General features: G+C 73.1%; 62 protein-coding genes and 1 tRNA gene (1 of these 63 only partly in view). 42 read left to right on the forward strand and 21 right to left on the reverse strand.

Annotated elements, in window-relative coordinates; genetic code table 11:
* Window positions 1-169 precede the first annotated feature (169 nt).
* The 3 genes from ACWDR7_RS05450 to ACWDR7_RS05460 form a co-directional block, all read right to left on the reverse strand.
* Window positions 170-715 (reverse strand): MerR family transcriptional regulator, encoded by a 546-nt coding sequence (locus ACWDR7_RS05450; protein WP_449853914.1) that lies wholly within the window; start codon window positions 713-715, stop codon window positions 170-172.
* A 116-nt stretch (window positions 716-831) separates the two neighbouring features.
* The gene (gene ftsR, locus ACWDR7_RS05455) at window positions 832-1527 is read right to left on the reverse strand and encodes a transcriptional regulator FtsR (protein WP_449853915.1); all 696 of its coding nucleotides are present in this window, start codon (window positions 1525-1527) and stop codon (window positions 832-834) included.
* A complete protein-coding gene (locus ACWDR7_RS05460; protein ID WP_449853916.1) occupies window positions 1527-2018 on the reverse strand; it encodes an FHA domain-containing protein in 492 nt (163 codons plus the stop codon). The genes ftsR and ACWDR7_RS05460 overlap by 1 nt, the downstream gene beginning before the upstream one ends.
* Window positions 2019-2171: 153 nt before the next feature.
* Between ACWDR7_RS05460 and ACWDR7_RS05465 the strand changes: the two genes are divergently transcribed.
* Both ACWDR7_RS05465 and lpdA read left to right on the forward strand, forming a co-directional pair.
* A complete protein-coding gene (locus tag ACWDR7_RS05465) occupies window positions 2172-2840 on the forward strand; it encodes a copper resistance CopC family protein (protein ID WP_449853917.1) in 669 nt (222 codons plus the stop codon).
* A gap of 9 nt (window positions 2841-2849) precedes the next feature.
* Window positions 2850-4247 (forward strand): dihydrolipoyl dehydrogenase, encoded by a 1398-nt coding sequence (lpdA, locus tag ACWDR7_RS05470; protein ID WP_449853918.1) that lies wholly within the window; start codon window positions 2850-2852, stop codon window positions 4245-4247.
* Between the two features lie 63 nt (window positions 4248-4310).
* Here the strand turns inward: lpdA and ACWDR7_RS05475 are convergent, their stop codons facing one another.
* From ACWDR7_RS05475 to ACWDR7_RS05510, 8 genes are all read right to left on the reverse strand, one after another.
* Window positions 4311-4928, reverse strand: coding sequence for a CYTH domain-containing protein (locus ACWDR7_RS05475; protein WP_449853919.1), 618 nt, complete (start codon window positions 4926-4928; stop codon window positions 4311-4313).
* A gap of 14 nt (window positions 4929-4942) precedes the next feature.
* Window positions 4943-5182 carry a response regulator gene (locus tag ACWDR7_RS05480; RefSeq protein ID WP_449853920.1) on the reverse strand — a complete coding sequence of 80 codons (240 nt, stop codon included), beginning with the start codon at window positions 5180-5182 and terminating at the stop codon, window positions 4943-4945.
* Window positions 5183-5237: 55 nt separating this feature from the next.
* Window positions 5238-6263, reverse strand: a complete 1026-nt coding sequence (locus ACWDR7_RS05485; protein ID WP_449853921.1) for a YihY/virulence factor BrkB family protein — start codon at window positions 6261-6263, stop codon at window positions 5238-5240.
* 43 nt (window positions 6264-6306) lie between these two features.
* Window positions 6307-6783, reverse strand: a complete 477-nt coding sequence (locus ACWDR7_RS05490) for a prepilin peptidase (RefSeq protein WP_449853922.1) — start codon at window positions 6781-6783, stop codon at window positions 6307-6309.
* 76 nt (window positions 6784-6859) lie between these two features.
* Window positions 6860-7336 (reverse strand): SsrA-binding protein SmpB, encoded by a 477-nt coding sequence (gene smpB / locus ACWDR7_RS05495; RefSeq protein WP_449853923.1) that lies wholly within the window; start codon window positions 7334-7336, stop codon window positions 6860-6862.
* Between the two features lie 76 nt (window positions 7337-7412).
* Window positions 7413-8330, reverse strand: a complete 918-nt coding sequence (gene ftsX / locus ACWDR7_RS05500; RefSeq protein WP_449853924.1) for a permease-like cell division protein FtsX — start codon at window positions 8328-8330, stop codon at window positions 7413-7415.
* The gene (gene ftsE, locus ACWDR7_RS05505) at window positions 8327-9631 is read right to left on the reverse strand and encodes a cell division ATP-binding protein FtsE (protein ID WP_449853925.1); all 1305 of its coding nucleotides are present in this window, start codon (window positions 9629-9631) and stop codon (window positions 8327-8329) included. The genes ftsX and ftsE overlap by 4 nt, the downstream gene beginning before the upstream one ends.
* A gap of 83 nt (window positions 9632-9714) precedes the next feature.
* Window positions 9715-11115: a sugar porter family MFS transporter gene (locus ACWDR7_RS05510; protein WP_449853926.1), complete on the reverse strand. Its 1401-nt coding sequence runs from the start codon at window positions 11113-11115 to the stop codon at window positions 9715-9717.
* Between the two features lie 117 nt (window positions 11116-11232).
* Here ACWDR7_RS05510 and ACWDR7_RS05515 point away from each other — a divergent pair, with 117 nt between their 5' ends.
* Window positions 11233-12318, forward strand: a complete 1086-nt coding sequence (locus ACWDR7_RS05515; RefSeq protein ID WP_449853927.1) for an LOG family protein — start codon at window positions 11233-11235, stop codon at window positions 12316-12318.
* A 170-nt stretch (window positions 12319-12488) separates the two neighbouring features.
* Window positions 12489-15506, forward strand: coding sequence for a S8 family serine peptidase (locus ACWDR7_RS05520; RefSeq protein WP_449853928.1), 3018 nt, complete (start codon window positions 12489-12491; stop codon window positions 15504-15506).
* Between the two features lie 86 nt (window positions 15507-15592).
* On the opposite strand, the gene pepN is transcribed toward ACWDR7_RS05520, so the two are convergent.
* The 6 genes from pepN to ACWDR7_RS05550 all read right to left on the reverse strand — a co-directional run bounded on the left by pepN (window position 15593) and on the right by ACWDR7_RS05550 (window position 21450).
* Window positions 15593-18100, reverse strand: coding sequence for an aminopeptidase N (gene pepN, locus ACWDR7_RS05525; RefSeq protein ID WP_449853929.1), 2508 nt, complete (start codon window positions 18098-18100; stop codon window positions 15593-15595).
* A 78-nt stretch (window positions 18101-18178) separates the two neighbouring features.
* Window positions 18179-18823: an NAD(P)-dependent oxidoreductase gene (locus tag ACWDR7_RS05530; RefSeq protein ID WP_449853930.1), complete on the reverse strand. Its 645-nt coding sequence runs from the start codon at window positions 18821-18823 to the stop codon at window positions 18179-18181.
* Window positions 18824-18840: 17 nt separating this feature from the next.
* The gene (locus tag ACWDR7_RS05535) at window positions 18841-19200 is read right to left on the reverse strand and encodes a PPOX class F420-dependent oxidoreductase (RefSeq protein WP_449853996.1); all 360 of its coding nucleotides are present in this window, start codon (window positions 19198-19200) and stop codon (window positions 18841-18843) included.
* Window positions 19201-19273: transfer RNA gene (locus ACWDR7_RS05540), tRNA-Met, on the reverse strand.
* Window positions 19274-19332: 59 nt separating this feature from the next.
* A complete protein-coding gene (locus ACWDR7_RS05545; RefSeq protein WP_449853931.1) occupies window positions 19333-19884 on the reverse strand; it encodes a flavin reductase family protein in 552 nt (183 codons plus the stop codon).
* A gap of 72 nt (window positions 19885-19956) precedes the next feature.
* A complete protein-coding gene (locus ACWDR7_RS05550; RefSeq protein ID WP_449853932.1) occupies window positions 19957-21450 on the reverse strand; it encodes an FAD-dependent oxidoreductase in 1494 nt (497 codons plus the stop codon).
* Between the two features lie 221 nt (window positions 21451-21671).
* On the opposite strand from ACWDR7_RS05550, the gene ACWDR7_RS05555 reads away from it, so the two are divergent.
* From ACWDR7_RS05555 to ACWDR7_RS05575, 5 genes are read left to right on the forward strand one after another with little or no spacing between them, the layout of a single operon-like run.
* Window positions 21672-22043, forward strand: coding sequence for a sugar ABC transporter ATPase (locus tag ACWDR7_RS05555; protein ID WP_449853933.1), 372 nt, complete (start codon window positions 21672-21674; stop codon window positions 22041-22043).
* Window positions 22044-22055: 12 nt separating this feature from the next.
* A complete protein-coding gene (locus tag ACWDR7_RS05560) occupies window positions 22056-22610 on the forward strand; it encodes a hypothetical protein (protein WP_449853934.1) in 555 nt (184 codons plus the stop codon).
* On the forward strand, window positions 22607-23890 hold the full coding sequence (locus ACWDR7_RS05565) for a cytochrome P450 (RefSeq protein ID WP_449853935.1): 1284 nt from the start codon (window positions 22607-22609) through the stop codon (window positions 23888-23890). Before ACWDR7_RS05560 ends, ACWDR7_RS05565 begins: the two co-directional genes overlap by 4 nt.
* Before the next feature lie 28 nt (window positions 23891-23918).
* Window positions 23919-25097, forward strand: coding sequence for a zinc-dependent alcohol dehydrogenase (locus ACWDR7_RS05570; protein WP_449853936.1), 1179 nt, complete (start codon window positions 23919-23921; stop codon window positions 25095-25097).
* Between the two features lie 16 nt (window positions 25098-25113).
* Window positions 25114-25563, forward strand: coding sequence for a DUF6098 family protein (locus ACWDR7_RS05575; protein ID WP_449853937.1), 450 nt, complete (start codon window positions 25114-25116; stop codon window positions 25561-25563).
* A 7-nt stretch (window positions 25564-25570) separates the two neighbouring features.
* Here the strand turns inward: ACWDR7_RS05575 and ACWDR7_RS05580 are convergent, their stop codons facing one another.
* Genes ACWDR7_RS05580 through flgN form a run of 4 tightly spaced genes read right to left on the reverse strand, consistent with a single transcriptional unit; the run spans window position 25571 to window position 28775 of the window.
* Window positions 25571-25942, reverse strand: a complete 372-nt coding sequence (locus ACWDR7_RS05580; protein ID WP_449853938.1) for a flagellar assembly protein FliW — start codon at window positions 25940-25942, stop codon at window positions 25571-25573.
* Window positions 25939-26814, reverse strand: a complete 876-nt coding sequence (gene flgL, locus ACWDR7_RS05585) for a flagellar hook-associated protein FlgL (RefSeq protein ID WP_449853939.1) — start codon at window positions 26812-26814, stop codon at window positions 25939-25941. The genes ACWDR7_RS05580 and flgL overlap by 4 nt, the downstream gene beginning before the upstream one ends.
* A gap of 38 nt (window positions 26815-26852) precedes the next feature.
* Window positions 26853-28262 (reverse strand): flagellar hook-associated protein FlgK, encoded by a 1410-nt coding sequence (flgK, locus tag ACWDR7_RS05590; protein WP_449853940.1) that lies wholly within the window; start codon window positions 28260-28262, stop codon window positions 26853-26855.
* 27 nt (window positions 28263-28289) lie between these two features.
* The gene (gene flgN / locus ACWDR7_RS05595; protein WP_449853941.1) at window positions 28290-28775 is read right to left on the reverse strand and encodes a flagellar export chaperone FlgN; all 486 of its coding nucleotides are present in this window, start codon (window positions 28773-28775) and stop codon (window positions 28290-28292) included.
* A 188-nt stretch (window positions 28776-28963) separates the two neighbouring features.
* Between flgN and ACWDR7_RS05600 the strand changes: the two genes are divergently transcribed.
* The 33 genes from ACWDR7_RS05600 to ACWDR7_RS05760 all read left to right on the forward strand — a co-directional run.
* The gene (locus ACWDR7_RS05600) at window positions 28964-29767 is read left to right on the forward strand and encodes a sigma-70 family RNA polymerase sigma factor (RefSeq protein WP_449853942.1); all 804 of its coding nucleotides are present in this window, start codon (window positions 28964-28966) and stop codon (window positions 29765-29767) included.
* 101 nt (window positions 29768-29868) lie between these two features.
* The gene (locus ACWDR7_RS05605) at window positions 29869-31065 is read left to right on the forward strand and encodes a flagellin N-terminal helical domain-containing protein (protein WP_449853943.1); all 1197 of its coding nucleotides are present in this window, start codon (window positions 29869-29871) and stop codon (window positions 31063-31065) included.
* Window positions 31066-31146: 81 nt separating this feature from the next.
* The gene (gene fliD, locus ACWDR7_RS05610; RefSeq protein ID WP_449853944.1) at window positions 31147-32529 is read left to right on the forward strand and encodes a flagellar filament capping protein FliD; all 1383 of its coding nucleotides are present in this window, start codon (window positions 31147-31149) and stop codon (window positions 32527-32529) included.
* The gene (gene fliS, locus ACWDR7_RS05615; RefSeq protein ID WP_449853945.1) at window positions 32529-32954 is read left to right on the forward strand and encodes a flagellar export chaperone FliS; all 426 of its coding nucleotides are present in this window, start codon (window positions 32529-32531) and stop codon (window positions 32952-32954) included. Before fliD ends, fliS begins: the two co-directional genes overlap by 1 nt.
* Window positions 32947-33222 carry a hypothetical protein gene (locus ACWDR7_RS05620; protein WP_449853946.1) on the forward strand — a complete coding sequence of 92 codons (276 nt, stop codon included), beginning with the start codon at window positions 32947-32949 and terminating at the stop codon, window positions 33220-33222. Before fliS ends, ACWDR7_RS05620 begins: the two co-directional genes overlap by 8 nt.
* Before the next feature lie 115 nt (window positions 33223-33337).
* On the forward strand, window positions 33338-33682 hold the full coding sequence (locus ACWDR7_RS05625) for a flagellar basal body rod protein FlgB (protein WP_449853947.1): 345 nt from the start codon (window positions 33338-33340) through the stop codon (window positions 33680-33682).
* Window positions 33683-33692: 10 nt separating this feature from the next.
* Entirely contained in the window at window positions 33693-34085 is a 393-nt protein-coding gene (locus ACWDR7_RS05630; RefSeq protein ID WP_449853948.1) for a flagellar basal body rod protein FlgC, read from the forward strand.
* Window positions 34085-34387 (forward strand): flagellar hook-basal body complex protein FliE, encoded by a 303-nt coding sequence (fliE, locus tag ACWDR7_RS05635; protein WP_449853949.1) that lies wholly within the window; start codon window positions 34085-34087, stop codon window positions 34385-34387. The genes ACWDR7_RS05630 and fliE overlap by 1 nt, the downstream gene beginning before the upstream one ends.
* On the forward strand, window positions 34387-36024 hold the full coding sequence (fliF, locus tag ACWDR7_RS05640) for a flagellar basal-body MS-ring/collar protein FliF (RefSeq protein WP_449853950.1): 1638 nt from the start codon (window positions 34387-34389) through the stop codon (window positions 36022-36024). The genes fliE and fliF overlap by 1 nt, the downstream gene beginning before the upstream one ends.
* The gene (fliG, locus tag ACWDR7_RS05645; protein WP_449853951.1) at window positions 36021-37025 is read left to right on the forward strand and encodes a flagellar motor switch protein FliG; all 1005 of its coding nucleotides are present in this window, start codon (window positions 36021-36023) and stop codon (window positions 37023-37025) included. The genes fliF and fliG overlap by 4 nt, the downstream gene beginning before the upstream one ends.
* The gene (locus tag ACWDR7_RS05650; RefSeq protein WP_449853952.1) at window positions 37015-37653 is read left to right on the forward strand and encodes a FliH/SctL family protein; all 639 of its coding nucleotides are present in this window, start codon (window positions 37015-37017) and stop codon (window positions 37651-37653) included. The genes fliG and ACWDR7_RS05650 overlap by 11 nt, the downstream gene beginning before the upstream one ends.
* On the forward strand, window positions 37650-38942 hold the full coding sequence (locus tag ACWDR7_RS05655) for a FliI/YscN family ATPase (protein ID WP_449853953.1): 1293 nt from the start codon (window positions 37650-37652) through the stop codon (window positions 38940-38942). The genes ACWDR7_RS05650 and ACWDR7_RS05655 overlap by 4 nt, the downstream gene beginning before the upstream one ends.
* A complete protein-coding gene (locus tag ACWDR7_RS05660; RefSeq protein ID WP_449853954.1) occupies window positions 38939-39373 on the forward strand; it encodes a hypothetical protein in 435 nt (144 codons plus the stop codon). Before ACWDR7_RS05655 ends, ACWDR7_RS05660 begins: the two co-directional genes overlap by 4 nt.
* Entirely contained in the window at window positions 39370-40047 is a 678-nt protein-coding gene (locus ACWDR7_RS05665; RefSeq protein ID WP_449853955.1) for a C40 family peptidase, read from the forward strand. The genes ACWDR7_RS05660 and ACWDR7_RS05665 overlap by 4 nt, the downstream gene beginning before the upstream one ends.
* Entirely contained in the window at window positions 40044-41444 is a 1401-nt protein-coding gene (locus ACWDR7_RS05670) for a flagellar hook-length control protein FliK (RefSeq protein ID WP_449853956.1), read from the forward strand. Before ACWDR7_RS05665 ends, ACWDR7_RS05670 begins: the two co-directional genes overlap by 4 nt.
* A 12-nt stretch (window positions 41445-41456) precedes the next feature.
* Window positions 41457-41870 carry a flagellar hook capping FlgD N-terminal domain-containing protein gene (locus tag ACWDR7_RS05675; protein ID WP_449853957.1) on the forward strand — a complete coding sequence of 138 codons (414 nt, stop codon included), beginning with the start codon at window positions 41457-41459 and terminating at the stop codon, window positions 41868-41870.
* Between the two features lie 24 nt (window positions 41871-41894).
* On the forward strand, window positions 41895-43055 hold the full coding sequence (locus tag ACWDR7_RS05680) for a flagellar hook protein FlgE (protein WP_449853958.1): 1161 nt from the start codon (window positions 41895-41897) through the stop codon (window positions 43053-43055).
* A gap of 164 nt (window positions 43056-43219) precedes the next feature.
* Entirely contained in the window at window positions 43220-43828 is a 609-nt protein-coding gene (locus tag ACWDR7_RS05685; RefSeq protein WP_449853959.1) for a GIY-YIG nuclease family protein, read from the forward strand.
* A gap of 67 nt (window positions 43829-43895) precedes the next feature.
* A complete protein-coding gene (locus ACWDR7_RS05690; protein ID WP_449853960.1) occupies window positions 43896-44426 on the forward strand; it encodes a DUF1643 domain-containing protein in 531 nt (176 codons plus the stop codon).
* A gap of 131 nt (window positions 44427-44557) precedes the next feature.
* Complete coding sequence (locus tag ACWDR7_RS05695) at window positions 44558-44788, forward strand: flagellar FlbD family protein (RefSeq protein WP_449853961.1); 231 nt, start codon at window positions 44558-44560, stop codon at window positions 44786-44788.
* The gene (locus ACWDR7_RS05700; protein WP_449853962.1) at window positions 44788-45597 is read left to right on the forward strand and encodes a motility protein A; all 810 of its coding nucleotides are present in this window, start codon (window positions 44788-44790) and stop codon (window positions 45595-45597) included. Before ACWDR7_RS05695 ends, ACWDR7_RS05700 begins: the two co-directional genes overlap by 1 nt.
* Complete coding sequence (locus ACWDR7_RS05705; protein WP_449853963.1) at window positions 45594-46415, forward strand: OmpA/MotB family protein; 822 nt, start codon at window positions 45594-45596, stop codon at window positions 46413-46415. Before ACWDR7_RS05700 ends, ACWDR7_RS05705 begins: the two co-directional genes overlap by 4 nt.
* Window positions 46416-46538: 123 nt before the next feature.
* On the forward strand, window positions 46539-47483 hold the full coding sequence (locus tag ACWDR7_RS05710) for a flagellar motor switch protein FliM (protein ID WP_449853964.1): 945 nt from the start codon (window positions 46539-46541) through the stop codon (window positions 47481-47483).
* Window positions 47480-48136: a flagellar motor switch protein FliN gene (gene fliN, locus ACWDR7_RS05715; protein WP_449853965.1), complete on the forward strand. Its 657-nt coding sequence runs from the start codon at window positions 47480-47482 to the stop codon at window positions 48134-48136. The genes ACWDR7_RS05710 and fliN overlap by 4 nt, the downstream gene beginning before the upstream one ends.
* Before the next feature lie 49 nt (window positions 48137-48185).
* Window positions 48186-48569: a FliO/MopB family protein gene (locus ACWDR7_RS05720; protein WP_449853966.1), complete on the forward strand. Its 384-nt coding sequence runs from the start codon at window positions 48186-48188 to the stop codon at window positions 48567-48569.
* Window positions 48566-49231, forward strand: coding sequence for a flagellar type III secretion system pore protein FliP (gene fliP, locus ACWDR7_RS05725; protein WP_449853967.1), 666 nt, complete (start codon window positions 48566-48568; stop codon window positions 49229-49231). Before ACWDR7_RS05720 ends, fliP begins: the two co-directional genes overlap by 4 nt.
* Window positions 49228-49503, forward strand: coding sequence for a flagellar biosynthesis protein FliQ (fliQ, locus tag ACWDR7_RS05730; RefSeq protein ID WP_449853968.1), 276 nt, complete (start codon window positions 49228-49230; stop codon window positions 49501-49503). Before fliP ends, fliQ begins: the two co-directional genes overlap by 4 nt.
* 1 nt (window position 49504) lies before the next feature.
* Window positions 49505-50266: a flagellar biosynthetic protein FliR gene (locus tag ACWDR7_RS05735; RefSeq protein ID WP_449853969.1), complete on the forward strand. Its 762-nt coding sequence runs from the start codon at window positions 49505-49507 to the stop codon at window positions 50264-50266.
* Window positions 50263-51366, forward strand: coding sequence for an EscU/YscU/HrcU family type III secretion system export apparatus switch protein (locus tag ACWDR7_RS05740; protein WP_449853970.1), 1104 nt, complete (start codon window positions 50263-50265; stop codon window positions 51364-51366). The genes ACWDR7_RS05735 and ACWDR7_RS05740 overlap by 4 nt, the downstream gene beginning before the upstream one ends.
* Window positions 51363-53402, forward strand: a complete 2040-nt coding sequence (locus ACWDR7_RS05745; RefSeq protein ID WP_449853971.1) for a flagellar biosynthesis protein FlhA — start codon at window positions 51363-51365, stop codon at window positions 53400-53402. The genes ACWDR7_RS05740 and ACWDR7_RS05745 overlap by 4 nt, the downstream gene beginning before the upstream one ends.
* A gap of 49 nt (window positions 53403-53451) precedes the next feature.
* On the forward strand, window positions 53452-53685 hold the full coding sequence (csrA, locus tag ACWDR7_RS05750) for a carbon storage regulator CsrA (RefSeq protein ID WP_449853972.1): 234 nt from the start codon (window positions 53452-53454) through the stop codon (window positions 53683-53685).
* A gap of 112 nt (window positions 53686-53797) precedes the next feature.
* Window positions 53798-54199, forward strand: a complete 402-nt coding sequence (locus ACWDR7_RS05755) for a hypothetical protein (protein WP_449853973.1) — start codon at window positions 53798-53800, stop codon at window positions 54197-54199.
* A 203-nt stretch (window positions 54200-54402) separates the two neighbouring features.
* On the forward strand, window positions 54403-54678 hold the beginning of the coding sequence (locus ACWDR7_RS05760; protein WP_449853974.1) for a DUF222 domain-containing protein. It continues 1248 nt past the right edge of the window; 276 of the gene's 1524 nt are visible here — the first part of the coding sequence; its start codon is at window positions 54403-54405; its stop codon lies off the right edge, out of view.

Here is a 54678-nt window from a genome sequence, read left to right on the forward strand (position 1 = left end):
CCGGCCATCAGGAGCGGCATTGCTGCGAGCATCCAGATCATCGCCGCATTCAGCACGATGTGCCCGACCAGCTCCACGCGATGCGGGAACCCGTGCACGCGAGTGGCGCCCGCGAAGCGGGTGCCCGAGCGGCGCAGATTCAAAAAAGAACAGCGCAGATCTTAAAGAATCAAGCGCTCTTCCGCGTGCGGCGGGCGGCGAGCTCGTCGACGGGGTCCGGGGCGGTGGGGTCGAACTCGACGAGCGTCGACTCGACCTCGCGCAGGACCTTGCCCACGGCGATGCCGAAGACGCCCTGGCCGCGGCTGACGAGGTCGATGACCTCATCGTTCGATGTGCAGAGGTACACCGAGGCGCCGTCGCTCATGAGCGTCGTGCCCGCGAGGTCCTCGATGCCGGACGCACGCAGCTGCTCGACCGCCGTGCGGATCTGCTGCAGCGAGATGCCCGTGTCGAGCAGTCGCTTGACGAGCTTCAGGACGAGGATGTCGCGGAAGCCGTAGAGGCGCTGCGATCCGGAGCCGCTGGCACTGCGGATGGTGGGCACGACCAGCTCGGTGCGGGCCCAGTAGTCCAGCTGCCGATAGGTGATGCCCGCGGCACGCGCGGCGACGGCGCCGCGGTAGCCCATCTGCGGGTCCAGCTCCGGGAGACCGTCGGTGAAGAGCAGGTCGACGGCGAAGCCGGGCTCACCGGTCGGAGTGCCTGCGTTCATGTGTCCCCCTCGTGGTCCGATTCGACCTTCCCAACGTACGCCCCCGCGTGTGCCCCGGCAACGACATCCGGCCGCGCGCGGGTGGCGTGTCGCGAGCCGTTATCGAACGGTGACGATCAGTCGAGCAGGCGGCTCAGCGCCGACTTGACGAAGATCGCCCGCACCTCGTCCAGGCGCGCGGCCAGCTCGGGCGCGAGCTCCGCCGCGGTCGCGCGGGAGCGGGCGTCGGTGCGGCGGCGCACGGTCGACAGGGCCGTCTCGACGAGCGACACCTGGCGCTCGGCGCTCTGGCGCAGGCCGCGCACGTGCCGCGGCTCGATGCCGTGGCGATCGAGGGCGACGAGCGCGCGCATCAGCGCGACGGCCTGCTCGTCGTAGGTCTCGGCCGGCGTGAGCACCCCGGTGCTCACCGCGTCGTTGAACAGCTGGGGGGCCGCGCCGGCCTCGGCCAGCAGGTCGGCCCTGCTGTAGCGGCGCTCGGACGGGTGGATCGACGGCGGCGCGACCGGCGTCTGCACGTCGCGGCCCGCGTCGACGTCGGCGAGGTGCTCGCGGATGACGCTGAGCGGCATGTAGTGATCGCGCTGCAGGGTGAGCGCGAAGCGCAGCCGCTCCAGATCGTGGGGAGAGAACTTGCGGTAGCCCGCGGCCGTGCGCTGCGGGCTGACGATCCCCTGCATCTCGAGGAAGCGCAGCTTGCTCGAGGTCAGCTGCGGGAACTCGGGGGTGAGCTTGGCGAGCACCTGGCCGATGCTGAGGAGCGCGCCGTCTCCCGGCTCCCGATGCGGCAGACGGGCGTGGGCAGCCGCCATCAGGCCCCCGTCGCCGGCAGATCCAGCGGCGAGGCGAAGAAGTTCACGCGGAACTTGCCGATGCGCACCTCGTCGCCGTTGCGCAGCACGCCGCGGTCCACGCGCGAGCCGTCGACGTACGTGCCGTTCAGCGACCGCTGGTCGACGATCTCGAAGCCCGCCTCCGTGCGCAGGATCTCGCAGTGGCGACGCGAGACCGTCACGTCGTCGAAGAAGATGTCGGCCTCGGGGTGGCGACCGACGGTCGTCACGTCGCCGTCGAGCAGATAGCGGGCGCCCGCGGTCGGGCCCGAGCGGACCAGCAGCAGCGCCGAGCCCGCGGGCAGCGCCTGGATCGCCTCGAGCTCCGTCTCGCTGAGCTCGCCGTGGAACGGCACGAACGACAGGTCGGACTCGCCGCCGAACGACTGCGTGGAATCGCCAGAGCCGTCGTGGCCGCCGTCGCGTCGCACCGACGCCGCAGAGGTGGGCTGGAACTCCGAATCCGTCACGCTCGATCCTTCCTTTCGTCCAGCGTATCGGATGGACCGCCGGGCGCGGGATCCGTTCGTCCCCCGGATGGCGGACATCTCGACGATCCCGGGCCCACTATCGGCAGTCGCGCCGCCAGCGTTCGCTCAGCCGCCGACCATACGTTCGGTGGCATGTCCGCCACCACCCGTGTCCTGCGCCGCATGCCCGTGCTGGGCGCGACCGTCGCCGTCCTCCTCGCCGCCTCCCTCGCGAGCGCCTCGCCCGCCGCCGCGCACGATACGCTCGTGTCGACGGCTCCGGCGGCGGATTCGACCGTCGAGACGATGCCGGCGGAGCTGACGCTCACGTACAGCGCCGAGCTCATCGACGCGGGCGACGGCACGGCCGTCCAGGTCCTCTCGCCCTCGGGTGCCGACGCGACCGCCGGGGATCCCGTGGTCGACGGCGCCGTCGTGACCGTGCCGCTGGCCGAGGCGGCGGAGGCCGGGGAGTACGCGGTGACGTGGCGCGTGGTCTCGAGCGACGGGCATCCGATCGACGGCACCTTCTCGTTCACCGTCGCCACCCCGAGCGCGCCGCAGCCGAGCCCCGAGCCCACGCAGACCCCGCAGACGCCGGACGAGTCGGATGCCGCGACGGCGACGCCCGTGCCGAGTGCCACGCCCGATCCCGCCGACGGGACCCCGGCCGACGGCGACGGCTTCGTGCGCAACCTGCCGTGGATCATCGGCGGCCTGCTGCTGGCCGCCGGCGGCGGCGCCCTCGTGGCGATCCTCGTCGCGCGTGCCCGACGCGATCGCACCGACGACGCGGACGACGCGCCGCCCGCCGGGCGATAGGCTGAAGCCATGGCTCACTACGACCTCGTCATCCTCGGCGCGGGCCCCGGCGGATACGTCGCAGCCGTGCGCGGCGCACAGCTCGGGCTCTCGGTCGCGATCATCGAAGAGAAGTACTGGGGCGGTGTGTGCCTCAACGTCGGCTGCATCCCCTCGAAGTCGCTGCTGAAGAACGCGGAGGTGGCGCACACCTTCACGCACAAGGCGGACTTCTTCGGCATCTCCGGCGAGGTCTCGTTCGACTTCGGCGCGGCGTTCGACCGCAGCCGCAAGGTCGCCGAGACGCACGTCAAGGGCATCCACTTCCTCATGAAGAAGAACAAGGTCACCGAGTACGAGGGTCGCGGCACCTTCACGGGACCGAAGGCCATCTCGGTGGCGAAGTCCGACGGGTCCACCGAGGAGATCACGTACGAGAACGTGATCATCGCCACGGGCTCGAAGGTGCGCCTGCTGCCGGGCGTCGAGCTGAGCGAGAACGTCGTCACTTACGAGGAGCAGATCCTCTCGCGCGAGCTGCCCGAGTCGATCGTGATCGTCGGCGCCGGCGCGATCGGCATGGAGTTCGCCTACGTGCTGTCGAACTACGGCGTGAAGGTGACGATCATCGAGTTCCTCGACCGCGCCCTCCCGAACGAGGACGCGGAGGTCTCGAAGGAGATCCAGAAGCAGTACAAGAAGTACGGCATCGACATCCTCACCTCGACCGCGGTCAAGACCGTCGAGGACAACGGCTCGTCGGTGCGCGTCACGTACGAGACCCGCGACGGCCAGCCGGGCGAGATCACGGCCGGCAAGGTGCTCATGTCGGTGGGCTTCGCCCCCAACGTCGAGGGCTTCGGCCTCGACAAGACCGGCGTCAAGCTCACGGAGCGCGGCGCCATCGAGATCGACGACTACATGCGCACGAACGTCGACGGCATCTACGCCATCGGCGACGTGACCGCCAAGCTGCAGCTCGCCCACGTGGCCGAGGCGCAGGCCGTGGTCGCCGCCGAGACGATCGCGAAGGCCGAGACCCAGACGCTCGGCGACTACCGCATGATGCCGCGCGCCACGTTCTGCTCGCCGCAGGTGGCCAGCTTCGGCCTCACCGAGGAGCAGGCGCGGGCCGAGGGCCGCGAGATCAAGGTCGCGAAGTTCCCCTTCAGCGCCAACGGCAAGGCCAACGGCCTGGGCGAGCCGATCGGCTTCGTCAAGCTCATCGCCGACGCCGAGCACCTCGAACTCATCGGCGGCCACATGGTCGGCCCCGACGTCTCGGAGCTGCTGCCCGAGCTCACGCTCGCGCAGAAGTGGGACCTCACGGCCGTCGAGGCCGCCCGCAACGTGCACACGCACCCGACGCTCTCGGAGACGCTGCAGGAGGGCTTCCACGGCCTCCAGGGTCACTTCATCAACATGTGATCGATGTCGCAAAGGGCCCGGATCCTCGGATCCGGGCCCTTTCGCGTCGGTGACGTCGGCGGATCAGCGGCCGAGGGCGCGGGCGAGTTTCGAGGCCGACGAGGCGCCGCGGGCGCCGGCGGCCAGCGCCGCCTCCGCCACCGCGGCGAAGAAGGCCTCGCGCGCCGCGGCATCCGCCGGGGCGGCGGGGCCGAGCTCGATCTCCCACTCGTGCCACTCGCGCTCGTCGCCCGCGCGCAGGTCGGTCGTGCGCACGTGGTCGTCGACGAACTCCGCCAGGGTCGCGCCGTGCGCGTCCCGCAGCTCGTAGGCGGTGCGGTCGTTCACGATCCGCGCGAGCGGCTCCAGCGGCGCGGTGGTCCACTGCGCGATCTCGGCGCGCACGGCGTCGGGCACCTCGTCTCCCTCGCCGAGGGGCCAGCCGAGCTCCACGCGAGCGCCGTCCACGAGCGGCCCCTTGATGTGCCAGCCGGCATCGGGCCCGCCGGTGCGCCGGCGCAGCGCCACGCCGGCGCGGCCGAGCGCGAGGTCGGCCGTGTCGAGGTACAGCGCGTCGAGGTGGCGCTCCTCCCCCGGCGTCACCGCGGCCACGCCGGGCACTCCCGTCCAGTCCGGCACCGGGGTGCCGGCGTCCACGTCGAACTTGCGCTCGACCTCGACGAAGCGCGTCGGTCCGGTCATCCCGGCCGCCGCCATCAGCGGTCGGCCGCCTTCGGCTCGTCGTCGTCCGTCGAGTCGATGTCGTTCAGCTCCTGGGCGTAGCGGAACTCCACCTCGGTGGGCCCGTCGCCCTCGCCGGTGTTCTCCGCGTCGCCCTCGCGCCGGTAGACGAGCTGACCCTCCGCGTAGGGCATGATCAGCTGGTCCTGGTCGGTGGAATCCAGGGGCAGGACCTGTCCGTCGAGGGGTCCGCCGTTCAGTCGTGCGATGGCCATGGGCCGAGCCTACCCCCGGCCTCCGCGCGGCGCGCGGGGGTTGCGCCCGCGCGCGTCATGCCTCACGCGCCGCGTTCGCCTCGCGCTCCGCGCTCTCCTGCTCCCTGGCCGTGCGCAGCGCCGCCGTGGCGATGCGCACCTCCCGCTCGGCGCTGCGCACCTTGCGCTGCGCGAGCGTCGTGGCGCCGTAGCGCTCCCCCACGCGATCGCGCTCCTCCGCCATGGTCGTGATGACGTGCGCGCACGCGATCAGGATCACCTGCGCCGAGAAGTTGAGCCACAGCAGCAGCGCGATGAGCGAGGCGAACGACGTGAGCAGGGGGTTCGAATCGGCGCCGCCGACGAAGAGCCCGGAGAGCTGCTGCAGCACCACGAGGCCGGCGGCGCCGACGAGCGACCCGGCGGCCAGCGCGCGCAGCGAGGCGCGCGTGCCCGACAGGAGCGCGAACAGCAGCGCGATGATCACGGCATCGAGCGCGAAGGTCACCGCGATGGTGACGAGGCGCGTCACGACGGCCGCGGTGAGATCGGAGCCGAGGCCCACCCAATCGAGCACGGTCGTCACGAACGCCGATCCGAGGAACGTCACGACGACCGAGGCGAGGAGCAGCACGCCCACGGCCAGTGCGAACAGCAGGTCGCGCAGAGCGAGCAGGATCGGCGAGGTCGTCGCGTTCTCTGTGCCCGCCATCACGCGGATCGCGGTGCGCAGCGTCGTGATCGCCCCGATCGCCGCGCCCACGAGGGCGACGACCGCGATGACGCCCGCCACGGTGATGGCGCCCGGCGCCTTCTGCAGCTCGCTCGCGTCGATCACCCCGCCCTCGCCGATGAGGCCGGGGATGACGTTGTCGACACCGGCCACGAGCGCGTCCCACAGCTCCGGGCGGCCGGAGAGCCAGATCGCCGCGGCGGAGAACCCCAGCAGCACCGCCGCGAACAGCGCGAAGAGCGCCCGGTAGGTCACGCTCGCCGCCAGCACCGGCCCGTTGCTCTCGGAGTAGAGCAGAAGCGAGCGGACGAGCCGCCGCTGCAGCGCCCACGCCAGCACGCGATTCCAGATGCCGATCAGCGCCCCCATGGGGCCAGGCTAGCGTCCGCCGCGCGGCGCCGCCCCCCTTGCGTCAGCCCACGAGGGGCCCTATGCATGCGCCGAGGAGCATGTACGGACCGAACGCGATCCGCGTGCGCGCGTCGGCGCGGCCGGCGGCGACGAGCGCGACCGCGACCACCCCGCCCGCGAGGAATCCGGCCGCCGCGCCCAGGGCGAGCGCGGCCCAGCCGTGCCAGCCGAGGAACAGTCCCACCAGCAGCGCGAGCTTGACGTCGCCGCCGCCCATCCCGCCGCTGTCGCGGCCGGCGATCCACAGCGCGGCGTAGAAGCCACCCAGCAGCAGCGCGCCCGCCGCGCCGCCCCCGATGGCGGACGTGCGCCCCGCCAGCAGCGCGGCGACGACGAGCAGCGCCGCGACGACGCCCGTCATCGGCAACACGATGGCGTTCGGCAGCCGGTGCTCGGCCAAGTCGGTGCGGATCAGCGCGAGGCCGCCGGCGCCGAACGCCAGGTACGCCGCGCCCAGCGCGACCGAGGCCGGATCCATCGTCCCTCCCGCGGCTCGCCCATCCGATCCGGACGATCGTAGGCGCGCGGGGCGGGGTGGCACGGATGCCTGTGGGTCACTCCCCCACGCGGTTGCGCAGGCGCATGGCGCGCTCGGCCTCGCGGCGGTCCTGGCGCTCGCGCAGCGTCTGGCGCTTGTCGTACTGGGTCTTGCCCTTGGCCACCGCGATCTCGACCTTGGCGCGGCCGTCGACGAAGTACAGCTTCATGGGCACGAGCGTGTAGCCGCCCTCGGCCGCCTTGCGCGCGAGCTTGGCGATCTCGTCCTTGTGCAGCAGCAGCTTGCGGATGCGCTTGGCCGAGTGATTCGTCCACGTGCCGTTCGAGTACTGCGGGATGCTCACCTGGTCGAGGAACGCCTCGCCGCGGTCGATGTACGCGTAGCCGTCGGTGAGGTTGGCGTGGCCCTCGCGCAACGACTTCACCTCGGTGCCCTGCAGCACCAGTCCGGCCTCGTAGGTCTTCTCGATCGTGTACTCGTGGCGGGCACGGCGATTGAGGGCGATGACCTTCTCGCCCTTCTCCTTCGGCATGCGACACCCGCCCTTCCGCGATCCGGCACCTCGAACGCCGCCCGCCGGATGACGGGCAGCGTTCCAGTCTACTGGATCAGGCGCGCAGCCAGCGGCGGATCGCGAAGCCGGCCGAGGCGGCGGCCAGCACGACGCCGAGCGCGATGATGACGGGGACGACGAGCCACGCCTCGCCCATGCCCACCCACGGCACGGTGCCCATGCTGGTGGCGAGATAGCCGTCGACGCCGAAGCGGACCATCAGCAGCACGGCGACGCTCGCGAGCGCGGCGCCCAGGAACGCCGCGACGACGCCCTCGAGCACGAACGGCGTCTGGATGAAGCGGTTCGACGCGCCCACCAGGCGCATGATGCCGACCTCGCGGCGCCGGGCGTAGGCCGACAAACGGATGGTCGTGCCGATGAGCAGCACGGCGGAGATGAGCATGAGCGCCGCGATGCCCACGGCGATGTACGTCGCGATCGTGAGCGCGGCGAACAGCGGCTCGAGATGCTCGATCTGGTTCGTCACCCCCTCGACGCCCGCGATGCCGGAGAACGCCTCCACGAGCACGTCCGCGTTGCGGGGGTCCTCCGGGTTCACCAGCGTGATGCGGAACGACGCGTTCGTCTGCTCGGGGGTGAGCAGATTCGCCTGATCGGGGAAGTTCTCGGTGAACGACGCGTGCGCCTCCTCGGCGGAGATGTAGGTGAAGCGCTGGATCACCGACGACAGCGTGTCGGAGCGCAGCTCCGCCTCGACGGCCGCGGTCTGCTCCTCCGTCGCGGCGCCCTCCAGGCAGGTCTCCTGCGTGGACAGGGTCGAGCACAGGTAGATCTCGATCTGCGCGCGGTCCTGGAAGTACTCGCGCATCGTGCCGATCTGCGCCTGCATCAGGATCGCGGCGCCCACGAAGGTCAGCGAGACGAACGTGACGAGCACGACCGAGACGACCATCGACGCGTTGCGGCGGAGCCCCGTGAGGACCTCGCCGAGGATCAGTCCGAGTCTCATGCCGTCGGCCCCACTTCGTCCTCGTCGTCACGCCCGAGCCCCAGCCGCTCGGCGAAGCCGAGCTCGGCGACCCGCTCGGCCTGCTCGGCGACGGGGCGCTGCCGCGCCTTCGTGACGTCGGGCGGCAGCGGATCGTCCTCGCCTCCCGCATCGGACCCGGCGGGGCGCGCGGGCGGGATCGGCGCGACACGGGGCGGCTCCGCGGGGCGCGCCGGGCCGGCCGCGGGCGCGGCGGCGTGGGGGCCGGCGGGCGGCTGCCGGGGCGTCGCCCGCGGCGCCGCCGGCTGCGTGGGCCGCGGCACGTGCGTACCCGGCACGTGGGTGCGCGGCGCCTCCGCCCGGGGGGCGGGGGCGGGCACCGGGGTTTGAGGGGCGGGCGCCTGGGCCTGCGTCTGCGCCGGCGCCTGGGGAGCCTGCTCGCGGGGCGCCTGCTCGCGGGGCGCGGGGGCGCGACGGATCGGCGGGGTCGCGGGCTGCGCGGCCGTCGCCGGCGAGGCCGGGCGCCCCTGCGCGTCGAGCCGATCCGAGACCTCGCGCTGCACCTCGAGCACCGCCGTGAGGGCGGCGACGGCGGCGGCGCCCTTCTCGATCTGCGGCTCGAGGCGCTGGATCGCAGACGTGTCGCCGTATCCGCCGTGGCGCTCGTCGCGCACGAGGCGCCCGTTCGACAGCTCGATGACGCGTCGCTGCATGCGGTCGACGAAGCCGGCCTCGTGCGTGGCCATCACGATCGTCGTGCCCGACGCGTTGATCTGCGCGAGCAGCTCCATGATGTCGGTCGACGTGGCGGGGTCGAGGTTTCCCGTCGGCTCATCGGCCAGCAGCAGCTGCGGCCGGTTCACGAGCGCGCGCGCGATCGCCACACGCTGCTGCTCGCCGCCCGAGAGCTCGTGCGGCATGCGCTTGGCCATGCCCTGCAGGCCGACGCGCTCGAGCGCCTCGGGCACGGCCTGCTTCACCATGGCGCGCGAGGCGCCGATCACCTGCAGCGTGAACGCCACGTTCTGGAACACGCTCTTGGACGGCAGCAGGCGGAAGTCCTGGAAGACCGACCCGATGTGCCGGCGGAAGTAGGGCGTGCGCCGGTTGGAGAGCGACTTCGTGTCGCGCCCCAGCACGACGATGCTGCCCGAGGACGGCACCCCCTCCCGCAGGATGAGGCGCAGGCACGAGGACTTCCCCGATCCCGACTGGCCGACGAGGAACACGAACTCACCGCGCTGGACCTCGAACGAGACATCGTCGAGGGCGGGTGAGGCGGTCCCCTTGTAGCGCTTGGTGACGTGCTCGAACCGGATCATGGCCTACCCAGGCTAAGCGCGGCCCCGCGCCTGGCCCCGAGCGACACCCCCGGCGCGCCGCACGGATGCGCGCCGGGCGGCGCTCAGGCCTTCATCTCCTCGAGCTCCATGCCCTTCGTCTCGCGCACCCGGAACCACACGAACACGAACGACAGGGCGGCGAAGCCCGCGTAGAGGCCGTAGGCGAGGGTCAGCGAGATGCTGCTGAGCCACGGGAAGGTCGTGGAGATCGCGAAGTTCGCCACCCACTGCGCGGCGGCGGCCACGGCGAGCGCGCTCGCGCGGATCCGGTTCGGGAAGATCTCGCCCAGGAGCACCCAGACGACCGGGCCCCACGTGGCGCCGAATCCGACGACGAAGAGGTTGGCCGCCACGAGCGCGACGATCGACCACGGCGCCTCGAGGCTGACGGATCCGTCGGCGGCGGTCGTCGCGAACGAGAAGGCGACGGCCATGACGCCGAGGGAGACCGTCATGAGGAGCGATCCGGAGATCAGCAGCGCCTTGCGTCCCACCTTGTCGACGAGGAGGATCGCCACGATCGTGACGACGATGTTCGTCACCGACGTGATCACGCTCGTGGTGAGCGCGCTGCTCTCGTCGAAGCCGACCGAGCGCCACAGCGTGGTCGAGTAGTAGAAGATCACGTTGATGCCGACGAACTGCTGGAAGACGCTCAGCAGGATGCCGACCCACACGATCGGCTTCAGCCCGAGCGCCGGGCCCACGAGATCGCGCAGCGACTCGCGCTTCTCGCTCTGCAGCGAGTCCTTGATCTCCTGGATCTTCCTGTTCACGTCGAGCTCGCCGCTGAAGTCCAGCAGCACCTGCGACGCCTTGTCGTAGTCGCCCTTGCGCACGAGGTAGCGCGGCGACTCGGGCAGGCGCAGCGACATCACGCCGTACACGACGGCGGGCACGGCCTCGACGATGAACATCCAGCGCCACGTCTCGATCCCGAACCACAGAGTCTCGGCGGCGCCGCCGGAGGTCGCGGCGAGCACGGCGTTCGTGAGCAGCGCGGCGAAGATGCCGAGCACGATCGCCAGCTGCTGCAGCGAGCCGAGGCGGCCGCGGATGCGGGCGGGAGAGACCTCGGCGATGTACGCCGGCGCGATGACCGACGCGGCGCCGACGCCGAGCCCGCCGACCGCGCGCCAGACCATCAGATCCCACACGCCGAAGGCCAGGCCCGAGGCGATGGCCGAGACGAAGAACAGCGCGGCCGCCACGAGCATGACCGGCACGCGGCCCCACATGTTCGCGATGCTGCCGGCGAACCACGCGCCGAGCGCGGCGCCGAGCAGGGCGATCGACACCGAGAAGCCCTGCAGGCCCGGGTCCAGCGCGAAGTCGGCCGAGAGCGCGTCGACGGCTCCGTTGATCACCGAGGTGTCGTAGCCGAAGAGGAAGCCTCCGAGAGCGGCGGCGATCGCGATCCCGATCACCCGCCCGTTGATCCGACTCAGTCCCGCATCCGTCATGTCGCCCCCTTCGTCACGTGCCCTGGCGACAGGCACACCACGCGAGCCTACCCGCGTGGCACGGCCCTCGGGCAGGCGCGCGCGCACGCCGCGGGCGATCCTGCCAGGATGGGCGCGATGAGGCGCACGCGGGGCAGGGTCGTCACGGTCGAATCGCTCACCGAGCTGGAGGAGCGGCTGTCGGCCGGCGTCCGCAGGCTGCGCGGGTGGCGGATCGTCGGCCTCGATCTGCGTGCGCTGTCGGACGCGCTGGCCGCGTGCGACACGTCGCGCACGACGTTCGCCGGGTGCCGCTTCGCCCCGGGCGACGCCGAGCGGCACGAGCGGCGAGGCGCCCTCGTGCTGCCGGGTGTCGACGCCGCGCCGATCGACCCGCACCGCGACGCGCTGTACACGGCCGACGAGCTGTACGACGCCGAGCCGTACGCGCGCTCCCTCGACGCCCGCGCGTTCGCGTGGCAGCACGAGCGCACCGCGCCCGACGCGGCGCTGGCGCGGGCGCTGCACGACGAGGGCGTCGACGGCGCGCTCGGGCGGTGGGTGCGGGGCCGCCGGCTGATCGGGGTGATGGGCGGCCACTCCCTGACGCGCGGCGAGCCCGGCTACGCCGACGCGGCCCGGCTCGGGCGGCTCCTCGGCGCACGGCTGACCGTCGCGACGGGCGGCGGGCCGGGCGCGATGGAGGCCGCCAATCTCGGCGCACGGCTGTCGGCCCATCCGGAGAGCGCGCTGGAGGAGGCGCTCGAGCTGCTCTCGGCCGCGCCGTCGTACCACCCCTCGGCCGACGCGTGGGTGGCCGCCGCGCGGCGCGTGATCGCGCGGTTCCCCGATCCCGCCGACTCGCTCGGCGTGCCCACGTGGCACTACGGCCACGAGCCGCCGAACCTGTTCGCCACGGCGATCGCGAAGTACTTCCGCAACGCGCTGCGCGAGGCGATCCTGCTGGAGCTGTGCGACGCGGGCATCGTGTTCCTGCCGGGCGCGGGCGGCACGGTGCAGGAGATCTTCCAGGACGCGTGCGAGAACTACTACGCCACCGAGGACCGCATCGCGCCGATGGTGCTCGTCGGGCGCACGCACTGGACCGAGACGCTGCCGGCGTGGCCGCTGCTGCGGGCGCTGGCGAAGGGGCGGCCCATGGAGGAGCACGTCCATCTCGTCGACACGGTCGACGAGGCCGCGGCGCTGCTCGCGCCCTCCTGACGCGCCGCCACTCCCCCTTCGGGCACCCTCGGGCGCCAGCGGCATACCCGGATATCCCCGGTGAGCCGACGCGCCGAAACGCGTTTCTGTGCAACACCTGTGAGCTAGATTCGGCGCCACTGCGCGAGCGGACGGCCCGCGCGACACCCATCCCGCACAGGAGGCATTGGATGATCCGACCTCTCCCGCGCGCGGCGGCGGCGCTCACGCTCGCCCTCGCGCTCACGGCGACCGCGGCCACGGCCGCACACGCGTCACCCGCGGAGGAGGTGCATCCCCTGGTCCCCGTCGATGCCGAGGACGGCCGCTACGTCGTGCTCCTCAAGGAGGACGCGCTCGCGACGTACGACGGCGGCGTGCCCGGCATCGAGGCGACCAAGCCCGACAAGGGCAATCGCCTCGACGCCCACGCGAAGAACGCCCAGAAGTACATCGAGCACCTCGAGAAGAAGCAGCAGCGGCTGGCCGACGAGATCGGCGCGCTGCCCGACACGACCTACCAGGTCACGGCCAACGGCTTCGCCGCCGAGCTCAGCTCGGAACAGGTCGCGCACCTGCGCACCGACAAGGACGTGCTCGGGGTGTTCCCCGACGAGCTGCGCAAGGTCACCGCGCAGACGTCGCCCGACTTCCTCGGCCTCGGCTCCGACGCCGACGGCCGCGGCGGCGTGTGGGAGGCCACGGGCGGCGTGGAGCACGCGGGCGAGGGCATCGTGGTCGGCGTCGTCGACACGGGCATCGCGCCGGAGAACCCGTCGTTCGCGGGCGACAAGCTCAAGAACCAGGCGGCGACCAAGAAGCCCGGCGCGCCGTACACGAGCGGCGGTCAGATCGTCTTCGACAAGGCCGACGGCACGCAGTTCCGCAGCACGATGGTCACGGGCGAGGAGTGGAGCAAGCACGACTACTCCACGAAGATCATCGGCGCGCACTGGTTCGGCGAGGGCTTCGGCGCCGTGACCGACGACGACTACCTCTCGCCGCGCGACGGCGACGGCCACGGCTCGCACACGGCGAGCACCGCGGCGGGCAACTTCGGCGTCGAGGCCTCGGTCTCGGGCGTCGACTTCGGCACCGTCTCCGGCGTGGCGCCCGCGGCGAAGATCGCCTCGTACAAGGCGTGCTGGAACGGACCGGATCCGGCGAGCACCGACGACGACGGCTGCGCGATCAGCGACCTCGTCGCCGCGATCGACCAGGCCGTCGCCGACGGCGTCGACGTGATCAACTACTCGATCGGCGGCGGCTCGGCCACGAGCGTGCTGCAGCCCGAGGACATCTCGTTCTTCAACGCCGCCGCGGCGGGCGTGTTCGTGGCCGCCAGCGCCGGCAACTCCGGCCCTGGCGCCTCGACCGCCGACCACGCCTCGCCCTGGTACACGACCGTCGCCGCCTCGACGATCCCCACGTGGGAGGGCGCCGTGGAGCTCGGCGACGGGTTCACGGCCCCCGGTGTGACCGTCTCCGTCCCCGACGGGCAGACCGTCACGGGCGAGCTCGTGTACGCCGGCGACATCCCCGCCGCCGGTGTCGCGCCCGCCGACGCGGCGCTGTGCCTGCTCGGCAGCGTCGACGACGCCGCCGCGGCCGGCCGGATCGTCGTGTGCGACCGCGGCTCGAACGCGCGCGTCGAGAAGTCGCAGGAGATCGCCGAGTCCGGCGGCGCGGGCGTGATCCTCACGAACGTCGCGGCCGGGGAGTCGCTCGACAACGACTTCCACTCCGTGCCCACCGTGCACGTCGCCGCCGAGCACCGCGCCGCGATCCTCGACCACGCCCGCACCGCCGAGGCACCCACCGCCACGCTGCACAGCGACAACATCACGGGCGTCATCACGCCGGTGCCGCAGGTGGCCGGGTTCTCGAGCCGCGGGCCGATGAACGCCGAGACGAACGACATCATCAAGCCGGACGTGTCGGCTCCCGGCGTCGCGATCCTCGCGGCGACGACGAGCGGCGAGAAGGAGGAGCCGACCTTCGGCATCCTGTCGGGCACCTCCATGGCGTCGCCGCACGTGGCGGGCCTGGCCGCGCTGTTCCTCGGCGAGCACCCCGACTGGGCGCCCGCCGACGTGAAGTCGGCGCTCATGACGACCGCCTACGACACGGTGAACGCCGACGGATCGGCGAACACCGACCCGTTCGCGCAGGGCGCCGGCCACGTCGACCCGACGAAGATGCTGCAGCCGTCGCTGCTGTACAGCAGCGGCCCGACCGACTGGGCCGGGTACCTGCAAGGCCTCGACCTGATCGCGTTCGGGCTGCCGGAGGAGGCCGAGGTGGCGCCCAGCGACCTCAACCTCGCGTCGATCGGCATCGGATCGCTGTCGGCGCCCGAGACGGTGACGCGCACGATCACGGCGACCGAGGCAGGCACGTACACCGCCACGGCGGAGGTGCCCGGCGTCGAGGTGACCGTCGAGCCGTCGACCGTGACGCTGGCGGCGGGCGAGAGCGCGACCGTCGCGATCACGTTCACGAAGGGATCCGCGCCCGCCGAGCAGTGGACGACGGGCTTCCTCACGTGGACGGGCGGCACGAACGACGTCCGCTCCCCCATCGCGATCTTCCCCGTCACGGCGAGCGCCCCGACGGAGGTCACCGGCACGGGCACGGACGGATCCCTGGAGGTCGGCATCACGTCGGGCGTCTCCGGCGAGCTCGCGCTGAACACGGCGGGCCTCGCGGCCGCCGAGCGGCTCGTGGACGGCGACGAGACGACGGGCGCCGCGGACGACGGGTTCACGCACTCGATCGTCGAGGTGCCCGAGGGCGCCGACCTGGCGCGCTTCGTGCTGGACTCGGCCGCCGACACCGGATCGGACCTCGACCTCGTGGTGTACCGCGTGGTGAGCGAGGACGACTGGCGCTACTACGAGATGTGGCAGTCGGCCACCGGCTCGGCCGACGAGGAGGTCGTGATCACGGCTCCGGCCGCCGGCACCTACGTGGTGGAGTCGCACGTGTACTCGTACGACGCGCCGTTCACGTGGACGCTGGACGCGGCCGTGGCCTCGCCCGGCCAGGGGCTCGAGGCCACGCCGAACCCGCTGCCCGTCGAGGACGGCGCCGATGTGTGGTACGAGCTGTCGTGGAACGGACTCGTGCCCGGCACGACGTACTACGGCGTCGTCCGCTACGGCGACTCGGCCGTGCGCACGCTCGTCACGGTCGACACGACTCCGTGACCTGAGCCGTGACCTGACGCGCACCGAGAGGGCCGCCCGGGATGCCCGGGCGGCCCTCTTCGCGTGTGCGGGACGCCCCGCACCGGTCAGGCCTCGTTCGCGGCGCGCACGCGCAGGTCGCGCGCGAGGTGGTCGCGCTGCTCGAGCACGATGCGACGCAGGGACCCGGGCGCGTCGGCGTGCGCGGCGAGCCACGCGTCGACGGCGCCGAGGTCCTCGCTCGCCGGGAAGAGCCCGGCGACGAGGCGCCGCGCGATCTCGATGCTGCGATCGGCCCAGGCACCGCGGATGCGGGCGAAGTAGTCGGCGTCGAAGCGGGCGACGAGGTCGCGGCGCCCGCCGGCGCGGATGCCCGCGATCGTGGCGCCGAGGTGCTCGTTGCCGAGCCCGCGGTCCTCCCACGCCGCCCGCCAGGCGGCGGCGCGCACGTCGGGGTCGGGGCGCGAGGCGCGGGCCTGCACGGCGGCGGTGCGGCCCGAGAGCGTGTCGTCGCGCGCGAGCTCCGCGGCGATGCCGCGCTCGTCGATCGCTCCGATCGCCGCGAGCCCCTGCACCCAGGCCCAGCGCAGGTCGGGGTCGAGCCGCAGCCCCTCGGATGCCGGGGCATCCCCGTTGAGGATGGCGCTCAGCTCCGCGGCGTGGGCGTCGTCGTACGCCGTGGCCGCGCCGACTGCGCGCGCCCACGCCAGCTGTGCGTCGCTGCCGGGCGCCGCCGCGGCGAGCGCCTGCCACGCCGTCTCGGCCCACAGGGCGCGGGCGTCGCCGCGCGAGCTCTGCGGCACGTAGTGGTTCACGGCGAAGGCCGCGTTGGCGATCGTGCCGGCCAGCAGGCCCACGTTCGCCTCGTGCGGCGCGTGGCGCGCCACGATGCCGAGGTAGCGGTGCACGGGCAGCTCGCCGTCGCGCGTGGCGTTCCACAGCGACGACCACACGAGGCCGCGCGCGAGGGTGTCACCGAGCCCGCTCAGGCCCGCCTCCACCGCTGCGAGCGACTCCTCGTCCAGGCGCGCCTTCGCATACGTGAGGTCGCCGTCGTTCAGCAGCACGAGATCCGCCGGCGGCACCTCGACCGACGTGCGCTCCTCCGAGATGTCCGCGTCGACCGATCCGCGCCGCTCGAGGCGCCCGTCCGCCAGCTCGAACGTGCCGATGCGCAGGCGGTGCGGCCGTGGGGATGTCTGCACGAGCGCCGCCGCGCCTTCGCCCTCGCGCTCCAGCGCGAGCGTCGAGACGCCCGTCGTCTGCAGCCACGCCCTGCTCCACGCCCGCACGTCGCGGCCGGACGCCTCCTCGAGCGCGGCGAGCAGGTCGTCCAGCGTCGTGTTGCCGAAGGCGTGGCGCCGGAAGTACGCGCGCGCCCCGGCGAAGAAGGCCTCCTCCCCCACGAACGCGACGAGCTGCTTGAGCACCGAGGCGCCCTTGGCGTACGTGATGCCGTCGAAGTTCAGCTTGGCGGCCTCGAGATCGGGGATGTCGGCGACGATCGGATGCGTCGTGGGCAGCTGATCCTGCTCGTACGCCCACGCCTTGCGGCGGTTGGCGAACGACGTCCAGGCGTCGGCGAAGCGCGTGGCCGCCACGGAGGCGTGCGAGCCCATGTAGTCGGCGAACGACTCCTTGAGCCACAGGTCGTCCCACCAGCGCATCGTCACGAGGTCGCCGAACCACATGTGCGCCATCTCGTGCAGGATCGTGTTCGCGCGCCCCTCGCGCTGCGCGTCGGTGGCGGCGCCGCGGAACACGTACGACTCCGTGAACGTCACCAGGCCCGGGTTCTCCATGGCCCCGAGGTTGTACTCCGGCACGAAGACCTGGTCGTACTTCCCCCACGGGTAGTCGTACCCGAACGCGTCGGTGAAGAAGTCGAGGCCCTGCCGCGTGATCTCGAGGATCTCGTCGGCGTCGAGGTGCGGGGCCAGCGAGGCGCGGCACAGCACGCCCAGCGGGATCCGCTGCGCGCCGCGGCTCCATTCGCCGTCCACGCGGTGGTAAGGGCCGGCGGCGATAGCCGTGATGTACGACGAGAGGGGCAGGGTGGGCTCGAAGACGACGCGGTCCTGGTCCCCGAAGTTCAGCCTCTTGCTCGGCACCTGGTTCGACAGCACCGTCCAGCCTGCGGGCACCGAGACGTCGAACGTCCACCGCGCCTTCATGTCGGGCTGCTCGAAGCAGGGCATGAGGCGGCGCGCATCGGCGGGCTCGAACTGCGTGTAGAGATAGGTCTCGCCGTCGGCGGGATCGACGAAGCGGTGCAGCCCCTCGCCGGAGCGGCTGTAGGCGCCGACCGCGCGGACGACGACCTCGTTCGGACCGTGCGCGAGGCCGCGCACGCGGATGCGCGCGCCGTCCCATTCGACGGGGGTCTCCGTGCCGTTGACGGTGACCGCGCTCACCGCCTCACCGAGGAAGTCGATCCACGTCTCATCCGCGCGGGCGTCGAACGCCAGCGTGCTCGCGACGGGAAAGCCCGCGCGCGCGGCGTCGGGTGCGCCCGTCAGGTCGAGCTCGACCCGCACCTCGTGCAGGTCGATGGCGGCGGCGCGGGCGGCGGTCTCCTCGCGCGTGAGGTTGGCGGAGGCGTTGGGGGAGCTCATCCGTCCATCGTCGCAGAGCGGCCGACCCGAAACGCGGAGCGCGGTGGTCCGGACCCTCTGACCCGGACCACCGCGACGTCAGTAGGCGACGGTGAAGCGCTGGCGGCGGTGCGCCGGGTGCTCGATCTCGTCGACCACGGCCAGGCCGAAGTCGGCGCCCGAGATGAACGACTGGCCCTCGTCGTCGACGAGCAGCACGTCGCCGCCGGTGCGGTAGGTGCCGAGCGCCTCGCCGGGCGCGAACGCGCCGAAGCCGCCCGCGGGGCTGATGTAGAACCAGTCGAGGCCGCTCTCGTCCGCGCGCAGGTGCTCGAGGATCCGCTCGGCCTCGCGCACCTCGGGCAGGATCTCCTGCGGGAAGCCCTCGGTGTCCATCACCTTGGGGCCGCCCTCGGCCACGAGCAGTGAGCCGGCGCCGCCCACGACGCCCAGGCGCACGCCCGCCTCGGCGGCGAGCTCGGCCAGCTGCGCGACGGTGCCCTCGACGCGGCCCTCCATGTCGCCGCGCGGGGCGACGGTGACGAGCACCACGTCGGCGTCGGCGACGATCGCGCGCGCCGCGTCGCGATCGCGGGCGTCGGCCTGGCGGTAGTCGACGCCGGGCTGCGGCTCGTCGGGCAGGGTGCGGCTGTACGAGATCACCTCGAAGCCGCGCTCGGCGGCGGTGCGGACGATGTGGCCGCCGGCGTAGCCGGTGCCCCCGATGACGGCGATGCGGGTCATGCTCTTCTGTTCTCCGTTCACTGCCTGGTGGCGCGCTCGACGGACATGACGAGGATCACGCGATCCGCGGCGTCCGGCGGCGGGGTCTGGCTGGGGTTGCCGTAGCGGTTCTGCAGGTGCACGTAGAACGCGCCCTCCGGGTCGGGCACGACCTCGACGAGCCGCCCGGCCACCTCGAGGTAGCGGAACACGTCGTCCGGGTCGGTGATCGACAGCGCCATCGACGGGTTGTGCTGCAGGTTGCGGTACTTCTGGCGGCGCGTGGTGTGCGTGAACCGCACGTGCTCGCCGTCGAACTCGAACCACATCGGCGTCACCTGCACGGTGTCGTCGGGGCGGATCGTGCCGAGGTGCCCGTACAGCGGCAGCTCGAGCAGACGCGGCGACGGGAGTCGAACCCGCCACGCTCCCGGGTATGAGCCGGAGCCCGGGACCGCCCGGACCGCCGCGAGGCGCTCCCACGCTAACCCGGGCCGGCGACACCCGCGAGGGATGTGACGAAGCGTGACTCAGGCGCGCGGCACGTCCCGGTCGGGCGCGGCCGCCGGCAGCGCGGGATCGATCGCGCGGGCGTCCGGATCGAACGCGTGGAAGCGGCGGTCGTGGTACAGCAGCGGCTCGGCCTCGGGACCGATCACGACGTCGAGCACCTCCGCGACGACGAGCGACGAGTCGGCGACGCGCAGGGTGTCGATGATGCGGCAGCGCAGTGTGGCGCGGGCGTCGGGCAGGAAGGGGCGCCCCTCCGCGTCCCACTCCCACCCCTGCGCGGCCGTGAAGCGCTCCGCGCCCGAGCGGGAGAAGGCCAGGGCCGTGGCGGCGTGCTGCGCGCCGAGCAGGTGGATCGACAGGTCGCCGGCGGCGAGCAGCCCGCCGGCCGACCCCGTGGCGCGGGTCACCGAGAACGACACGGCCGGCGGTGCGGCCGCCACGGACGACAGGCTGGACGCCGTGAGGCCGACGGGCCCTCCCGGCGCGAGTCCCGTGATCAGGGTGACGGCGGCGGGATGCTGGCGGAACACGGACTTGAACCGGTCGGTCATCCCCGTCGCGTCGGTCATCGGTCTGCCTCATTCGCGCGCATACTTCGACCGTACGTCCTCCCGCACCCCACCGGCGCCGGTCCGCGCGGCTCAGGACGGCTCGTGCGGCGCGAGGTCGTCGACCGCAGGCCCCTCGATCACGCGCCCGTCCGGCGCGAAGCGCGAGCCGTGCAGCGGGCAGTCCCACGTGCGCTCGGCGCCGTTCCAGCGCACGATGCCGCCCAGGTGCGTGCACACCGCCGACACGGCGCACCGCTCGCCGCGCACCGTCGACTCCGCCACGATCGCGGCGCCGCGCCGCTCGACGGTCGCGCTCTCGTCGTCGGCTCCCCCGCCAGGCGCCGCCCAGCCGCACACGAGGTGCCCCGCGACGGCGGCGTTCACGGTCACGGCCTCGGCGGCGTCCCGCAGCCCGCCGCGATGCGCGCGCAGGCGCGCCGACCACTCGGGCTCGTCGCCCGCGATCTGCCCCGCCAGCGCGAGCGCCGCCGCCGGGGCGTTCGTCATGCCCCACTTCGCGAACCCGGTCGCGGCGAAGATCCGCCCCTTCGAGCCGGGCACTTCGCCCGCGTGGGGGATCGCGGATGTCGTGCGGTAGTCCTGCGCGGCCCACCACGTGATCCGCCAGGCGCGCGGATAGACCGCGCGCACCCAGGCGTCCAGCGCCTCGAGCCGCGCCGGCGTGTCGTCCTCCCTGCCCGTCTCGAACGGGTCGCCCGCCACGACGAGCACGGGCTCGCCGTCGAGCCCTCGCGCGGAGCGCAGCGACCGCGGCACGGGGTCGACGGACAGGTACATCGCCTTGGGCGGCCGCACGGCGTCGGGCAGCCGGTAGGCCGCCGCGAACTCCCGCGAGACCGCCAGGCGCGACGACATCCGCCCGCGATCGAGGATCGGCGTGCCCGTGGCGAGGATGAGCCGCTCCGCCCGGATCTCGCCCCGCTCGGTCGTCACGCGCACGCCGTCGTCCCCCGGCTCCGCCGCGCGCACGCGGCAGCCCTCCCGCACGACGCCCCCGCGGCGACGCAGCCGGGCGGTGAGCGCGGCGAGGGCGAGCATCGGGTGCAGCTGGTCCTGGTCGGGCAGGCGCAGTGCGGCGGAGACCTCGAACGGAAGCCCCACGGTGCCCCGGCCGTGCCGCTGCACGTCGACGCCCGCGGCGGCGAGGGCCTCGGCCTCCTCGTCGAGCGCGCGCACGCCGTCGTCGGTCGTGGCATAGGTCAGGGCGTCGCGCCGCGCGATCGTGCCCGGCGTGCCCTCCAGCCGCTCGCGCATCCAGTCGCGTGCGGCCTCGTTGCCCGCGCGGTACGCGCGCAGCACCTCGTCGCCCGTGTGGCGCAGGATGCGGCTGTACATGCCGCCCTGCAGCAGGCTCAGCTTGCCCGTGGTCCCCCCGGTGGTGCGCGCGCCGAGCTTCTCGGCCTCGAGCACCGCCACGCTGAGGCCGCGTTCGGCGAGGGCCATGCCGGCGGCGATGCCGGCGAGACCCCCTCCGGCGATGGCGACGTCGACATCCGCCGGGAGGTCCTCGTCGACCGGGATGGGCGGGGCGGTGGCGTGCCACAGCGATCGAGCATCCGTCATGACCCGATCCTGCCGCGCGCGGCCGGCGGGCGCCGCCCCCTTGTCGCCCGCTCGGCACCGTGATAGCCGCGCCGAGCGGGACGCCGGAGGGTTACATCGGCGCCTCGCAGGAATCAACCCCCTGCCGGTCGGGGGCGCGGCGTCCCAGGCTGGCAGCACGACATCCGAACCGGCCCGACATCCGAACCGGCCCGACATCCCAACCGGAAGGGGACGAGCACATGACGAACGCCGCAGACGAGGGCCGCGAGCGCGCCGCCGCCGTGGACGAGGACATGCAGGACTTCGACCCCCTGGAGGAGCCGAGCACGAACGAGCGCGACACGTCGGTGACCGCCGACCCGCTCGACGATCCCGCCCAGCGCGAGTGGGAGGGCGTGGGCTCCGACGCGGAGACGACGGGCACGGGCGGTCTCGGGACGGACGTGACGGGGACGGGCGCGGATCCGGCCGAGATCCCCGGCGACGAGGACGAGGTGCCGGTCGAGGACCTGCCGGGCATCGAGGTGCAGCCGGAGTCGCAGGGCGAGGACCCCGAGCTCGCCGACCTCGGCCCCGAGGGCCAGGGAGACGTCTCGCCCGAGGACCTCTGACCGGAGAACCACATGAGGGAGCCGGACATGCGCGAGGAGATCCCGCCGGGTGGCGGGGGCGCCGACAGCGGCGCGGCCGACGCGCCGCGGGTGTCGCCGGACGACCGCGGATCGATCCAGAACGTCTCGAGCCAGAACGACATCCCCGGCGTGGGCACGCGCGCCGCGGACGGATCCATGGAACCCGAGCCGCGGCCCGCGCGGCGGGAGGACGCTCGCGGGGCCGAGCGCCCGTCGGCGACACAGCCCGTCGACGACGGGCGGGCGCCGCGTCGCGGCTCCCGCGGCAGCATGCGCGGCGGCCGCGCCGCGTGGTGGCTGATCCCCGCCGGCCTCCTCGGCGCCGTCTGCGTCGTGCTGTTCGCGGTCTCGGTTCCCGAGGCCGGGCTCGTCGCCTGGCTCGGCATCGCGCTCGAGGTGGTGCTCTTCGCGGCGATCGTCGCGGTGGCGCTCACCCAGCCGCTCGGCGGGCGCCGCAGCGCGCTCTTCGCGAGCCTGCTCGGCGCGATGGCCGTGGTCGGCGTCGCGATCGCGCTGACGATCTACGCGATGGCGACGGCGGCATGACGGCCGTCACCCACCGGCACACGGCCGCCCCGATCCCCCGCGTGCGCGGCGACGCGACCCTCGCCCTCCTGGCGGAGGGCTACGGCTTCGGCGCGCGCCGGTTCGACCGGCTGGGGTCGGATGCGTTCCGCACCCGCCTGCTCGGCATGCCCGCGACCTTCGTGCGCGGCCCCGAGGCTGCGCGGTTCTTCGCCGAGGGCGACCGCTTCTCGCGCACGGCGGCCATGCCGGCCTCGGTGCTGCACTCGCTGCAGGACGAGGGCAGCGTGCAGACGCTGGCCGCCGACGCGCACCGCACCAGGAAGGCCCTCTTCCTCGAGCTGCTCGAGCCGGCGGGCCGCGAGCGGATGGCGCGGCTCGTGCGCGAGGAGTGGGACGCCGCGCTGCCGGCGTGGGAGCGCACCGACATGGTGCGGCTGCACGAGGTCGTCGCCGAGGTGCTCACGCGCGCGGCGTGCCGCTGGGCGGGGCTGCCGCTCGACGACGACACCGCCCGCGCCCGCACCGAGGAGTTCCTGGCCATGCTCGACGGCGCCGGCGGCTTCGGCCCGCGCAACTGGCGCGGTCGGCTGCGGCGCCGGTCCACCGAGCGCTGGGCACAGGAGCTCGTGCGCGACGCGCGCGACGGCAGCCGCGGCGCCGTCGTGGGCAGGCTGATCGCCCACCGCGACGCCGACGGCAGGGGCTTGGACGACGAGGTCGCCGCCGTCGAGCTCATCAACCTGCTGCGCCCCACCGTGGCCGTCGGACGGTTCGCGGTGTTCGCCGCGCTCGCGCTGCACCGGCACCCGTCCTGGGCCGAGCGCTTCCGCGCCGGCGACGAGGAGCACCTGCGCGGCTTCGTGCAGGAGGTGCGCCGCACGGCGCCCTTCTTCCCGCTCGTCGCGGGACGCGCGACCCACGAGCTCGAGTGGCGCGGCGAGCGCTTCGCGCCGGGCGCCCTCGTGGCGCTCGACATCTTCGCCACCCACCGCGATCCGGCGCTGTGGCCCGAGCCGCTGCGCTTCCGCCCCGAGCGGCACGATCCCGCCGCCGGCTCCGACGACCGGCGCGCGCACGCCGCGAACGCGCTGATCGCCCAGGGTGCCGGCGACGACCTCGCGACCACCCACCGCTGCCCGGGCGAGCCGCTTGCGATCGAGCTGCTCGAGGAGATCGTACGGCTGCTCACGCAGCGCACCGCCTACGAAGTGCCGCCGCAGGACCTCGGGGTGGACCTGCGCCGGTTCCCCACCCTGCCGCGATCCGGGTTCCTCATGAGCCGGGTCCGGCGGGCGTGATCCGCACCGACATCGACGAGGAGATCTGATGAGAGCGCTCACCTGGCAGGGACGCCGCAACGTATCGGTCGAGCAGGTGCCCGACCCGCGCATCGAGGAGCCCACCGATGCGATCGTCCGCGTGACGTCGACCGCGATCTGCGGATCCGATCTGCACCTGTACGAGCTGTTCGGCCCGTACCTCGACGCGGGCGACATCCTCGGGCACGAGGCGATGGGCGTCGTCGAGGAGGTCGGAGCCGAGGTCACGTCGCTGCGCCCCGGTCAGCGCGTGGTCGTGCCGTTCAACATCGCGTGCGGGCACTGCTGGATGTGCCGTCACGGCCTGCAGTCCCAGTGCGAGACGACGCAGGTGAGAGAGCAGGGCACGGGCGCGGCGCTGTTCGGCTACACCAAGCTGTACGGCCAGGTTCCCGGCGGGCAGGCCGAGCTGCTGCGCGTGCCGCTGGCCGACTACAACACCGTCCCGGTCGGCGAGGAGCTGCCGGACGAGCGCTACCTGTTCCTCAGCGACGTGCTGCCCACGGCGCTGCAGGGCGTGCAGTACGCGCACGTGCCCGAGGGCGGCACCGTGGCCGTGCTCGGGCTCGGCGCCGTCGGACAGTTCGCCTCCCGCATCGCGCGGCATCTGGGGCACCGCGTGCTGGCGGTGGATCCCGTGCCGGAGCGGCGCGCGATGGCGGCGCGCCACGGGGTGGACGCGTACGACATCGACGAGGCGGCCGAGCGCGTGCGCGACGCGACGGACGGCCGCGGTGCCGACGCGGTGATCGACGCCGTCGGGCTCGAGGCGCACGGCACCCCGGCCGTGCACGCCGCCCACCACGCGCTCGGGGCGCTGCCGGACGCCGTCGCCCGCCCCGTGATGGATCACCTGGGCATGGATCGCACGGCCGCGCTGCTGGCGGGCATCGACCTCGTGCGGCGCGGCGGCACCGTGTCCGTCAGCGGCGTGTACGCGGGCGACGCCGACATCCTGCCCATGAAGACGATGTTCGACAAGCAGCTCTGCCTGCGCATGGGACAGTGCAACGTGAAGCGCTGGGTGCCGCAGCTCGTGGAGCTCGTGGAGCGGGAGGACGATCCGCTCGGCACCGCCGACCTCACCACCCACCGGGTGCCGCTGGCCGAGGCGCCCGACATGTACCGCACGTTCCAGCGCAAGGAGGACGGCTGCATCAAGGTCGTCCTGGACCCGGCGGCCTGAGGGGCAGGTCCGCACGATGACGGATCGGATGCTCGAGCGGGAGGAGTACGAGCGAGAGCCCGTGCGCTCGCTCGCGGAGCTGGAGGAGCTGGTGGGCGCGCGGCCCGCGCTGCACGCGCGCTACTCGCAGGGCCCGGCGGACGACGGCGACGGCGGCAGCATGGACACCGAGAGCGGGCTGGAGCTGCCGGGGCTCTCGGTCAATCCGCTCGCGCCCGAGCCGTGGTGGACGCGGCCGGTCGCCGACTGGCTGGCGCGCCAGCTGTGCCAGTACCGGCACCTCGCGGAGGCGCACCCCGACCGGCACGCGTGGGTGCTCACCGGCCGGCTCGTGGGCCGCGGACCCGACTGCGAGCCGCTGCTCGCGCACGCCGTGCCCGTCGCGCGACTGGACGACCGGCTGCTCGAGGAGGCCGACGCCCGCTATCGCGAGGCGTTCGACGCGGGTCAGGGGCCCGAGGGCTGAGGGAGCCTCAGCCGAGGGGGGCGCGCAGCGGCAGGTCCTGACCCTCCAGGATCACCTGGGCGGCGGCGCCCGTGGCGGTGTTGACGACGACCGGCGCGAGGAGGTTCACGTGGACGCCATCCGCGCCGGGGTTCGCCACGACGAGCACGAGTGCGTCGTCGGGCGAGTCGAGCGCGAGCGCCTGCGCCTGCTCGTCGGTGAGCACGGGCGCGTAGCCGGGCAGCGACACGGCCGGATCGACGAGGAACATGCGCAGGTCGGCGTCGGCGACGGCGCGCAGCGCGAACAGGCCGTCGGCGCCCTCGACGGGCGACAGCACGAACTCCGTGTGCGGGGCCAGCCCCGGCGGCGGGGCGACGAACTGCAGGGCCGCGCTCACGCGAGGAAGTCCAGCAGGGTGGGCTGCAGCACGCGGCTCGTGACCTGCAGCGACGACTGGTAGACGAGCTCCTGCGCCCGCAGCTGCACGAGCACCTCGACGGTGTCGACGTCCTCGACCGCGGCGCGGCGCGTCTCGAGCGAGACCGACTTGTTCACGGCCACCTCCTGCGCGCGCTCGATCTGTGCCTGGCGGGCACCCACGGCACCCTGGGCACTGAGCATAGCCGTGGTGCGCTCGTCGATCGCGGTCACGTGCGCGCCCACGTTCACGCCGGCGCGCAGGTCGGCGATGATGCTGTCGACGAGAGCGAAGGCCGACTCGTCGCCTTCCCCGAAGACGGCCGCGCCGTCGGCGTCGACGCGCACCGTGACGCCGTCCGAGATGCGGCGCGTCACCTCCGAGCCCGGCACGCCGTTGTACGCGTAGTCGCCGCCCTGGAACGCGGTCGCGGCATCCGACGTGCCCGCGAACACCGAGCGCCCGAGCAGGCGGGTGTTCGCGGCGGCGAGCAGCTCGTCGCGGATCGTCTCGAGCTCGACGGCGATGGCCTCCTTCGCCGTGGCGTCGAGGGCGCCGTCGTTGGCGCCCTGCAGCGTGAGCACGCGCACCCGCTGCATGAGGGTGACGCCCGACGAGATGGCCTGGTCGGCGGTGGTCACCCACGCCATGGCGTCGTCGATGTTGCGCGCGTACTGCTCGTTACGCCCCTGCTCGGCGTGCACCGCGAGCGTCGCGGCGGCGGCCGAGGGGTTCTCGGACGGCGAGAGGAAGGCGCGCTGCGAGGTGGCCTTCTCCTGCAGCTTCGAGAGCTCGGCGAGGTTGCTCTGGAGGTGGCGCAGCGACGCCTGCGTCATGGTCTGCGCGGTCACGCGGGAGATCATCGTGTTGCCTTTCGGACGTTCCGGGCTCAGCGGCCCACGAGGCCGGTGCGGTTGATGAGGACGTCGAGCGCCTCGTCGACGGCCGTGAGCACGCGGGCGGCGGCCTGGTAGGCCGTCTGGTAGGTGAGGAGGTTGATCGTCTCCTCGTCGCCGTCCACGCCGGCGACGGACTGCTGGGCGGCGGCGCTCGTCACGGCGGCCACCTGCGCGACCGTCGCCCGCTGCGCGTCGCCGGCCGTGGCGACGCCCAGACTCGTGACGAAGTCGGCCCACAGCGCGTCGGGCGAGCCCGCGGCAGTGCCGATCTGCGAGATCGCGTCGGCATTGGACGAGTCGTGCGCCCCGCTGTCCGGCCGCGCGATCGCGAGCTCGCGGCCGCTCGTCGGCACGACCCGCAGCAGCAGGGCGGGTGCGCCGGTGCCGGAGGCGTCGAAGAACGCCCCGCCCGGCGTGCCGTCGGACGTCACGCCCTCGGCGTGCTGCGCGTTCACGGTGGTCGCGAGGCTCGTGGCCAGGCGGTTGTAGGCGTCCGCGACGCCGGCCAGCGTGCCGCCGTCGGCCGCGGGCGCGAGCACCGACAGCGTGCCGCCCAGCGCGCCGCCCACCGAGGCCAGCGGCACGTCCGGCCGGTGCGCCCACGCCACGGTGACGGGCTCGCCCTCCGCGAGCCCCTGCGGTCCGCTCGCGACGAGGTGGCGCGACTCGGTGCCCGCGGCGAGCGCGTTGCCGTCGATCCGCACCGTCATGGTGCCGTCGGGCTCGATGGTCGCCTGCGCGCCCGTCTGGCGCGCGACCTCCTCGGCCAGCACGCCGCGCCGATCCATGAGCTCGTTGGCCGAGCGGCCCGAGTTCAGGGCGTCGCGGATCTCGCGGTTCAGCTGCGCGATCTCGTCGGCGGCCACGTTCACCTCGGACACCGTGAGGTCTACGCCCGCGCGCAGGCCGCTCCACTGATCCGTGACCGCTGTGTAGCCGGCGGCGATCTGCGACGACAGCACGCCGGCGTTGTTCAGCACGACGGCGGCGGCGGCCTCGGAGTCCGGCGAGTTGGCGAGGTCCTGCCAGCCGTTCCAGAAGCGGGTGAGCGCGGCGGCGAGGCCGGCCTCGGTCGGCTCGGACAGGGCGGACTCCGCGATGCCGGCCACCTCGGCGCGCACGCCCCAGTACGCCGAGGCGCCCACCGCGTCGCGCACGCGCGCGTCGAGCAGCGAGTCGCCGAGCCGCGCGATGCCGTCCATCGAGACGCCCTGGCCGGGCACGACGCCCGTGCTGAACATGCCGGCCCGCGCGACGGGCGCCAGCGCCGAGGTCTCCAGCCGCTGGCGCGTGTAGCCGGGGGTGTTCTGGTTGGCGATGTTCTGACCGGTCACGTCGATGCCGCGCCGCGCGGCGGCCAGCGCCGAGGCGGCGGTGTTCAGTCCCGAGAAGGTGGACAAGATCTCTCCCTCAGCTCGCGTGTGCTGTCACAGTTCGGTGTCGAGGATGCGCGGCGCGGCGTCCCCCTTGGCGCTGGCGCCGTCGACGCCGTACTCGCCGGTGTCGACGCCCAGTCCCGCTATGGCCTCCTGGGTCGCGCGCAGCGCCGCGCGCAGGTGCAGGGTGTTCGCGTCGCGCCGCTCGGCGACCTCGGCGGCGAGCGCCGTCAGGGCCGCGAGATGCTCCTCGAAGACCTCGCGCCATGCGTCGGTGGGCGCGTGCGCGATCAGGTCGCGCAGCGTCGCGTCCGCCGGGGCTCCCCATTCCTCCGCGACCGAGGTCACCTCGATCGCGCGTCCGAGCCCCGCGTGACGCATGCGGCCGAGCACGTCCTCGACCTCGTCCGCGGCGAGCTGGACCCACCGCGAGCGGCCGGCCGCGAGGATGAGCTCCTGCTCCTCGAGCTTGAACAGCAGGGACTCGAGCAGCTCGCGCTCGCGCCACAGCCGCATCGACAGCTCATTCGCTCCCATGTGACCGATTCCCATCTCCCCCTGAACCACGACACGCCATGGCCGCGCACTTGACACTGTCGGCAGGTGTGCCACTACGGTTACGTGTGTCCGGGTAGTACATGGGTAGTTCTCCCCAGAAACTCCCCGGACAGGAAACTGAAGATTCGCTCCCCCACCGCCCCGTTCCCCCGAAAGGCGGCTCCGGCATGACGTCTGTCGAGCGCGATCGTCTCATCGTCGAGAACCTGCCCCTGGTGGGCTTCCTGGCAGCCGAGCTCAGCTCGCGTGCCACCCACATCCCGCGGGAGGATCTGGCCGCCGCCGGAGCGCTCGCGCTCGTGACCGCCGCCGAGGCGTTCGATCCCGATCAGGGGGTTCCCTTCGGAGCGTACGCGAGACGACGCATCCTCGGCGCCTTCGCCGACGAGATGCGCTCCATGGACTGGGCCTCGCGCGGCATCCGGCGCCGCATCAAGGAGACCGTGGCCGTGCACGACACGCTCGCGGCGGGCCTCGGTCGCACCCCCACGAACGACGAGATCGCCACCGCGATGGGCGTCGACACGGCGGCGGTGGCCGAGAGCCTCGCCGACGCGGCCCGCACGGTGACGAGCATCGACGAGCCGAGCGTCTACGAGGTCGCCGCCGAGCAGCCGCTGCCCGAGGACGCCGCCGTGCTGGGCGAGCGCCAGGACGTGCTCACGCGCGCGATCGCGGCGCTGCCGGAGCGGATGCGCTTCATCGTGCAGGCCGTGTACTTCGAGGAGCGCCCCGTGAAGGACGTCGCGGCGGAGCTGGGCGTGTCGCACTCGGCCGTGTCGCAGCAGCGCTCGGAGGCGCTGCGCCTGCTGCGCGACGCGCTCGACCGCTTCTACGCCGACGAGCCCACCGCGCTGCCCGCGCCCACCTCGCGCGTGTCGGCCTCGGCGCGGGAGTCGTACTTCGACCGCATCGCCGCCGGCGGCGGCCGCCTCGCCCACGCGTTCCTCCCCCGCGCGGCCAGCGCCTGATCGGCTCGCGCCGCGCCTAACGGATGGCGCGGCGCTGCCGATAGGTCTGCATGGAGCTCACGGACGGGCTCCGCACCACCACCCAGTCACGGAGGAACACCATGGGTATGCAGATCAACACCAACGTGTCGGCGCTCAACGCCTACCGCAACCTGTCCAACACGCAGAACGATCTGTCGAAGTCGCTCGAGAAGCTCTCGAGCGGCCTGCGGATCAACCGCGCGGCGGACGACGCGGCCGGTCTCGCGATCTCCGAGGGCCTGCGCTCGCAGGTCAACGGCCTGAACGTGGCCGCCCGCAACGCCCAGGACGGCATCTCGGTCATCCAGACCGCGGAAGGCGCCCTGACCGAGGTCCACTCCATCCTGCAGCGCCTGCGCGACCTCGCGGTGCAGGCCGGCAACGACTCGAACAACGACGAGTCGCGCGGCGCGATCCAGAAGGAGGCGACCCAGCTCTCCCAGGAGCTGACCCGCATCAGCGAGTCGACCAACTTCAACGGGATCAACCTGCTGGACGGTTCGAAGTCGCAGCTCACGTTCCAGGTCGGCGCCGACGGCACCGACGCGAACAAGATCGACGTCAATCTGTCGAGCGCGAACGTCAAGGCGATCGCGAACGCGATCGATGGCGGCGACCTCACTGTCTCGGGTACCACCTTCGCCATCGCCGATGTCACCGCGCTCACCACCGGCGCTGCGACCTTCGTGGTCGTAAAGGACGGCGTCACGACGACGGTCGAGACCGGCACGCTCGATGACACGCTGGGCACCGACACGGCGACGGGCTTCGCCAGCGTCGAGGAGTACGCAGCTGCGCTGCGCGCCGACGAGGACTTCGCGGCGAACTTCTCGGTCACGGTCGCGAAGGACGCCAACGGCGCCGGCACCGGCATCGTGGTCACCGCGCTGAACGGCGGCACGCTGACCACGGCGGCCAACACCACGCCGGGCACCGGCGTCACGGCCGGCGTCGAGGGCACGGCCGTCTCGGGCGGTGTGCAGTTCAACACCGCAGAGAACGCCCGCGCCTCGATCGAGCTGATCGACGCGCAGATCACCTCGATCTCCGCGGCGCGCGCGGACCTCGGTGCGGTCCAGAACCGCTTCGAGTCGACGATCAACTCGCTGCAGGTCTCGTCGGAGAACCTCTCGGCCGCGGAGAGCCGCATCCGCGACACCGACATGGCGTCGGAGATGGTCAAGTACACCGCCGCGAACATCCTGTCGCAGGCCGGCACCGCCATGCTCGCGCAGGCGAACCAGTCGACGCAGGGCGTGCTGCAGCTGCTGCAGTGAGCCGGCTGACCGCCCGGGCGAGACGCGGCCTCCGCTCTCGCCCGGGCGGTCCCCCACCATCCCCCGAACCGGGAAGGCGACATGTCACTCTCGCTCGACGGACTCGCGTCCGGACTCGACACGACAGCGCTGATCGACGCCCTCATGGACGTCCAGGCGATCCCCCGCACCCTGCTGCAGAACAAGGCGGACGACAAGGGCGTCGTCATCAGCCACCTGCAGACCCTGAACACCTCGCTGCAGGACCTGCTCACGAAGGCGACCGGCGCGAAGAAGGCCGACTCACTCGCCGCCTACACCGCCACGAGCTCGAGCGACGCCGTCGCCGTGACCGCCTCCGCCGGGGCCGCCGCGTCGCGCATGGAGGTCGTCGTCGACCGCGTGGCCACGGCCCACACCGTCGTGACGTCGGCGCTGACGGAGTGGCCCGAGCAGCCGCCCACCCTCACGCTCGTCGACGCCGAGGGCAACCAGACCGAGATCGTCGCGGTCGGCACCTCGCTCACCGAGGTCGCCGCCGCCATCAACAAGGCGGGCGCGCCCGTGACCGCGCAGGTCGTCTCGGCCGGCGTCGACGCGAACGGCGACCCGCTGCAGCGCCTGCAGCTCGTCGCGAACGCCAGCGGCGCCGCCGACACCTTCCAGCTGTACCGGGGCGACGCCGCCTCCGTCGACGCGGGCACCGCCGTCGACCTCGCGACCGAGCCCGGCGCGGCCGTCGTCGCCCAGGGCCAGGACGCGCAGGTGCGGCTGTGGGCGGGCACGGCGGCCGAGCAGGTCGTCACCTCGTCCACGAACACCTTCGACGACCTCATGCCCGGCATCGACGTGACCGTGTCGAAGGTCACGAGCGAGCCCGTCACCGTCTCAGTCTCCGCCGACACCGCCGCGAGCGCCAAGACCGCGAAGACGTTCGTCGACTCGATCGCCGCGGTGCTCAAGCGCATCGACGAGGGCTCCAAGGCGACGGTCGGCGGCGCCGGCGAGAGCACGACCCTCGGCGTCTACACGGGCGACAGCACCGTGCGGGCGCTGCGCCGCGCGCTGGCCGACGCCGTGCAGTACCCCGTCGACGGCGTCTCGCCCTCGTCGATCGGCATCTCGATCGACCGCTACGGCGTGCTCAGCTTCGACGCCGAGAAGTTCGAGGCCGCACTGGCGGACGATCCCGCCCTCGTCGAGAGCGTCTTCACCGGCATCGCGGGGCGCGTCGAGACGGTCACCAAGCAGTACTCCGACCCGTACGACGGCATGCTCACCACCCGCATCACGGGGCAGGAGAGCGAGGTCGACGCCCTCGAGGACCAGATCGAACGCTGGGACCTGCGCCTCGAGCAGCGCCGCGCGACGCTCGAGCGCACCTACGCGGCCCTCGAGACGATGCTCTCGCAGATGCAGTCGCAGCAGGAGTACCTCACCTCGCAGCTGGCGGCGCTGCCCACCTACAACAACGGGAAGAAGTGATGACCGCATTCGCACCCGGCGCCCGCGTCGCGCAGTTGCGCGCGGCCCAGCAGCGCTACCAGACCGACGCCGTGCTCTCGGCCACGCCCGAGCGCCTCGTCACGATGCTGTACGACCGCCTGCTGCTCGACGTCGAGCGCGCCGAGGCCGCCCAGCTCGCGGGGAACTGGCAGGACGCGTCCACCCACCTCGTGCACGCGCAGGCGATCGTCGCCGAGCTGAACGCCTCGCTCGCCGACACGTGGGACGGCAGCGCCTCGCTGCGCGCGCTCTACGTGCACCTCACCACGACCCTGATCGGCGCGAACATCGGCCGCGACCCGCAGCGCACGCGCGAGTGCCGCGACCTCATCGCGCCGCTGCGCGAGGCCTGGCACGGCGCCGCGCAGGCTGCGACGACCGCCCCGATGCACGCCAGTGCCTGAGAACGACGCGCTGCGCGCGTGGGCGACGCTCCTCGACCGCTTCGAGCGCGACCTGGCGCCCGGCGCCGCTCCCGCGCCGTGGACGCGGCCGGCCGCCGAGCTGCCGCCCGAGCTCGAGGCGCGGGCGCGCCGCGTGCTGCAGGCGCAGCGCGAGCGCGTGGCCGCGCTGGCCCGCGAGCGCGACGAGACCCTCGCGCAGCTGACGGCGCTGCGCCGGGTTCCCGGCGCCCCGGAGGGCCGCCCGGCGTACGTCGATCTGGACGGCTGAGAATCCGTTCCTAACGCGCGGCGCGCGGCTGCCGATAGAGCACCGTGAGCACGGATCGCTCGACCCTGAGGCCACGGATCGGCCGGACAGCTGCTATTGAAGGGCACACGTCCTCGTGTTCGACTCGGTCACCATCAGCGCGCTCACGAGCGCGCTCGACGGCCTGTCGCAGCGACAGCGCGCCATCGCCGACAACATCGCGAACGTCAACACCCCCGGCTATCACGCCAAGCGGGTGCAGTTCGAGGACGCCCTCGCCCGCTCGGTGGCGGAGGGCTCCGGCGTCGCCGAGGCGACGACCGCCGAGTCGCTCGAGCCCACGCGGCTGAACGGCAACAACGTCAACCTCGACACCGAGACCCTGTCGAACATCGACACCGTCCTGCGCTACCAGTTCGCCAGCCAGGCCATCGGCGGCTCGTTCAACGGCGTGCGCACGGCCCTGCGCACGACCTCGTGAGGAGGAACGCGTGACCTTCGACGCGATCGGCATCGCCGGCACCGGCCTGACGGTGCACCGCAAGTGGCTCGACGCCCTCAGCGACAACATCGCCAACGTCAACAACGCCCGCGCCACCGACGAGGCGGCGTTCCAGGAGCGCTACGTGATGGTCCAGAACTCGGCGGACAGCCCCGGCGTGTACGTCGCGGGCATCGCGTACGGCGATGAGGAGGGCCGGTTGGTGTACGAGCCCGACCACCCGCTCGCCGACGACGACGGCTACGTGCGCTACCCCGACATCGACCTCGGCGCGCAGATGAGCCAGCTCATCCTGGCCCAGCGCGGCTACCAGGCGAGCGCGGCGGTGGTGGACCGCGCGAAGACGACCTACGAGGCCGCCCTGCAGATCGGACGCTCCTGATGCCCCCCATCGACGCCATCGACTCCCTCTCGGGCGCGGCCGACGCGCTGCTCCCCCGCCCCACGGCCCCCGCCACCGACGGCACCGCGTTCGCGGACTCCGTCACGGGCGCGGTCGACGAGCTGGCGAAGCTGCAGGCCGCCTCGAACGAGCTGGCCGTGGCCGCCGTGACCGGTGACCTCGACGACATCCACTCGGCGATGATCGCCTCCACGCGCGCCTCCGTCACGCTCGAGCTCGTCGCGGCCGTGCGCAACAAGGGCGTCGACGCCTTCAACGAGATCATGAGGATGCAGGCCTGATGCCCCAGGCGGTGAGCGGCTTCTTCGGGCGGATCGGGCGCGCGATCTCGGGCTTCACGCTCGCGCAGCGCACGATCGCCATCATCGGCGTGGCCGTGCTCGCGCTCGGCGTGATCGCCCTGACGAGCTGGCTGACGCGGCCCCAGTACGCGCCGCTGTTCACGGGGCTCACCGCCTCGGACGCGAGCGCCGTGGTCGAGCAGCTGCAGACCGCGAACGTGCCGTACGAGCTCGCCGACGGCGGCGCGACGGTGCTCGTGCCGCAGCAGGACGTGTACGACCAGCGCCTCGCCGCCGCGGCGGCGGGCCTGCCGGGCGACGGCACGAACGGCTACACGCTGCTGGACGACATGGGCGTGACGACGAGCGAGTTCCAGCAGTCGGTCACGTACAAGCGCGCGATCGAGGGCGAGCTGGCGCGCACGATCTCGTCCATGGAGGGCGTAGGCGCGGCCTCGGTGCAGCTGGCGATCCCCGAGGAGAGCGTATTCGTCTCCGAGACGGTCGATCCCACCGCCTCGGTCTTCGTCGAGACGAAGTCCGGATCGACGCTCAGCCGCGAACAGGTGAACGCGATCGTGCACCTCACCTCCGCCGCGATCAGCGGCATGGCGCCCGAGAACGTCGCCGTGATCGACCAGGCGGGCGAGACGCTCTCGGCCGTGGGCACCGGCCCGGCCGGCGGTCTCGACGACCAGGCCTCGGCCTACGAGGCCAAGGTGGCCGCGAGCATCCAGGAGATGCTGGATCGCGTCGTCGGCGCCGGCAACGCCACCGTCACGGTCGCCGCCGACGTGTCCAACGCCACGAGCGAGCGGGTGGACGAGACGTTCACGAACCCGGAGGACGTGCCGCCCGCGACGGAGGAGACGCGCACCGAGACGTACACGGGCACGGGCGGCGGCGCCGGCGTGCTCGGCCCCGACAACATCGCCGTGCCCGACGGCCAGGGCGCCGGATCGTACGAGTCGAGCGAGACGATCGTCGACAACAGCGTGAACAAGAGCACCGAGCGCGTCTCGACGCCCGCCGGGGCCATCGAGCGCCAGACGGTCTCGGTCGCGGTGAACGAGGAGGCCGCCGCCGGCCTCGACGTGGGCCAGCTCGAGGAGCTCGTCGCCACCGCCGCCGGCCTCGACGCCGCGCGCGGCGACCAGGTGACCGTGGCGACGATGCCCTTCAGCACGGCCGACGCCGATGCCGCGCAGGCCGCGCTGGAGCAGGCGCGCGAGGCCGAGCAGGCCGAGCGGATGGACGCGCTGCTGCGCACCGCCGCGATCGCCGTCGCCATCGCCCTGCCGCTGCTGATCGGCGTGATCATCCTCGCCGTGCGCCTGCGCCGCCGCCGCACCGCGGACGAGATGGAGCCGATGGCCGCCCTCGACGCGACCCCGACGCTCCTGCTCACGCCGCAGGACGCGGCGGAGCCGCCCACGGTCGCCTTCGAGACGCCCCAGATCGAGACGCCGCCCACCGTTCCGCTCGGCCGCGACATCGACCCGGAGCCCGAGGGGCCGGAGCCCGACCAGATCGCGCTCGAGCGCCACCGCATCGAGCTCGAGTCGATCGCACGCCGCGACCCGCAGAAGACCGCCGAGGCGCTGCGCGCCATGATCGGCGAGGAGGTGAGCGTGTGAGCACGCTCACCGGCACCCAGAAGGCGGCCGTCGTCCTCATGAACCTCGATCGCTCCCGGGCGGTGGAGGTCATGAAGCACCTCACCGAGACCGAGGCCGAGGAGATCGCCGCCGAGATCATCCGGATGCGCCAGCCCGACGCGGCCACGACGGCGCGCGCGCTGCGCGAGTTCCACCGGCTCGCGAAGGGGCACCTGCCGCCGGGCCGCGGCGGCCGCGACGTCGCCGCCTCGCTGCTGGAGGCGTCGTTCGGCGCCGACCGCGCCGCGGGCGTGCTCACGCGCGTGAACTCGAGCATGGCCGGCACCTCGCTGGAGTTCCTCAACGCGGCCGACCCCGAGCAGCTCGCGACGCTGCTGGAGGGCGAGCTGCCCCAGACGATCGCGCTCATCCTGGCGCACCTGCGCACCAGCCACGCCGCCCACGTGCTCGCCGCCCTCCCCGATCCGCTGCGCACCGACGTCGCGCAGTCGATCGCGACGATGGGATCGGCGACGCAGGAGGCGATCGCGGTCGTGGCCGAGACGATGCGCTCGCGCACGGGCGTGTTCGCGATGCGCGAGGGCGCCGAGGCTGTGGGCGGCGTGCAGCCGCTCGTCGAGATCATCAACCGCTCCGACGCCACGATCGAGAAGGCGCTGCTCGAGAGCATCGACGCGCGCGATACGGCGCTGGCCGAGGAGATCCGCTCGCGCATGGTCACCTTCGCCGACATCGTCAAGCTCGAGGACCGCGACGCCCAGCGCGTGCTGCGCGGCGTCGACATCCGCACGCTGGCCCTCGCGCTCAAGGGCGTGAACCAGGCCATCGCCGACGTCATCCGCAAGAACGTCTCGGAGCGCAACCGCGAGGTGCTCGACGAGGAGATCCGGATCATGGGCCCCGTGCGCGTCTCGCAGGTCGAGGAGGCGAGGGCGGACATCGTCCGCACGATCCGCTCGCTCGCCGCGTCGGGCGACATCACGGTGCACCGCTCGGACGAGGACGAGTATGTCTACTGACGCCCCCTCGTTCACCTCGGCGGTGTTCCCCCGGATCGACCGGCGCGGCGCCGAGCGGGAGCGCGAGTTCGAGGCGGCCCGCATCCGCGGCTACGCCGCCGGTCATGCCACGGGCATGCGCGCCGCGAACGAGGCCGTCTCGCTCATCCGCGAGGAGCTCGCGCACGAGCGCCAGCAGGAGCGCATCGCGGCCGAGCGCCGCATCGGCCAGGCGCTCGTCGCGCTCGACGCCGCCGTGGCCGCGCTCGCCGCGCGGGAGCGCGAGCTCGTCGAGGCGGGCTGCCGCACGCTCGAGCGGCTCGCGGTGGAGCTGGCCGAGGCCGTCGTCGGCCGCGAGCTGAGCACCGCGGAAGACGCCGCGGCGCTCGCCGTGCGCCGCGCGCTGTCCGGCGCCGGCGCGGCCGAGGTGCGGGAGCTGCGCCTCAACCCCGTCGATCTCGAGACGCTGCGCGAGGCCGGTGCCGCGCCCGACGGGCTCGCCCTCACGGCCGACGCCTCGCTGGCGCGCGGCGACGCCGTCGCGGTGCTGCCCGAGGGCCTCGTCGACGCGCGGGTCGCGGCGGCCTTCGACCGCGCCCGCCGCGCCCTCGAGGCCGGCGACGCCGCCGAGACGGGTGGCGGATCATGAGCTGGGACGCCGTGCTCGAGGCCGTGCGACCGGAGCGGATGGGCTCGGTCGCGCAGGTGCGCGGGCTCGCCGTGGAGGTGCGCGGGCTCGACAGCGCCGTCGGCGATCTCGTCACGCTCGGCGACGGGATCGCGGCGGAGGTCGTCGCGACGGGCACCGACGGCGCGCGCTGCATGCCGCTCGCGCCCGTCACGGGGCTCACGGCGGGCGCCCCCGCTCGGGCGGCCGGCGGACCGCTGCGCGTGCCCGCCGGCGACGCGCTGCGCGGACGGGTGCTCGACGGGCTGGGCCGCCCGATCGACGGCAAGGGCCCGATCGACGCCCCGCGCGTCACGCTCGACAACGATCCGCCCTCGGCGATGGATCGCGCCCGCATCGACACGCCACTCTCGCTCGGCGTGCGCGCGATCGACACGCTCACGACGGTGGGCCGCGGCCAGCGGCTGGGCCTGTTCGCTGGATCGGGCGTGGGCAAGTCGTCGCTGCTGTCGATGATCGCGCGCGGCACCGAGGCCGAGGTCGCCGTCATCGCCCTCGTCGGCGAGCGCGGCCGCGAGGTGCGCGAGTTCCTCGAGGACGACCTCGGGCCGGAGGGCCTGGCGCGCTCGGTCGTCGTCGTGGCGACGTCCGACCAGCCCGCGATGGCCCGGCTGCGCGCCGCGTTCACGGCGACGCGCATCGCCGAGTCGTTCCGCGACGAGGGCGCGCACGCCGTGCTCATGATGGACTCCCTCACCCGCGTGGCCATGGCGCAGCGCGAGATCGGGCTCTCGGCCGGCGAGCCGCCGGCGACGCGCGGCTACCCGCCGTCGACGTTCTCGGTGCTCGCCCGGCTCCTCGAGCGCGCCGGCACGGGCAGCCGCGGATCGGTGACCGGCCTGTACACGGTGCTCGTCGACGGCGACGACCACAACGAGCCGATCGCCGACGCCGCGCGCTCGATCCTCGACGGCCACATCGTCCTCGATCGCGCGCTCGCCGTCACGGGACATCATCCGGCCATCGACGCGCTCGGATCGATCTCGCGCGTCGCGTCGAAGATCACCACGGTCGACCAGCGCCGGCTGGCCACGCACCTGCGCACCGTCATGGCCGCGCGCCGCGGCGCGAAGGACCTCATCGACATCGGCGCCTACCAGCCGGGAGCCGATCCGCGCGTCGACGCCGCCGTGGCGCACGACCGCGACATCACCGCCTTCCTCACCCAGGCACTCGACGAGTCGTGCCCCGCCCCCGAGGCGTGGCGACGGCTCGAGGTGCTCGTGTCGTCGTTCGGAGACCTGTCATGAGCGAGCGCTTCTCCCTCTCCGGACTGCTGCGGCTGCGCGGCGTGCAGGAGCGCGCCGCCGCCGAGCGCCTGTCGCGCGCGTCGATCGCCGCGCGCCAGGCGGAGGCGGGCGAGCGCCGCACGCGCGCCGCCCTCGCCGGCGCCGGCGACGCCGCGGTCGACGTGCGCTCCCTCGCCGCCATCGCCGCCTCGCGCGCCGCGGCCAGGGCGCAGCTGAGTGAGCTGAGCCTGCTGAGCGACGAGCGCCGCGACGCCGAGGAGGAGGCGCGCCGCGCGCACGCCGAGGCCAAGCGCCGCGCGCGGGGCCTCGAGAAGCTCGAGGCCGCGCACCGCGAGCGCGAGCGCAGCCGCGAGCTGCACGCCGAGCAGACCGCGCTCGACGAGATCGCCACGGGACGCTGGGCGTCCACACCCCGGGAAGGAGCCGCATGAGCATCTCCGCCATCACGGATCGGATCGCCAGCATCCAGTCCGCCATCCAGGAGCTGAGCACGCCCGCCGCGACGTCGACGACCGCGACGACGGCGGGGACGGCGACGACCGCCGCCACGGGAGCGGCCGAGTTCGACACGGTGCTGAACACGCTCTCCGGCGCCCCGACGGGCGGCGGCGTCACGGGCGAGGACATCGTCGCGCAGGCCAAGAACTACCTCGGCGTGCCGTACGTGTTCGGCGGCGAGGACGAGACGGGCATGGACTGCTCGGGGCTCGTGCAGCGGGTGCTCGCCGACCTCGGCATCGACGCGCCGCGAGTGGTGCAGGATCAGGCCGACATCGGCGTGGAGGTGCCCTCGCTCGACCAGGCGCGGCCCGGCGATCTCATCGTCACGAAGGGCGAGGGCCACATCGTGATCTACGCCGGCGACGGCAAGATCATCCACGCTCCCCGCCCCGGCAAGGACGTGCAGCTCGTCGACAACTACCTCTCCCCCGACGAGATCTCCACGATCCGCCGCGTGGCCACCGCCGCCGAGCCGGCCGTCGCCGCGGCCCCCGCATCGACGATCACGCAGGCCGAGATGCTCACCGCGATGCAGAGCGTCTTCGCGACGCAGCAGACCGGCCTGTCATCGGCGCTCGGCCTGCTGACGGGGGCGAGCTCGTGAGCCTCGTCGGCCTCGTCGCCGCCCCCGCCCCCGCCGCGCCCTCGGCCGGCCGCGACCAGGGCGCGCAGGCCACGGCCGGCGGCTTCGCGGCGGCCCTCGCCGCCGCCGGTGCCGATGCCACGGAGGCGAGCGCGCAGGCACCGGCCACGCCCGTGCCGGGCGAGGCCGCGGCGGAGGACACCGCCGGCGACGCCGCCGCGCCCGAGCCCGGCGGCGCCGAGGACGCGCCGGCCCCGGGCGGCGCCGCCGCCCTCCCGGTGCCGCCGGCGCCGCCCGCGCCGATGCCGGTCCCTCCCTCCGCCCTCCCGCTCGGTGACGACTCCACGCCCGCGGCGCCCGAGCCCGACGCGGATGCGACCGCGACGCCGGATGTCGCGGGCGATCCCGCCGCCGGCCTCGCCCCGGCCGATGCCGCGCCGCTGGCTTCCGTCGCCGCCGGCGAGACAAGCTCCCCGACCGCCGCCCAGGCCGCGACCGCGACGTCCGGGAGCGCGGTCGCCGCCTCCGCGACCCTCACGGACGCCCCTCCGGCCGCCCCGCCGGCCACGGTGCCGACGCGAGCACCGGCCGGCCGCGCGGACGCCGCGCCGAGCGCCACCGCGCCGACCGCGCCGGCGGCCGCGGGCGGCGCCGAGACGCCCGCGAACCCGGCGCCGGCGCCCGCGGCGCCCGCGGCGCCCGTTCCGCCGGCTCCCGCCCTCGCGACGGGCGAGGAGGCAGCGGCCGCGCCGGTTGCGCCCACCGCGCCCGCGGCACCGGCGGAGGCCGCGGCCGAGCAGCGCCCCGCCGGCGCGACCGAGGCGCCCGCCGCACCCGCGGCATCCGCCCCGGCCGAGGTGCGCGCCCCCGCAGCGCCGCCCGTCGCGCCCGTCGCCGCGCCCCGCCCCGCGCCGCCCCTCGCTCCCCAGCTCGCCCCGCAGCTGCTCGACCTCGCGCGCGCCGGCGACGGCACGCACGAGGTCACGGTCACGGTCTCGCCCGAGGATCTCGGCCCCGTCACGGTGCGGGCGCGCATCAGCGGCGACGTCCTGCGCATCGAGCTGTTCGCCCCGTCCGATGCGGGTCGTGACGCGATCCGACACATCCTCACCGACCTGCGCCGCGACCTCGCCATCGCCGCGCCGCACGCCACGCTCGGCCTGGGCGCCGACGATGCGGCGGCGGGCTCGCCGACGGGGCAGGGCGGCCAGGGCGCCGCGCCCCAGTCCGGCGCCGACGGCGGCCCGCTCCGCGACGGCTCACTCCGCGACGGCTCCGCCCGCGACGGCTCGGCGCGCGACGGCGCGCCCGCCCGCGACGGAGCACCGCGCGAGCACGGGGCCGGCCGGCCGGAGCCCGTGCCGCCCGCACCCTCCCCCTTCTCCCCCGCCAACGCGTCGTTCGACGTGCTCGCCTGATCGGAAGGCACCATGCCCCTCGTCGACCCCGTCTCCACCGCGACCGGCCTCTACACCGGTTCGACCACCACGACCGAGCGCAAGCAGACGCTCGATTCCGAGGTGTTCCTGCAGCTGCTCGTCACGCAGCTGCAGAACCAGGACCCCTCCTCCCCCATGGACACGAACGAGATGATCGCGCAGAGCACGCAGCTGGCCATGATGGAGCAGCTCACCGCGCTGTCGACGACGTCGACCGAGACGTTCGCGCTCACCATGCGCCAGGCGGCCACCGAGCTCGTGGGCCGCAAGGCCTCGTACCTCGACGCCGACGGCGCCACCCAGACCGGCGTCGTCACCGCCGTCTCGTTCGCCAAGGGCACCCCCGAGGTCCTCTTCGACGACGTCTCCGTGCCCCTCGACGCCGTCTCCGGCGTCGTCTCCTGATCCCCCACACCGAAGGAAGGCAACATGCTCCGCTCCCTCTACTCCGGCATCTCGGGCATGCGCTCGCACCAGACGATGCTCGATGTCACCGGAAACAACATCGCCAACGTCAACACGACCGCGTTCAAGGCCTCGTCGGTGGAGTTCCAGGACACGCTCTCGCAGCTCGTGCAGAACTCGACGCTCCCCCAGGCCGACACCGGCGGCAGCAACCCCGCGCAGGTCGGCCTCGGCGTGCAGGTCGCCGCCATCACGACGAACTTCGCGCAGGGCGCCGCCCAGTCCACGGGCGTGCCGACGCACCTCATGATCGCCGGCGACGGCTTCTTCGTCACGAGCACGGGCGGCGAGACCACCTACACCCGCAACGGCGCCTTCTCGTTCGACGCCCAGGGCCGGCTCGTGAGCTCGGACGGCGCGTTCGTGCAGGGCTGGACCGCGCAGAACGGCGTCATCGTGCCGGGATCGCCGCTGGGGAACATCACGCTGCCCGTCGGCGCCGTGTCGCCGGCCGCCGCGACGACGACGGCCCAGGTCTCCGGCAATCTGCCCTCCGACGCGGACGAGGGCGCGCAGCTCGTCCGCGACGTGACCGTGTACGACGCGCAGGGCGCGGCCGGCACCCTCACCCTCACCTTCACGCGCACCGGCACCGGCTGGAGCGTCACCGCCGAGGGCGGCAACCCCGTCGGCCTCGAGCTCGCGAACGGCGAGCTCACGCCGGAGGGCCCGCTCACGGTCGGCAACATCGAGATCGATCTGTCGAACATCACGGGCTACGCCGAGCTGTCGACCGTCGCGATCTCCGGGCAGAACGGCCGCCCCGCCGGCACGCTGCAGTCGTACGCGCTGTCGGACGACGGCAGCCTGGTCGGCACGTTCGACAACGGCGCCACCGCCGTGCTCGCGCGCGTCGCGCTGGCGAACTTCGTCAACCCCACGGGTCTCGAGAAGGTCGGCAACTCGCAGTACCGGCCCACCGTGAACTCGGGTGAGGCCGTCATCGGCGAGGCCGGCGCCGACGGCATGGGATCGCTCATCAGCGGGGCGCTGGAGATGTCGAACGTCGACCTCTCGCAGGAGTTCACGAACCTCATCGTCGCCCAGCGCGGCTTCCAGGCGAACGCCCGCATCATCACCACCAGCGACGAGGTGCTGCAGGAGCTGACCAACCTCAAGCGCTGATCCACGGGACGGCGTTCTCCGGAGCGCCGTCGCATGATCGGGAGGGCTCCGAGCGGTACGGCGGCAGCCCTCCCGACGTCTGTCACCCCTTCCGGTCCTCGATCGCGCGCGGAGAGGCAGAGACGTGCGTGGCGCCCGCGCCGCGCGTGAGGAGATTCACCGCCATGGCAGCGACCACGACCCTGCCGGAACTGACGGCAGCCGCCGTCGATGCGCTCACGGGCGATCGCTGGGCGATCCCGGAAGCCGTGCGGCAGGTGCCCGCGCGACCTGGCCTCTATGCCATCTACGGGGACGCGCAGGCGTGGCGCGATCTCCAGCTGGATCCTGCGCCCGGCACTCCCCTCTACGTCGGCAAGGCCGAACGGAGCCTCGCCGCCCGTGACCTGAGCGGCCACTTCGCGACCGACCCCGAGGTCAAGCCGCGCACCGGCAGCTCCACGGTGCGCCGCTCCTTCGCGGCACTGCTGCGCGACGCTCTCGGCCTGCATGCCGTGCCGCGCAACCCGTCCAAGCCCGAGCGCTTCTCGAACTATGCGCTCGCCGAGGGCGGGGACGGCCGTCTCACCGCCTGGATGCACGCACGGCTGACACTCGCTGTCTGGCCCTCGCCGGCCCGCATGCCGGTACCGCTCGGCGCCGTCGAGGCTGCCGTGATCGTGCACTTCACGCCGCCGATCAACATCAGCAACAACCCCGGCCGGCTTCCGCTGCTGCGCCGCGCGCGGGCCGCGATGGCCCTCGAGGCGGCGAGCTGGAACGGCAGCCGATGATCGATGCCGATGAGGCGATGGTCGCATGCCTCCCGGGCTCAGCAGGATGCCATCGAAGGACGGCCCCATGACGGACGGATGGACGTACGAGCACGATCCCGCCGGCTCCGCGCGATTCGTACTGGGTACGGTGGGCGTCAACCCCCTCGTGTGCATCGGGATCAATCCGAGCACTGCGGCGCCGAACGCGCCCGACCGCACCATCGCGCGCGTGATGCGTTTCGCCGCCGACAACGGGTTCGACAGCTGGACGATGCTGAACGTGTACCCCCAGATCTCCACGGATCCGCAGGGCCTCCATGCCGAGTTCGACGACGCGCTGAAGGCGGAGAACGAGCGTCATATCGCGCGGATGGTTCAGGGGCGCCCGACGCTTGTCGCCGCCTGGGGCGGGCTGATCGCATCGCGTCCCTACCTGCGGTTGCTGCTGCGCGACATTCTGCAGGTCGCGAACGATGCCGGATGCGAGTGGATGTCTCTTGGCGACCTCACGAAGAACGGTCATCCTCGTCATCCGCTCTACGTGCGCGCAGACGCCCCGCTTCGACCGTTCGACGTCGACGAGTACCTGCGTGCATGGCCGGGCGACGGGCGCTGACCGCGTCGTTCGAGGCCGAGGTGAACGATCGCTAACGCGGCGGCCCGTCCGGCCGACAGTGATCATCGACGGACCAGGACGGGCCGTCTGGCGACCCAGGAGGGGTCGCTCGCAGTTTCCAGGATGGAGCCATGATCGTCGTCACGCGCCTGAACCGAACCCGGTTCGCCGTGAATCCGGATCTCATCGAGCGGATTCACGAGTCGCCGGACACCACGCTGATCATGGTGGACGGAGCGACCTTCGTCGTCCTGGAGCCGATGTCCGAGGTCATCGAGCGGATCGCCGCCTTCCGCGCCCGCGTGCTCGCCTCGGCGGCCGACGTGCGCCGCTCCGGTGACGTGACCGGAGTGATCAGCTGATGGATCTCGCCTTCCTCATCGGAATCGTCGTCGCGTTCGGCTCGCTGTACGCGATGATCACGCTCGAGAACGCGAGCCTGGCCGCGCTGTTCCTGCCCGCCCCGATGATCCTCGTCTTCGGCGGCACCATCGCGATCGGCATCGCCAGCGGCACCATGCGCGACGCGATCGCCGCGTTCCGGGCACTGCCCCGCGCGATCCGCGGCGACCGCCGCACGGCGTCCGACCTGATCGACCAGATCGTCGGCTACGCCGAGAAGGCCCGCGCCGAGGGTCTGCTGTCGCTCGAGCAGCTCGTGCCCGAGACCGACGACGCGTTCATGCGGCAGGCGCTGCAGAGCATCGCCGACGGCACCGACGCCGAGGAGCTGCGCATCGTCTTCGAGGACGAGATCGCCTCCGCCGCGGCGCGCAACCGCACCGCCTCGCGCTTCTTCATGACGCTGGGCGGGTACGCGCCGACCGTCGGCATCATCGGCACGGTCGTCTCGCTCACGCACGTGCTCGAGCAGCTCGACACCCCCGACACGCTCGGTCCCATGATCGCCGCCGCCTTCGTCGCGACCCTGTGGGGCCTGCTGTCGGCCAACTTCATGTGGCTGCCGATCGGCAACCGTCTGCAGCGCCTGGCCGAGATCGAGATGGAGCGCATGACGCTCGTCATGGAGGGCATGCTCACGGTCCAGGCCGGCAGCCCGCCGCACCACGTCGCCGAGCGGCTGCAGGCCCTCGTGTCGGATCGCAAGGCGCCCGCGCCCGCCAAGGCCGCCGCGAGCGCCGACATGCCGGAGACGATCGAGGCGGCATGAGCGTGCGGCGCGGAGGCCGCCGCCGCGCGGCCGATCACTCCTCCGGGGGCCACGACGGCCCGGACGAGCGCTGGATGGCGTCGTACCTCGACATGATCACGGTGCTCATGTGCCTGTTCATCGTGCTGTACGCGATGTCGAGCGTCGATCAGGAGAAGTTCGACCAGCTGCGCGACTCGCTCGCCACCGGCTTCGGGCAGGAGCCGAGCGAGGAGGTCGACCTCAGCACCGGCCTCGTGCTGCCCCCGGAGCTCGAGGCCGAGGACGAGGGCGCGGCCGCCGACCCCACGCTGCTCGCCGCCCAGCAGGAGGTCGAGAACCTGCAGGATCTGCAGCGCCGGATGCAGAGCGCGCTGGATGCCCGTGGCCTCGGCGACACCGCCGAGTTCGTCATCGACGACCGCGGCCTGACCGTGGGGCTCATCGGCGCCGAGACGTTCTTCGAGACGAACAGCGTCGACCTGAGCGCCAAGGCCGTCGCGGTGCTCGACGCGCTGGGCACGGTGCTCGTCGAAGTGCCGAACCAGATCTCCGTCGAGGGCCACGCCGACCGCCGTCCCACCACCGCGGTGTACGAGACGAACTGGGAGCTCTCCTCGGGGCGCGCCACACAGGTGCTGCGCCACCTCGTCGAGGTGGGGCGCGTGCGCGGCGACCACGTGCAGGCCGTGGGGTACGGCGACGCCCGCCCGGTGGCCGAGGGCGACTCGGCCGCGGATCTCGCCCGCAACCGCCGCGTCGACATCGTCGTGCTCTCCGATGCCGAGGAGGAGGTGCGCGCGCTCATCCCCGACATCGTCGCCGGCCAGTCGAGCTGAGCCGCCGCGGACCGTCCGGCAGGCCGATCCGCGAGCCGATCGCCCGACCGATCCGATCCCGTCGCCGGAACCCGAAGCCGGCGGCGCCTAACGCACGTCCGCACACGCCCGATAGTCCGGGTCGTGGTGATCGACGTGCGCGCGAACGCGCCCGCCCAGGGCGAGACGGACCAGACGGTCGAGGTGTACGACTTCGGCCGCCCGGCCACGCTCGCGCGCGAGCACGCCCGCGCGCTCGAGCTGTCGTTCGAGACCTTCGCGCGCCTGTGGGCCACGCAGCTCACCGACAAGATCCGCGCCCGCTCGCACGTGGCGGTGGAGCAGGTCGAGCTGCAGACCTACGCGGAGTACGCCGACGGGCTGCCGTCGACGACGACCGTCGTCGTGTGCGCCGTGCCTGAGAGCGAGGCCAGCGGCATCGTGCAGTTCCCGCTGTCGGCGGCGCTGTCGTGGATCGTGCAGATGGTGGGAGGCCGCCCCGTGGAGGTCACGGACGAGCGGCCCCTCACGACCATCGAGCAGGCGCTCATCCGGTACCTCATGGCGGACGGCCTCGAGACGCTCTCGCACGCGCTCGGTGCCCTGCTGCCCGGCCGGCTCGCCGTGAGCGGGATCCAGTACAACCCGCAGTTCGCCCAGCTCGCGTCGGCCGGAGACCTCGTCATCGTGGCCCGGCTGTCGCTGAGCACCGGCGACCGCACCGTGCCGGCGAGCGTCATGCTCCCCGCGGCGCTCGTGCTGGAGCGGCTGAGCAGCGCGGCCCCCGTCATGCCGTCCGACCGGGCGTCCGAGCTCGTGCACGAGCAGGTGGAGCACACCCCGCTCGAGCTCGCCCTGCGGCTGACGCCGCTCACCGTGCACCCGACGGACGTCCTCGACCTGTCGGTGGGCGACCTCATCCGCATCCCGCATGCCGACGACCGCCCGCTCGATCTCGTCGCGGCAGGCGTGCCCGTCGCGTCCGCCGCCGTCGGCGCGAGCGGCGCGCGTCTCGCGTGCGTCATCACGTCGGTGCCGTCCGATCCCGCGGCGCCGTCCGATCCCGTCCCCGCAGAGGAGCCCAGGTGACCCCCACCGCCCACGAGTCCGCCGTCGCCGCCGCGTTCGCGTCGCGGCTGCCGACGACCAGCGAGATCAGCGCCCATGCGTCGCACGCCTCGGGTGACACCGGCGACGCGGTCATCGTGTCGTACGTCGGCGAGTCGAGCGCCGAGCTGGCCGTGCTCATCCTCGACCCCGCCGCCCTCGTCGACGGCGTGCCCGACGCCCCGCTGCCCGACCGGCTGCACGAGTCGCTCGACGCCGCCTCGGCCGCCCTCGGCCCCGGCGTCATGCGCGAGGCGCGCGTCGGCGACGCCTCGTCGCTCTTCTCGCACCCGCAGGCGCGGATCTTCGACCTGCAGGACGAGTCCGGCCGCACGATCGGCCGCCTCGCCGTGCGCGTGACGCACGCCGCCACGGCGACCGGCGTGCCCTCGCGCCGGCTGCAGCGCATCGCGGGCGTCGAGATGGAGCTGACCGTCGAGATCGGCCGCACCCGCATGGCCGTGCGCGACGTGCTCGACCTCTCCCCCGGCCGCGTCGTGGAGCTCGACCGCTCCGCCGGCGCGCCCGCCGACGTGAAGCTGAACGGGCGCCTCATCGCGCACGGCGAGATCGTGGTCGTCGACCAGGACTACGCCGTGCGGATCACGCGCATTCTCGAGAACGCCGAGGTCTGAGCTGGACGATCTGCTGCTCGCGCTGCGCGTCGCGGTCTCGCTCGCGGCGGTGCTCGGCGCGCTCTGGTACCTGCAGCGCCGCTTCACCCGCGGCGCGAAGGTGCCGCGCGACATCGCGGTGGTGTCGCGGCAGTCCCTGGGCGGCAAGGCACAGCTCGTGGTGGTCGACGTCGAGGGCACGCGCTACGTGCTGGGCGTCACCGAGCAGGGCGTGAACGTGGTCGACCGCATCCGCTCGCCCCATCAGATCACCGCGCCCGCGGACCCCGAGCCCGGGTTCGACGCGGATGCGGTGGAGCCGGCCGCCGCGCTGCCGGACGACGTGCCGCTGCGGCGCGACCGCTCCCGCCGCCGGCCCGATCCGCTGAGCGGATCGATCCTCTCCCCCGCGACCTGGAGGCAGACCGCCGAGGCGCTGCGCCGCACGCGATGAACATCGACATCTACGGCGTCAACGGCGAGCCGTCGTCGTCGATCCTGACGCTGCTCGGCATCACGCTGCTGTCGGTGGCGCCGGCGCTGCTGCTGATGATGACGTCGTTCACGAAGATCTTCGTCGTCCTCGCCCTCGCGCGGAACGCGCTGTCGCTGCCGTCGATCCCGCCGAACCAGGTGCTCGCCGGGCTGTCGCTGTTCCTGTCGATCTTCATCATGTGGCCGGTGCTCACCGACATCAACGAGATCGCCGTGCAGCCCTTCGTCGACGGCGCGATGACGTTCCAGCAGGCCTTCGACGTCGGCCAGGGCCCGCTGCGCGACTGGATGCTCGCGTACACGCGCGAGGAGGACCTCGCGCTCATGACCCGCGCCGCGGATCAGCCCAATCCGGACGATCCGGGCAGCGTGCCGCTGTACACGCTCATCCCGGCGTTCATGATCTCCGAGCTGCGGGCGGCGTTCATCATCGGCTTCGTCATCTTCGTGCCGTTCCTCATCATCGACCTCGTCGTCGCGTCGGCGCTCATGGCGATGGGCATGATGATGCTCCCGCCGGTCATGATCTCGCTGCCGTTCAAGATCCTGCTGTTCATCCTCGTCGACGGCTGGGGTCTCATCATCCGGTCGCTGCTCGACTCGTACGGGGGCGTGGGATGACCCCGGAGGCGGTGCTCGACATCGGGATGCAGGGCCTGATCCTCGCGACCAAGCTCGCCGCGCCCCTGCTCGTCACGGCGCTCGTGGTGGGCTTCGCGATCTCGCTGCTGCAGTCGATCACGCAGGTGCAGGAGGTGACGCTGTCGTTCGTGCCGAAGGCCGTCGCCGTCGCGATCGCGCTGCTCGTGTGCGGCAACTGGATGATCGCCGAGGCCATCGCCTTCACGAACGAGATGTTCGGGCGCCTCCCCTCTCTCCTCTCGGGCGGCTGACGTGAACATCCCGGTGGACTTCGTGTGGCTGGAGGCGACGATGATGGCCGCCGTGCGCATCACGGCGTTCCTGTTCATCGCCCCGCCGTTCTCGCACGGCGCGATCCCCGCCCGCATCAAGGCGATGCTGGGGATCGGGCTGTCGCTGGCCGTCGGCGCCACGGTCGCGCCGGGCTACGAGAGCCTCGCCACGGCGCCGTTCCTCGGGGCCCTCGTGCTGCAGCTGCTCACCGGGGCGCTGCTCGGCTTCCTCGTGCTGGCCGTCTTCTCGGCGGTGCAGGCGGCGGGAAGCCTCATCGACGTGTTCGGCGGCTTCCAGCTCGCCCAGGCGTTCGACCCGCAGTCCATGGTCAACGGTGCGCAGTTCACGCGCCTGTTCCAGATGACCGCGATCGTGCTGCTGTTCGCCTCGGACGGCTACCAGCTCATCATCGCCGGGCTCGCGCGCAGCTTCGACGCCGTGCCCGTCGACGGCGTCTTCGACATCTCGGGCCCCGCCGAGCTGCTCACCGGGGTCGTCGGGCAGCTCATGCTCGCCTCGGTCCAGATCGCCGGCCCGCTCGTGCTGGTGCTGTTCCTGGCCGACGTGGGCCTGGGCCTCATCACGCGCGTCGCCCCGGCGCTCAACGCGTTCGCGCTCGGCTTCCCGCTCAAGATCATGCTGACGCTCGTACTCGCCGGCATCGTCGTGCTGACGCTGCCCGGCATCGTCGACGCGCTGGCCCGCCAGGCCCTGGGACTGATGCGGGGGGTGACCCCGTGAGCCAGTCCGACAGCGGCGAGCGCACCGAGAAGGCCACCGAGCGGCGGCTGCGCGAGGCGCGGCGCAAGGGCCGCATCTCGCGCAGCCAGGACCTCACCGCCTGGGTGGGGATCGCCGCGGCCGGCGCGCTCATGTCCACCGCCGTCGCCGACGGCGCGCAGGCCGGCACCGCCCAGTTCCTCGCCGTCGGGTCGATCACGCGCGACCCGGATCCGCAGCGGGCGGTGGCCATCCTCGGCGACGCGCTGGGCTCGATGGGCGCCACCCTCGGACCGTTCCTGGCCGCCGTGATGATCGCGACGGTGATCGCCGCCGCGGCGCAGGGCGGCGTCCACCTGCGGGGCGTGCCGATGCGCGTCGAGCAGTTCAACATCGTCACGGGCCTGCGCCGCGTCTTCGGCATGCAGGCGCTGTGGGAGGGCGCCAAGGCGCTGCTCAAGACGGCCGCGATCGGCGGGGCGCTGTGGCTCGTCATCGCGAGCCTCGTGCCCATGCTCGCCGCCAGCGGCGGCAGCTCGGTGAGCCGCCTCATCTCCGAGGCCGCCGGGGCCGCCGCCGCGGTGCTCTGGGTCGCCGTCGCCGTGGGCGTCGCGCTCGCGATCGTCGACGTCATGGTCGTGATGCGCCGCAACACCAAGCACACGCGCATGACCAAGCGCGAGGCGCGCGACGAGAACAAGAACTCCGAGGGCGACCCCCTCATCCGCCAGCAGCGCCGCTCGCGCCAGCTGGCGATGAGCCGCAACCGCATGATCGCGGCGGTCGGCGGCAGCGACGTCGTGCTCGTCAACCCCACGCACGTGGCGGTCGCCCTCTCGTACGAGCCCGGCCGCTCCGCCCCCCGCGTCGTCGCGAAGGGCGCGGGCATCATCGCCGAGCGCATCCGCGAGCGCGCGGCCGAGGCCGGCGTGCCCATGGTCCGCGACATCCCCCTCGCCCGCGCCATCCACGCCGCGTGCGAGCTGGGCCAGGAGATCCCGGCCGAGCTCTACACGGCCGTCGCCCGCGTGCTCGTCTTCGTCGCCGCGCTCAAGCGCCGCGGCTCGGCGCGCGGCGTGCACACCATGCCCGATCCATCCACCGCAGGGAGACCCGCATGAGAACCGTCCTGAAGAGCCTGGCCGTGCCGATCGGCGTGGTCGGGATCATCATGCTGCTCGTGGTGCCGGTGCCGCCGCCGCTGCTGGACCTGCTGATCATCCTGAACATCATGTTCGCGCTCGTCATCCTGCTCACGACGATGTTCGCCAAGAAGCCGCTCGACTTCTCGGTGTTCCCCTCGCTGCTGCTCGTCGCCACGCTGTTCCGGCTCGGGCTCAACGTCGCCTCGACGCGCCTCGTGCTCGGCGAGGCGTACGCCGGCGAGGTGATCCACGCCTTCGGAGACATCGCGGTGGGCGGATCGCTCATCATCGGCGCCGTCGTGTTCCTCATCCTCGTCGTCATCCAGTTCGTCGTGGTGACGAAGGGCGCCGAGCGCGTCGCGGAGGTCGGCGCGCGCTTCACCCTCGACGCCATGCCGGGCAAGCAGATGGCGATCGACGCCGACCTCAACGCGGGACTCATCACCGACACCGAGGCGCGGGCGCGGCGCGCCGAGGTGGCGGCCGAGGCCGACTTCTACGGCGCGATGGACGGCGCGTCGAAGTTCGTCAAGGGCGACGCGATCGCGGGCCTCGTGATCATCATCATCAACTTCGTCGGCGGGCTCGCGATCGGCATGGTCCAGCACGGCATGGCGATCGACGAGGCGCTGGGCACCTACAGCCTGCTGACGATCGGCGACGGCCTCGTGACGCAGATCCCCGCCCTGCTCATGGCCGTCTCGACGGGCATGATCGTCACGCGCGCCAACACCGAGCACGAGATGGGCCAGGCCGCGTCGGCCCAGCTCATGCAGTCGCGCATCGCGCTGAGCATCGCGGGCGCGGCGGCCATCGTCATGTCGCTCATCCCCGGCATGCCGATGCTGCCGTTCATCGCGATCGGTGCGGCGCTGCTGCTGGCGGCCCAGCGGATCAAGGCGGCCGAGGCGCGCCGCGAGGCGCAGGAGACCGAGGTCGCGCCGAGCAAGCCGTCCGACCGGCCGGAGGACCTCATGGAGCGCATGCGGGTGCACGCGCTCGAGATCCTGCTCGCGCCCAACCTCGTCGACCTCGTCACGGGCGGGCCGGACGACCTGCTGGCGCGCGTGAAGGCGCTGCGCCAGCGCATCGCGCTGGAGCTGGGCTTCCTCGTGCCGCCCGTGCGCACGCGCGACAGCATCGACCTGCCGTCTTCCACCTACGTCATCCGGATCGCCGGGGTCGAGGCCGGCCGCGGCGTCGCGCCGCCGGCGTCGGTGCTGGCGCTCGGCGGGGCGCTCGAGACGCTGCCCGGCGCGACGACGCTCGACCCGGTCTTCGGGCTGGAGGGCAAGTGGATCCCGCTCGAGATGCGCCACAGCGCCGAGCTGGCCGGCGCGACGGTGATCGACCGGGCGAGCGTGATCGTCACGCACCTGTCCGACATCGTGCAGGCGGGCGCGGCGCGCCTGCTCAGCCGCGAGGACGTGCGCCAGCTCACCGACGGCCTGCGCCAGGTGAGCCCGGCGGCCGTCGAGGAGCTGACGCCGTCGCTGCTCTCGCTCGCCGAGATCCAGCGCGTGCTCACCGGACTGCTCGCCGAGCGTGTGCCGATCAACGACCTCGCGCGCATCTACGAGGCCCTCGCGCTGCGGGCCAAGGTGTCGACCGATCCCGAGGGCCTCATCGAGGCCGCCCGCGCCGCGCTCGGCCCGGCGATCGCCGCGCGCTTCGCGCAGGACGGCCGGCTGCGGGTGATCATGATCGCGCCGCTGCTGGAGCAGGCGATGCTCGAGGGCATGCGCTCGGGAGAGGACGGCACGCACATCGTGCTCGACCCGGCCCGGATCGAGCAGATCGTGCAATCCGTCAAGGACGCCACGGCCGGCATCGACCCGTCGCTCGGCGAGCCCGTGCTCGTGTGCGCGCCGACCCTGCGGCCCGCCGTGCGCCGCCTCGTGTCGGCGCAGGCCGACGGCATCCCCGTGCTGTCGTACAACGAGGCGACCGCGGGCGGCATGACGATCGAGACGGTCGGCGTCGTGCGCGACGCGCAGTCGCTGGCCGCGTGATCCCGCCGCCCCTGACCGATCGGCCCCTCCCGGCCGATAGTCTGGGGCGATGCTGGTGTTGACGAGGCGGATCGGCGAGAGCCTGCTGATCGGCGACGACGTCGAGGTCACGGTGCTCGACGTCAAGGGCGACAGCATCCGCATCGGCATCCGCGCCCCGCGCTCCACCCGCATCCAGCGCTCCGAGATCGTCGACGCCGTGCGCGCCGAGAACGCCGAGGCCGCCCACGCGGGGGACGACGCCGAGAAGGCCCTGCGCGACGCCCTCTCCGGCCACCCCTGACCCGCTCTTCTTCCGCGAGACAGCAACTGTGCGCCGAGACAGCGGCGTCTGCACGCTGTCTCGGCGCGGGGTTGCTGTCTCACTGGGCGTGAGGGCCGGTACGCTCGGCAGGATGAGTGTCGTGCCCGCGTCCTGGATCCCGCACCGCCGCGCGAGCGACCGCGAGTTGCTCGGGTGGATCCGGCCGGAGGGCGAGGGGTTCGTCGCGGTGTCGCTCTTCGGCGCCGACGTGTCGGGGCCGCTCGACTGGGTCGCGGCAGAGGAGGAGCTGGAGGCCGTCGGGCTCTCGTGGCTGGCCGACGTGTGGGAGCTCGAGCTCGACGGCCGCGCCGTCCGGGTGCGGATCGTCGAGGTCTCGCCCGGCGAGAGCGCCGCGCGGCCCGGCCGCGTGCTCGTCAAGACCGACGACTTCGGCGCGATCGACGTGCCCTACGAGCTGCACGAGCTGCCGTGGCCGCCCCCGCCCGCGCTGCGCCCGGCCCGCCCGGGCACGACAACCTCCCCCTGGGGCTGACGCTGTCCCCGTTCGTCGACCGAGCGAAGCGAGCGGAGACGAGGTCGGTGCCTGATGGGTGTCGAACGGATCGGTTGCTGAACGGAGCGGCCGGAGGCCGCGGAGATGAAGCGACCACCGCAACGTCATCATGTGCGAATCAGCACCTGCCAATCCTGTGGATAACTTCGGCGAGTGTCGGAGGTTGGTTCTAGTGTCGAGTCATGGAAACCACTCCTCCGCTCGAGTCCCGGGACCGCGACACACGCGCCGTGGTCGCGGATGCGCAGGCGCTGCTGGCGGGCGTGCGGTCCCGGGTGGAGGGCGCGTCGGATGCGGATCTGGTGGCCTTGGCCGGGGAGGTCGAGGGCCTGGGTCGTGTGGTGGATGCGCTGCGGGTGCGTGTGGCCGGTGAGGTCGATGCCCGCTCGGACCGTTCCGGCGACGACCGCCTCTCCGCCCGGTTCGGATGCCGTTCCGCGGTCGAACTGCTCGAGCGG

Source organism: Microbacterium sp. NPDC003461, from assembly GCF_053588335.1.

Excerpts from the sequence above, each read along its gene's own strand:
- ACWDR7_RS05450 (WP_449853914.1), bottom strand. The coding sequence starts at position 715 with ATGAACGCAGGCACTCCGACCGGTGAGCCCGGCTTCGCCGTCGACCTG.
- ftsR (WP_449853915.1), bottom strand. The coding sequence starts at position 1,527 with ATGGCGGCTGCCCACGCCCGTCTGCCGCATCGGGAGCCGGGAGACGGC.
- ACWDR7_RS05465 (WP_449853917.1), top strand. The coding sequence starts at position 2,172 with ATGTCCGCCACCACCCGTGTCCTGCGCCGCATGCCCGTGCTGGGCGCG.
- lpdA (WP_449853918.1), top strand. The coding sequence starts at position 2,850 with ATGGCTCACTACGACCTCGTCATCCTCGGCGCGGGCCCCGGCGGATAC.
- ACWDR7_RS05475 (WP_449853919.1), bottom strand. The coding sequence starts at position 4,928 with ATGACCGGACCGACGCGCTTCGTCGAGGTCGAGCGCAAGTTCGACGTG.
- ACWDR7_RS05480 (WP_449853920.1), bottom strand. The coding sequence starts at position 5,182 with ATGGCCATCGCACGACTGAACGGCGGACCCCTCGACGGACAGGTCCTG.
- ACWDR7_RS05485 (WP_449853921.1), bottom strand. The coding sequence starts at position 6,263 with ATGGGGGCGCTGATCGGCATCTGGAATCGCGTGCTGGCGTGGGCGCTG.
- ACWDR7_RS05490 (WP_449853922.1), bottom strand. The coding sequence starts at position 6,783 with ATGGATCCGGCCTCGGTCGCGCTGGGCGCGGCGTACCTGGCGTTCGGC.
- smpB (WP_449853923.1), bottom strand. The coding sequence starts at position 7,336 with ATGCCGAAGGAGAAGGGCGAGAAGGTCATCGCCCTCAATCGCCGTGCC.
- ftsX (WP_449853924.1), bottom strand. The coding sequence starts at position 8,330 with ATGAGACTCGGACTGATCCTCGGCGAGGTCCTCACGGGGCTCCGCCGC.
- ftsE (WP_449853925.1), bottom strand. The coding sequence starts at position 9,631 with ATGATCCGGTTCGAGCACGTCACCAAGCGCTACAAGGGGACCGCCTCA.
- ACWDR7_RS05510 (WP_449853926.1), bottom strand. The coding sequence starts at position 11,115 with ATGACGGATGCGGGACTGAGTCGGATCAACGGGCGGGTGATCGGGATC.
- ACWDR7_RS05515 (WP_449853927.1), top strand. The coding sequence starts at position 11,233 with ATGAGGCGCACGCGGGGCAGGGTCGTCACGGTCGAATCGCTCACCGAG.
- ACWDR7_RS05520 (WP_449853928.1), top strand. The coding sequence starts at position 12,489 with ATGATCCGACCTCTCCCGCGCGCGGCGGCGGCGCTCACGCTCGCCCTC.
- pepN (WP_449853929.1), bottom strand. The coding sequence starts at position 18,100 with ATGAGCTCCCCCAACGCCTCCGCCAACCTCACGCGCGAGGAGACCGCC.
- ACWDR7_RS05530 (WP_449853930.1), bottom strand. The coding sequence starts at position 18,823 with ATGACCCGCATCGCCGTCATCGGGGGCACCGGCTACGCCGGCGGCCAC.
- ACWDR7_RS05545 (WP_449853931.1), bottom strand. The coding sequence starts at position 19,884 with ATGACCGACGCGACGGGGATGACCGACCGGTTCAAGTCCGTGTTCCGC.
- ACWDR7_RS05550 (WP_449853932.1), bottom strand. The coding sequence starts at position 21,450 with ATGACGGATGCTCGATCGCTGTGGCACGCCACCGCCCCGCCCATCCCG.
- ACWDR7_RS05555 (WP_449853933.1), top strand. The coding sequence starts at position 21,672 with ATGACGAACGCCGCAGACGAGGGCCGCGAGCGCGCCGCCGCCGTGGAC.
- ACWDR7_RS05560 (WP_449853934.1), top strand. The coding sequence starts at position 22,056 with ATGAGGGAGCCGGACATGCGCGAGGAGATCCCGCCGGGTGGCGGGGGC.
- ACWDR7_RS05565 (WP_449853935.1), top strand. The coding sequence starts at position 22,607 with ATGACGGCCGTCACCCACCGGCACACGGCCGCCCCGATCCCCCGCGTG.
- ACWDR7_RS05570 (WP_449853936.1), top strand. The coding sequence starts at position 23,919 with ATGAGAGCGCTCACCTGGCAGGGACGCCGCAACGTATCGGTCGAGCAG.
- ACWDR7_RS05575 (WP_449853937.1), top strand. The coding sequence starts at position 25,114 with ATGACGGATCGGATGCTCGAGCGGGAGGAGTACGAGCGAGAGCCCGTG.
- flgN (WP_449853941.1), bottom strand. The coding sequence starts at position 28,775 with ATGGGAGCGAATGAGCTGTCGATGCGGCTGTGGCGCGAGCGCGAGCTG.
- ACWDR7_RS05600 (WP_449853942.1), top strand. The coding sequence starts at position 28,964 with ATGACGTCTGTCGAGCGCGATCGTCTCATCGTCGAGAACCTGCCCCTG.
- ACWDR7_RS05605 (WP_449853943.1), top strand. The coding sequence starts at position 29,869 with ATGGGTATGCAGATCAACACCAACGTGTCGGCGCTCAACGCCTACCGC.
- fliD (WP_449853944.1), top strand. The coding sequence starts at position 31,147 with ATGTCACTCTCGCTCGACGGACTCGCGTCCGGACTCGACACGACAGCG.
- fliS (WP_449853945.1), top strand. The coding sequence starts at position 32,529 with ATGACCGCATTCGCACCCGGCGCCCGCGTCGCGCAGTTGCGCGCGGCC.
- fliE (WP_449853949.1), top strand. The coding sequence starts at position 34,085 with ATGCCCCCCATCGACGCCATCGACTCCCTCTCGGGCGCGGCCGACGCG.
- fliF (WP_449853950.1), top strand. The coding sequence starts at position 34,387 with ATGCCCCAGGCGGTGAGCGGCTTCTTCGGGCGGATCGGGCGCGCGATC.
- ACWDR7_RS05650 (WP_449853952.1), top strand. The coding sequence starts at position 37,015 with ATGTCTACTGACGCCCCCTCGTTCACCTCGGCGGTGTTCCCCCGGATC.
- ACWDR7_RS05655 (WP_449853953.1), top strand. The coding sequence starts at position 37,650 with ATGAGCTGGGACGCCGTGCTCGAGGCCGTGCGACCGGAGCGGATGGGC.
- ACWDR7_RS05660 (WP_449853954.1), top strand. The coding sequence starts at position 38,939 with ATGAGCGAGCGCTTCTCCCTCTCCGGACTGCTGCGGCTGCGCGGCGTG.
- ACWDR7_RS05665 (WP_449853955.1), top strand. The coding sequence starts at position 39,370 with ATGAGCATCTCCGCCATCACGGATCGGATCGCCAGCATCCAGTCCGCC.
- ACWDR7_RS05675 (WP_449853957.1), top strand. The coding sequence starts at position 41,457 with ATGCCCCTCGTCGACCCCGTCTCCACCGCGACCGGCCTCTACACCGGT.
- ACWDR7_RS05680 (WP_449853958.1), top strand. The coding sequence starts at position 41,895 with ATGCTCCGCTCCCTCTACTCCGGCATCTCGGGCATGCGCTCGCACCAG.
- ACWDR7_RS05685 (WP_449853959.1), top strand. The coding sequence starts at position 43,220 with ATGGCAGCGACCACGACCCTGCCGGAACTGACGGCAGCCGCCGTCGAT.
- ACWDR7_RS05690 (WP_449853960.1), top strand. The coding sequence starts at position 43,896 with ATGACGGACGGATGGACGTACGAGCACGATCCCGCCGGCTCCGCGCGA.
- ACWDR7_RS05695 (WP_449853961.1), top strand. The coding sequence starts at position 44,558 with ATGATCGTCGTCACGCGCCTGAACCGAACCCGGTTCGCCGTGAATCCG.
- ACWDR7_RS05700 (WP_449853962.1), top strand. The coding sequence starts at position 44,788 with ATGGATCTCGCCTTCCTCATCGGAATCGTCGTCGCGTTCGGCTCGCTG.
- ACWDR7_RS05705 (WP_449853963.1), top strand. The coding sequence starts at position 45,594 with ATGAGCGTGCGGCGCGGAGGCCGCCGCCGCGCGGCCGATCACTCCTCC.
- fliP (WP_449853967.1), top strand. The coding sequence starts at position 48,566 with ATGAACATCGACATCTACGGCGTCAACGGCGAGCCGTCGTCGTCGATC.
- fliQ (WP_449853968.1), top strand. The coding sequence starts at position 49,228 with ATGACCCCGGAGGCGGTGCTCGACATCGGGATGCAGGGCCTGATCCTC.
- ACWDR7_RS05745 (WP_449853971.1), top strand. The coding sequence starts at position 51,363 with ATGAGAACCGTCCTGAAGAGCCTGGCCGTGCCGATCGGCGTGGTCGGG.
- csrA (WP_449853972.1), top strand. The coding sequence starts at position 53,452 with ATGCTGGTGTTGACGAGGCGGATCGGCGAGAGCCTGCTGATCGGCGAC.
- ACWDR7_RS05755 (WP_449853973.1), top strand. The coding sequence starts at position 53,798 with ATGAGTGTCGTGCCCGCGTCCTGGATCCCGCACCGCCGCGCGAGCGAC.